At 66.7% G+C, this 54,965-nt stretch carries 55 protein-coding genes and 1 tRNA gene (2 of these 56 running past the window's edge); 25 read left to right on the top strand and 31 right to left on the bottom strand.

The features are described from left to right. The 4 genes from F466_RS0100810 to F466_RS0100795 all read right to left on the bottom strand — a co-directional run. A protein-coding gene (locus tag F466_RS0100810) for a TraB/GumN family protein (protein WP_018137905.1) crosses the window boundary here: on the bottom strand, nt 1-230 show its start. Its footprint begins 985 nt before the window's first position; only the first 230 of its 1,215 coding nucleotides appear in the window; the start codon lies at nt 228-230; its stop codon lies beyond the left edge, outside the window. Nucleotides 231-312: 82 nt separating this feature from the next. Further along, nucleotides 313-1,455, bottom strand: coding sequence for a hypothetical protein (locus F466_RS0100805; RefSeq protein WP_018137906.1), 1,143 nt, complete (start codon nt 1,453-1,455; stop codon nt 313-315). After that, on the bottom strand, nt 1,455-2,822 hold the full coding sequence (locus tag F466_RS0100800) for an adenylate/guanylate cyclase domain-containing protein (protein WP_018137907.1): 1,368 nt from the start codon (nt 2,820-2,822) through the stop codon (nt 1,455-1,457). The genes F466_RS0100805 and F466_RS0100800 overlap by 1 nt, the downstream gene beginning before the upstream one ends. 26 nt (nt 2,823-2,848) lie before the next feature. Further along, nucleotides 2,849-3,682 (bottom strand): inositol monophosphatase family protein, encoded by an 834-nt coding sequence (locus F466_RS0100795; RefSeq protein WP_018137908.1) that lies wholly within the window; start codon nt 3,680-3,682, stop codon nt 2,849-2,851. A gap of 60 nt (nt 3,683-3,742) precedes the next feature. Here F466_RS0100795 and F466_RS0100790 point away from each other — a divergent pair, with 60 nt between their 5' ends. Together F466_RS0100790 and F466_RS0100785 are read left to right on the top strand one after the other, a co-directional pair. After that, nucleotides 3,743-4,096: a DUF3301 domain-containing protein gene (locus F466_RS0100790; protein ID WP_018137909.1), complete on the top strand. Its 354-nt coding sequence runs from the start codon at nt 3,743-3,745 to the stop codon at nt 4,094-4,096. After that, a complete protein-coding gene (locus tag F466_RS0100785) occupies nt 4,093-5,034 on the top strand; it encodes a hydrogen peroxide-inducible genes activator (protein WP_018993228.1) in 942 nt (313 codons plus the stop codon). Before F466_RS0100790 ends, F466_RS0100785 begins: the two co-directional genes overlap by 4 nt. 19 nt (nt 5,035-5,053) lie before the next feature. On the opposite strand, the gene F466_RS0100780 is transcribed toward F466_RS0100785, so the two are convergent. Further along, a complete protein-coding gene (locus F466_RS0100780; RefSeq protein ID WP_018993227.1) occupies nt 5,054-5,977 on the bottom strand; it encodes a GGDEF domain-containing protein in 924 nt (307 codons plus the stop codon). Between the two features lie 260 nt (nt 5,978-6,237). On the opposite strand from F466_RS0100780, the gene F466_RS0100775 reads away from it, so the two are divergent. Both F466_RS0100775 and F466_RS0100770 read left to right on the top strand, forming a co-directional pair. After that, the gene (locus F466_RS0100775) at nt 6,238-8,145 is read left to right on the top strand and encodes an ATP-binding cassette domain-containing protein (protein WP_018137912.1); all 1,908 of its coding nucleotides are present in this window, start codon (nt 6,238-6,240) and stop codon (nt 8,143-8,145) included. A gap of 75 nt (nt 8,146-8,220) precedes the next feature. After that, nucleotides 8,221-8,517, top strand: coding sequence for a hypothetical protein (locus F466_RS0100770; RefSeq protein ID WP_012983699.1), 297 nt, complete (start codon nt 8,221-8,223; stop codon nt 8,515-8,517). A 119-nt stretch (nt 8,518-8,636) separates the two neighbouring features. On the opposite strand, the gene fliL is transcribed toward F466_RS0100770, so the two are convergent. Together fliL and F466_RS0100760 are read right to left on the bottom strand one after the other, a co-directional pair. After that, nucleotides 8,637-9,035: a flagellar basal body-associated protein FliL gene (gene fliL / locus F466_RS0100765; protein WP_018137913.1), complete on the bottom strand. Its 399-nt coding sequence runs from the start codon at nt 9,033-9,035 to the stop codon at nt 8,637-8,639. After that, the gene (locus F466_RS0100760) at nt 9,032-9,868 is read right to left on the bottom strand and encodes a zinc-dependent peptidase (protein WP_018993226.1); all 837 of its coding nucleotides are present in this window, start codon (nt 9,866-9,868) and stop codon (nt 9,032-9,034) included. Before F466_RS0100760 ends, fliL begins: the two co-directional genes overlap by 4 nt. 211 nt (nt 9,869-10,079) lie before the next feature. Between F466_RS0100760 and F466_RS0100755 the strand changes: the two genes are divergently transcribed. Both F466_RS0100755 and F466_RS0100750 read left to right on the top strand, forming a co-directional pair. Next, nucleotides 10,080-10,442, top strand: coding sequence for a hypothetical protein (locus tag F466_RS0100755; protein WP_018993225.1), 363 nt, complete (start codon nt 10,080-10,082; stop codon nt 10,440-10,442). A gap of 90 nt (nt 10,443-10,532) precedes the next feature. Continuing rightward, complete coding sequence (locus F466_RS0100750) at nt 10,533-10,949, top strand: ABZJ_00895 family protein (RefSeq protein WP_018137916.1); 417 nt, start codon at nt 10,533-10,535, stop codon at nt 10,947-10,949. On the opposite strand, the gene F466_RS0100745 is transcribed toward F466_RS0100750, so the two are convergent. From F466_RS0100745 to budA, 8 genes are all read right to left on the bottom strand, one after another. Beyond that, nucleotides 10,946-12,631, bottom strand: coding sequence for an alpha/beta-hydrolase family protein (locus F466_RS0100745; RefSeq protein WP_018649107.1), 1,686 nt, complete (start codon nt 12,629-12,631; stop codon nt 10,946-10,948). The two genes, F466_RS0100750 and F466_RS0100745, sit on opposite strands and share 4 nt — an antisense overlap. A 96-nt stretch (nt 12,632-12,727) precedes the next feature. After that, nucleotides 12,728-13,147 (bottom strand): hypothetical protein, encoded by a 420-nt coding sequence (locus F466_RS0100740; protein ID WP_018993224.1) that lies wholly within the window; start codon nt 13,145-13,147, stop codon nt 12,728-12,730. Nucleotides 13,148-13,318: 171 nt separating this feature from the next. Beyond that, a complete protein-coding gene (locus tag F466_RS0100735) occupies nt 13,319-13,801 on the bottom strand; it encodes a DUF302 domain-containing protein (protein ID WP_018993223.1) in 483 nt (160 codons plus the stop codon). Nucleotides 13,802-13,820: 19 nt separating this feature from the next. Continuing rightward, the gene (locus F466_RS0100730) at nt 13,821-14,183 is read right to left on the bottom strand and encodes a group 1 truncated hemoglobin (RefSeq protein ID WP_018993222.1); all 363 of its coding nucleotides are present in this window, start codon (nt 14,181-14,183) and stop codon (nt 13,821-13,823) included. A gap of 20 nt (nt 14,184-14,203) precedes the next feature. Then, entirely contained in the window at nt 14,204-15,292 is a 1,089-nt protein-coding gene (locus F466_RS0100725) for a class I SAM-dependent methyltransferase (protein ID WP_018993221.1), read from the bottom strand. A 189-nt stretch (nt 15,293-15,481) separates the two neighbouring features. Further along, entirely contained in the window at nt 15,482-16,354 is an 873-nt protein-coding gene (locus F466_RS0100720) for a helix-turn-helix domain-containing protein (protein ID WP_018993220.1), read from the bottom strand. A gap of 100 nt (nt 16,355-16,454) precedes the next feature. Continuing rightward, nucleotides 16,455-16,853 (bottom strand): hypothetical protein, encoded by a 399-nt coding sequence (locus F466_RS0100715; protein WP_018138894.1) that lies wholly within the window; start codon nt 16,851-16,853, stop codon nt 16,455-16,457. 78 nt (nt 16,854-16,931) lie between these two features. Beyond that, complete coding sequence (gene budA / locus F466_RS0100710; protein ID WP_018138895.1) at nt 16,932-17,744, bottom strand: acetolactate decarboxylase; 813 nt, start codon at nt 17,742-17,744, stop codon at nt 16,932-16,934. A gap of 147 nt (nt 17,745-17,891) precedes the next feature. Between budA and gshA the strand changes: the two genes are divergently transcribed. The 4 genes from gshA to F466_RS0100690 all read left to right on the top strand — a co-directional run bounded on the left by gshA (nt 17,892) and on the right by F466_RS0100690 (nt 24,980). Further along, complete coding sequence (gshA, locus tag F466_RS0100705; RefSeq protein WP_018993219.1) at nt 17,892-19,478, top strand: glutamate--cysteine ligase; 1,587 nt, start codon at nt 17,892-17,894, stop codon at nt 19,476-19,478. A gap of 138 nt (nt 19,479-19,616) precedes the next feature. Continuing rightward, nucleotides 19,617-20,633: a glutathione S-transferase family protein gene (locus tag F466_RS0100700; protein ID WP_018993218.1), complete on the top strand. Its 1,017-nt coding sequence runs from the start codon at nt 19,617-19,619 to the stop codon at nt 20,631-20,633. 76 nt (nt 20,634-20,709) lie between these two features. Next, nucleotides 20,710-21,825, top strand: a complete 1,116-nt coding sequence (locus F466_RS0100695) for an efflux RND transporter periplasmic adaptor subunit (protein ID WP_018649105.1) — start codon at nt 20,710-20,712, stop codon at nt 21,823-21,825. After that, on the top strand, nt 21,822-24,980 hold the full coding sequence (locus F466_RS0100690) for an efflux RND transporter permease subunit (RefSeq protein WP_018993217.1): 3,159 nt from the start codon (nt 21,822-21,824) through the stop codon (nt 24,978-24,980). The genes F466_RS0100695 and F466_RS0100690 overlap by 4 nt, the downstream gene beginning before the upstream one ends. 917 nt (nt 24,981-25,897) lie before the next feature. Here F466_RS0100690 and F466_RS0100685 read toward each other — a convergent pair. Together F466_RS0100685 and msrB are read right to left on the bottom strand one after the other, a co-directional pair. Further along, nucleotides 25,898-27,109 carry an MFS transporter gene (locus F466_RS0100685; RefSeq protein WP_018993216.1) on the bottom strand — a complete coding sequence of 404 codons (1,212 nt, stop codon included), beginning with the start codon at nt 27,107-27,109 and terminating at the stop codon, nt 25,898-25,900. Between the two features lie 31 nt (nt 27,110-27,140). Further along, nucleotides 27,141-27,536 carry a peptide-methionine (R)-S-oxide reductase MsrB gene (msrB, locus tag F466_RS0100680; RefSeq protein WP_018993215.1) on the bottom strand — a complete coding sequence of 132 codons (396 nt, stop codon included), beginning with the start codon at nt 27,534-27,536 and terminating at the stop codon, nt 27,141-27,143. A 105-nt stretch (nt 27,537-27,641) separates the two neighbouring features. On the opposite strand from msrB, the gene F466_RS0100675 reads away from it, so the two are divergent. From F466_RS0100675 to F466_RS0100665, 3 genes are read left to right on the top strand one after another with little or no spacing between them, the layout of a single operon-like run. Continuing rightward, nucleotides 27,642-28,718, top strand: a complete 1,077-nt coding sequence (locus F466_RS0100675) for an EAL domain-containing protein (protein WP_018138902.1) — start codon at nt 27,642-27,644, stop codon at nt 28,716-28,718. A gap of 58 nt (nt 28,719-28,776) precedes the next feature. Continuing rightward, entirely contained in the window at nt 28,777-30,174 is a 1,398-nt protein-coding gene (locus F466_RS0100670; protein WP_018993214.1) for a glycoside hydrolase 100 family protein, read from the top strand. A gap of 13 nt (nt 30,175-30,187) precedes the next feature. After that, nucleotides 30,188-32,359 (top strand): HAD-IIB family hydrolase, encoded by a 2,172-nt coding sequence (locus tag F466_RS0100665; RefSeq protein WP_018138904.1) that lies wholly within the window; start codon nt 30,188-30,190, stop codon nt 32,357-32,359. A gap of 22 nt (nt 32,360-32,381) precedes the next feature. Here F466_RS0100665 and coq7 read toward each other — a convergent pair whose 3' ends face one another. Continuing rightward, on the bottom strand, nt 32,382-33,020 hold the full coding sequence (gene coq7 / locus F466_RS0100660) for a 2-polyprenyl-3-methyl-6-methoxy-1,4-benzoquinone monooxygenase (RefSeq protein ID WP_018138905.1): 639 nt from the start codon (nt 33,018-33,020) through the stop codon (nt 32,382-32,384). 55 nt (nt 33,021-33,075) lie between these two features. Further along, nucleotides 33,076-34,368 carry a (Fe-S)-binding protein gene (locus F466_RS0100655; RefSeq protein ID WP_081616975.1) on the bottom strand — a complete coding sequence of 431 codons (1,293 nt, stop codon included), beginning with the start codon at nt 34,366-34,368 and terminating at the stop codon, nt 33,076-33,078. On the opposite strand from F466_RS0100655, the gene F466_RS0100650 reads away from it, so the two are divergent. The 5 genes from F466_RS0100650 to F466_RS0100630 all read left to right on the top strand — a co-directional run bounded on the left by F466_RS0100650 (nt 34,367) and on the right by F466_RS0100630 (nt 38,388). Then, nucleotides 34,367-35,101, top strand: a complete 735-nt coding sequence (locus tag F466_RS0100650) for a YdiY family protein (protein WP_018138907.1) — start codon at nt 34,367-34,369, stop codon at nt 35,099-35,101. The genes F466_RS0100655 and F466_RS0100650 overlap by 2 nt on opposite strands. 54 nt (nt 35,102-35,155) lie before the next feature. Further along, nucleotides 35,156-35,461 carry a ferredoxin gene (locus F466_RS0100645; RefSeq protein ID WP_018138908.1) on the top strand — a complete coding sequence of 102 codons (306 nt, stop codon included), beginning with the start codon at nt 35,156-35,158 and terminating at the stop codon, nt 35,459-35,461. A 60-nt stretch (nt 35,462-35,521) separates the two neighbouring features. Then, a tRNA-Met gene (locus F466_RS0100640) sits at nt 35,522-35,598 on the top strand. Between the two features lie 139 nt (nt 35,599-35,737). Next, entirely contained in the window at nt 35,738-35,947 is a 210-nt protein-coding gene (locus tag F466_RS0100635; RefSeq protein WP_018138909.1) for a hypothetical protein, read from the top strand. Nucleotides 35,948-36,156: 209 nt separating this feature from the next. Then, the gene (locus F466_RS0100630) at nt 36,157-38,388 is read left to right on the top strand and encodes a hypothetical protein (RefSeq protein WP_018993212.1); all 2,232 of its coding nucleotides are present in this window, start codon (nt 36,157-36,159) and stop codon (nt 38,386-38,388) included. A gap of 43 nt (nt 38,389-38,431) precedes the next feature. Here F466_RS0100630 and F466_RS0100625 read toward each other — a convergent pair whose 3' ends face one another. Genes F466_RS0100625 through F466_RS0100615 form a run of 3 tightly spaced genes read right to left on the bottom strand, consistent with a single transcriptional unit; the run spans nt 38,432 to nt 41,336 of the window. Next, nucleotides 38,432-39,445: a M14 family metallopeptidase gene (locus F466_RS0100625; protein WP_018993211.1), complete on the bottom strand. Its 1,014-nt coding sequence runs from the start codon at nt 39,443-39,445 to the stop codon at nt 38,432-38,434. Nucleotides 39,446-39,453: 8 nt separating this feature from the next. Further along, a complete protein-coding gene (locus F466_RS0100620; protein ID WP_018649104.1) occupies nt 39,454-40,890 on the bottom strand; it encodes a glutamate--cysteine ligase GCS2 in 1,437 nt (478 codons plus the stop codon). Between the two features lie 2 nt (nt 40,891-40,892). Then, complete coding sequence (locus F466_RS0100615; protein ID WP_012983666.1) at nt 40,893-41,336, bottom strand: hypothetical protein; 444 nt, start codon at nt 41,334-41,336, stop codon at nt 40,893-40,895. Nucleotides 41,337-41,480: 144 nt separating this feature from the next. On the opposite strand from F466_RS0100615, the gene F466_RS0100610 reads away from it, so the two are divergent. The 3 genes from F466_RS0100610 to F466_RS0100600 are packed head-to-tail and all read left to right on the top strand — an operon-like array spanning nt 41,481 to nt 43,375. Then, nucleotides 41,481-42,041: an RNA polymerase sigma factor gene (locus F466_RS0100610; protein WP_012983665.1), complete on the top strand. Its 561-nt coding sequence runs from the start codon at nt 41,481-41,483 to the stop codon at nt 42,039-42,041. Further along, nucleotides 42,034-42,846 carry a hypothetical protein gene (locus tag F466_RS0100605; RefSeq protein WP_012983664.1) on the top strand — a complete coding sequence of 271 codons (813 nt, stop codon included), beginning with the start codon at nt 42,034-42,036 and terminating at the stop codon, nt 42,844-42,846. The genes F466_RS0100610 and F466_RS0100605 overlap by 8 nt, the downstream gene beginning before the upstream one ends. Before the next feature lie 40 nt (nt 42,847-42,886). Further along, a complete protein-coding gene (locus tag F466_RS0100600; RefSeq protein ID WP_012983663.1) occupies nt 42,887-43,375 on the top strand; it encodes a DsrE family protein in 489 nt (162 codons plus the stop codon). Here F466_RS0100600 and murU read toward each other — a convergent pair. From murU to F466_RS0100585, 3 genes are read right to left on the bottom strand one after another with little or no spacing between them, the layout of a single operon-like run. After that, entirely contained in the window at nt 43,360-44,052 is a 693-nt protein-coding gene (gene murU, locus F466_RS0100595) for an N-acetylmuramate alpha-1-phosphate uridylyltransferase MurU (protein ID WP_012983662.1), read from the bottom strand. The genes F466_RS0100600 and murU overlap by 16 nt on opposite strands. Further along, complete coding sequence (locus F466_RS0100590; protein WP_018993210.1) at nt 44,052-45,038, bottom strand: aminoglycoside phosphotransferase family protein; 987 nt, start codon at nt 45,036-45,038, stop codon at nt 44,052-44,054. Before F466_RS0100590 ends, murU begins: the two co-directional genes overlap by 1 nt. Next, the gene (locus F466_RS0100585; RefSeq protein ID WP_018174904.1) at nt 45,035-45,832 is read right to left on the bottom strand and encodes a phosphodiesterase; all 798 of its coding nucleotides are present in this window, start codon (nt 45,830-45,832) and stop codon (nt 45,035-45,037) included. The genes F466_RS0100590 and F466_RS0100585 overlap by 4 nt, the downstream gene beginning before the upstream one ends. Before the next feature lie 141 nt (nt 45,833-45,973). On the opposite strand from F466_RS0100585, the gene dksA reads away from it, so the two are divergent. After that, a complete protein-coding gene (gene dksA, locus F466_RS0100580; protein ID WP_012983659.1) occupies nt 45,974-46,399 on the top strand; it encodes an RNA polymerase-binding protein DksA in 426 nt (141 codons plus the stop codon). Between the two features lie 49 nt (nt 46,400-46,448). After that, entirely contained in the window at nt 46,449-47,327 is an 879-nt protein-coding gene (locus tag F466_RS0100575; RefSeq protein WP_012983658.1) for a sterol desaturase family protein, read from the top strand. 27 nt (nt 47,328-47,354) lie between these two features. Here the strand turns inward: F466_RS0100575 and argA are convergent, their stop codons facing one another. The 3 genes from argA to F466_RS0100560 all read right to left on the bottom strand — a co-directional run bounded on the left by argA (nt 47,355) and on the right by F466_RS0100560 (nt 49,562). Beyond that, on the bottom strand, nt 47,355-48,596 hold the full coding sequence (gene argA / locus F466_RS0100570; protein WP_018138916.1) for an amino-acid N-acetyltransferase: 1,242 nt from the start codon (nt 48,594-48,596) through the stop codon (nt 47,355-47,357). Nucleotides 48,597-48,803: 207 nt separating this feature from the next. Beyond that, nucleotides 48,804-49,274 (bottom strand): DUF192 domain-containing protein, encoded by a 471-nt coding sequence (locus tag F466_RS0100565; RefSeq protein ID WP_018174901.1) that lies wholly within the window; start codon nt 49,272-49,274, stop codon nt 48,804-48,806. Nucleotides 49,275-49,289: 15 nt separating this feature from the next. Further along, nucleotides 49,290-49,562, bottom strand: coding sequence for a heavy-metal-associated domain-containing protein (locus F466_RS0100560; RefSeq protein ID WP_012983655.1), 273 nt, complete (start codon nt 49,560-49,562; stop codon nt 49,290-49,292). Nucleotides 49,563-49,644: 82 nt separating this feature from the next. Between F466_RS0100560 and ilvD the strand changes: the two genes are divergently transcribed. Both ilvD and radC read left to right on the top strand, forming a co-directional pair. Further along, nucleotides 49,645-51,498, top strand: a complete 1,854-nt coding sequence (ilvD, locus tag F466_RS0100555) for a dihydroxy-acid dehydratase (RefSeq protein ID WP_018993209.1) — start codon at nt 49,645-49,647, stop codon at nt 51,496-51,498. A gap of 186 nt (nt 51,499-51,684) precedes the next feature. Beyond that, nucleotides 51,685-52,356, top strand: coding sequence for a DNA repair protein RadC (radC, locus tag F466_RS0100550; protein WP_018649101.1), 672 nt, complete (start codon nt 51,685-51,687; stop codon nt 52,354-52,356). 7 nt (nt 52,357-52,363) lie between these two features. On the opposite strand, the gene F466_RS0100545 is transcribed toward radC, so the two are convergent. The 3 genes from F466_RS0100545 to bioF all read right to left on the bottom strand — a co-directional run. Next, nucleotides 52,364-53,587, bottom strand: coding sequence for a DUF418 domain-containing protein (locus tag F466_RS0100545; protein ID WP_018993207.1), 1,224 nt, complete (start codon nt 53,585-53,587; stop codon nt 52,364-52,366). Between the two features lie 135 nt (nt 53,588-53,722). Further along, complete coding sequence (locus tag F466_RS0100540) at nt 53,723-54,301, bottom strand: glycine zipper domain-containing protein (RefSeq protein ID WP_018993206.1); 579 nt, start codon at nt 54,299-54,301, stop codon at nt 53,723-53,725. A gap of 121 nt (nt 54,302-54,422) precedes the next feature. After that, nucleotides 54,423-54,965 carry the 3' portion of an 8-amino-7-oxononanoate synthase gene (gene bioF / locus F466_RS0100535; RefSeq protein ID WP_018993205.1) on the bottom strand. Its footprint extends 639 nt past the window's final position, so 543 of the gene's 1,182 nt are visible here — the last part of the coding sequence; its start codon lies beyond the right edge, outside the window — the gene reads right to left on this strand; its stop codon occupies nt 54,423-54,425.

The raw sequence follows: 54,965 nt of genomic DNA, 5'->3' as shown, positions 1-54,965 counted from the left end.
CTGAACAGGTCCATGCGCCCGACCGCGTCGGGATCCAGCATCGCGCGCTGGCGGCTCTCGCACAGTTCGATGGCCACCGCGTCGAACTCGCCGGTGTCCACGAGGGCACGCACCTTGTCGGCGCTGGCGCGGGAGACATGCGCGGTGCCCAGCACAACGACCTCGGTACTGCCCAGTTGCAGGACTCGGTGGGGTTCGTCGGTGATCAGGTCGTGGACAGAAGCACTCATCGCAGGGGGTGGTTCCGGTTAGGCGGGCGCGGCAATCCTAGCAGGGTCGCCGCATGGGGACGACCTGGCAGCCTGCCAGATCTCAGGACTCCGGCTCCTCGTCCCCCTCGGCATCCTCGGTGTCGGGGATGGGGAAGGCCTCCGGATCGACCGGCGCCGGGGCCTCGGGGATGCGCAGGGTGTCAAGACGTTCAAGTACGCGCAGGGCCCGCTCGCGCGCGGTGGCCAGCCCGGAATGACTGGGGGCCAGCGCAAGTCCTTCTTCCCAGGTGTCGACCGCCTCCTGGATCTGGCCGGCCGTGTACTGGCGGCGGCCCTCTTCCAGCAGGTGCTCGGCGCGCTGGTCGCGCTGTTCGCGCCACTCGTCGCACAGGGAGATGCGTGCTCGCTGGGCGGCCTGGTCGGGGCCGGAGGCATCTTCGTCCAGCCGGATGTCGCCACTACGGCACCACTGAGCCGCCCGCTGCAATTCGCCGGCCTGCAGTGCCTGACGCAACTGCGCGTTGATCGCGGACAGGCGCTCGGCCTCCTCTTCGCGGTCCTTGTCTTCTTCGCGTGTGCGCATCTCCTCCTGGAGTTCGCGGATGCGGGTGGCCCGTTCGCTGACCGGGGATAAATCCTGTGCCAGGCGCAACAGCTCCAGGCGCTCGCGGCCATCGCTGTCGTCGGCATACTGCTCCAGGGCCTTGGCCAGGGCGGGGGCGCGTTCGCTCAGGGCGTCCGGGTCTGCGGGCAGTTGACCGGTATCCGGAACCAGGGGGCGCATGATCTCCAGCAGGCGGAGTTGCTGAACCAGGTTGCGGGCCTCAAGGACATCGTGGCGCTGCTGCAGGGTGCGCAGACCGACCTGGCGCTGGCGCTCCAGCTGGTCAATGAAGCGGGCACGCTCCTCGCTTTCGGGCAGGCGGGAGTCGGCGTCCTCCAGGATCCCCAGGGCCTCTGCGACCGCGCCCTCGGCGGAAACAGCCCGTGCTTTCTTCATGGCCTGCTCTGCTGCCTCTTGCGCCATGATCTCGATCTGCTCTCGGCGCGAGGTCCATTCGGCGGCTGGCTCGGGGTCGTGCTCGTTGATCAGCTCCAGGGCGCGCTGGTACTCGCCTTCCTCGACGGCGGCTTCGATCTGGTCTTCCGCCGTCATGAAGGGCTGCATGCCGGCGCAGCCCTGGAAAAAAAGCAGAGCGAGGGCGGCCAGCAGCAGGCCCGGTCGCGCGCCGTGGAGCCGCATCAATGGGTGTCCGCCACCGCGAGGATACGAATGACCTCGGCGGGTTCGCTGACGCCGTGTAACTCGTGCGTCCCCCAGTGTTCGGTTTCAAACTGCCCTTTCACCTGCTCATGCTCCATGAAGCACTGCGTGGTTACCATGCCGGCGGATGGCGCGACCGTGACCAGGCGGGCCGCCACGTTGACGGTGTCGCCGACCACGGTGAATTGCATGCGGTCCTGCGCGCCCATGTTGCCGGCCAGCATCTCGCCCGCGTTCAAGCCAATGCGGAATTCGACGCGTTCCTCGCCCCGGGCCTCGCGTTCAGCGTTGATCGCGGCGACCGTTTCCAGCAACGCGAGCCCGGTTCGTGCGGCCGTCTGGCGATGGTTCTCGTCACCGCCGAGGCCAAACACCGCCATGGTACAGTCGCCCATGTACTTGTCTACCGTCCCACCGTGACGGGCAATACATTCCGCCATCGGACCGAAGAATTCATTCAGCATGCGGCCGAGTTCTTCCGGGGTGCAGCGCTCCGACAGCGCGGTATAGCCCTTGATGTCGGCGAACAGCACCGAGCCCTCGACCGCCCGTCCTCCGAGCTCGATCCGGTCGAGATTCTCCAGGATGTCCTGCGCGATCGCGTCGGAGACATAACGGCGCAGGGCCGATTCGACCTGGTCCTTGCGCAGCAGGTCCTGGGCCATGTTGTTGAAGGCGTCGGTCAGCTGGGCGATCTCGTCCTCGTGCACCATCGGCACGGGTCGCCCATGTTCGTCGACGGGATGGCGTATGCGCTCGCGCATGGCATGTGCCAGGCGCTCCAGCGGGCGCACCAGGCGCTTGCTGATGTCGATTGCCAGGATCAGGCTGAGCAGAAAGACCCCGATCGCTGTCGCAATCCCCGCATTGATGGTGTTGCGGATCAGTTCCTGCATGGGGGTCGTGTCGATGTGCGCCTCGATGTACCCGACCTGTACATCCTGGAAGTACACCTCGCGCTGGTAGGGCTCTACCGGAACGGCCAGTGGCCACACGCCTTCGCTGATGCCTCCCCCGGGGGAGGGTGGGGTGCCGGCCGAGGCGATCACGCCGCGGTCGATGGCGTAGGCGGTGACCGATTCGACGCGACCGTCCTCGACCAGCGAGTTCAGCAGGGTCTCCAGGGTCAGATAGTCCTCGGCCAGCATCAGCTCGGCCGAGGTGCGGGCGACGGGTGCCAGGGTCAGCTCGGCCTGGGCCTGGATCTGGTTGTTGAGGACATTGGTGACCTGGTTCAGCACCACCACTGAAAGGGTGCCGATGCCCAGCAGGGTGAGGATGGCGACGACCGCGACGATCTTCCAGGCGATGGGGAGATAGCGTGGAGTGAAATCCCCCGCCGACAAGCGCCCGTTGTTTGATTTTCTGGATTTCACGATTGAGAGGCCATGGAGGGCATTCGGTGTGGGGAGGTCCATGCCCGCCATTGATCGAACAACGCGGCCGAACGGGCCGCGATGGCCGAGCGCTTGTTCAGGGAGCGGCCAAACGCCGCCTCGCCCTCGAGGTTGCTCATTGTGCCGCCGGCGCGGGCCAGCATCAGCGTTCCGGCGGCGCTGTCCCACAGGGCCTGCCCGCCGTGCAGATACAGATCGGCGCGCCCGGCCGCCAGCCAGGCCCATTCCAGGGCGCAGGCCCCCAGGTTGCGCTGCGAGCGGTACGGGGCGTTAGTGGCCATGGCCGCCGCCAAGTCGGGGGCCAGGCGCTTGTAGTCGACCAGGGCGATGGCCTTGTCCAGGCGGCTGGCCGGGGCGCGGGCGGCTGCCGGGGGGGGCGCATCGTTCAGCAGCAGGGGTCCGTCTTCGCGTGCGGTAAAGAGTTCGTCCCGTACCGGGTCGTAGGTCGCGCCATGGGTGACGCGGTCGTCTTCGATGCGCGCAATGGAGATCGCGAAAAAGGGCATGCCGCCGGCGAAGTTACTGGTGCCGTCCAGCGGGTCGACCAGCCAGAAGGCGGGTGCCTCGTCGAGTACGCGGGCCTGCTCCTGCCGCGATTGCTCCTCGCTCAATACGGGTTCGCCTGCGATCGCGGTCCCCAGCAGGTCGCGAAGTCGTGCATCGACGGCATGGTCGGCCTGGGTGATCACCGAGCCATCGGCCTTGTAGTCCACCGCGATCCCGGCCTCGAAGCGAGGTAGCAGCTCGCTCTGGCCAACAGAACGGAGCTCTCCGGCGAGTTGATTGAATGCGTTTGTGCTGATGGACATGGGGCGTCGAGTGCAGGGTGGTCGTCGGCAAGAAACGGAATGTGGGTATCATACCCGTCCATGACGGCTTTGCTGATAATCCTAGCCCTGGTTCTGGTGGCCTTTTACGTGAACGACTCCTGGCGCACCCACGAACGGGTGCGCCAGATCGCGCGCCGCAGTTGCGAGCAGGCCGGTGTGCAGTTGCTGGATGGCAGCGTGGTACGCACGCGCCAGTCCATTCGGCGCCGGCCCGGAGGCCTGGCCTGGTGGCGGCAATACCGCTTTGAATTCGCCACCGACGGGGCCAGCCGACATGTGGGCGAGATCTCGCTGGATGGCCGTCGTCTGCGCCAGGTCACCCTCGACCTGCCCGATGACGGGCGCCTGGTGGATGGCGATGGCGGTGCGGGGCATCGGGGCCCCGAACGATGACGCTGAGCGAGTTGCGCTATGTCGTTGCGGTGGCCGACCAGCGTCATTTTGGTCGGGCGGCCGAGGCTTGTCATGTCAGTCAGCCGTCTTTGTCCGTCGCCATTCGCAAACTTGAAGATGAACTGGGGGTTACCCTGTTCGAGCGCGGCCGTGGCGAGGTCAGCGTGACCCCGGCCGGCGAGCAAGTCGTGACCCAGGCCCGCCGGGTGCTGACCGAGGTGGAGCATCTGCGTGCGGTGGCGGTGCAGAGTCAGGACCAGCTGGCGGGTCCTTTGCGGCTCGGGGCCATCTACACCATTGGCCCGTACCTGCTGCCCGAGCTGATCCCGGTGCTGCGCGAGCGAGCACCCAGGATGCCGCTGGTGATCGAAGAGAACTACACCGATCGACTGCGCGAGCGACTGAAGCACGGCGAACTGGACGCGATCATCATTTCGTTGCCGTTCGAAGAGCCGGGGGTGGTCACGCTGCCGCTGTACGACGAGCCTTTCGTCGCGGTGCTGCCGGGCGGCCACCCCCTGCAGCACAGAAAGACGCTGACCCTCGAGGACATGGCGGATGCGACCTTGCTGATGCTCGGTGCCGGGCACTGCTTCCGTGATCAGGTGCTGGAACGCTGCCCCGCCTGCCAGAGGACGGTTACGGCCGATGGCAGTACGCCGCGCAATATGGAGGGGTCCTCACTGGAGACCATTCGCCATATGGTGGCCTCGGGTATGGGCGTGACCATTCTGCCGTGTACTGCGGTGGGGGCCGATCGCTACGCCCAGCGCCTGCTGGCCGTGCGTCGATTCGAGGACCCGGCCCCCAGCCGCCGGGTGGCGCTGGCCTGGCGTACCAGTTTTCCGCGGCCGGAGGCGATCGAGGCCCTGCGCCAGGCCATCCTGGCCACGGCGCTTACCTGTGTGGATTTTATTCAGCCTGGCGCGAACCCCTGAGTCCAGCTTCGGCCGGGGGTCAGTTGCCCGCCAGGACGCGGTTGCGCCCGGACTGCTTGGCAGCGTACAGCGCCTCGTCGGCCTTCTGGTAGAGGGCCTGCAGGGTCGTGTGGCGGCCCACGCTCGCGACCCCGATGCTGGCCGTGACCTTGACTACGCCCTCGCTTTGCAGGGCTGATGCATCATCGGCGGTCGCGGTGGCGCGGATACTCGCAATCGCCGTGCGGATGCGTTCCGCGCACTCCATGGCGCAGGCCAGGTCGGCCCCCGGCAAGACGGCCAGGAATTCCTCTCCGCCCATACGCACCAGCAGATCGGACTGCCGTGTGGCCGTACGCAGCGTGTCCGCTACGCGGCGCAGTAGCTCGTCGCCCACCGCATGGCCGTAGTCGTCATTGATGCGCTTGAAGTGGTCCAGGTCGATGGCCAGCACGGACAGTGGGCGGTCCTGGCGGCGGCAGTCGGCCAGCCATTTGGCGCCCTGGATCTCGAAGGCACGACGGTTGCCCAGCCCCGTGAGTTCGTCGCTCTCCAGGTTGGAAATCAGCCGCCGGAACCGGTGGGCATTGTGCAGGGCGGGGGCGGCCAGCCCGAGCAGCGCCTCGATCTGCTGCTGTTCCGCGTCGCTGAAGCGGCGTCCGCGCATCAGGATCAAGGAGCCCATGGTGACGCCGTTGTAGCTGAGCCCGTATTCGATGCGGTGACGGTCATCCTCGCCGCCCGACCACGACTGGTCTTCGTTGTCGGTGTAGAAGATCCATCCGGAATGCTGCAGGAGGGTGTGGAGCTGCTCTTGCAGGCGCTGAAGGACGGCGTCGAATTCCAGTGTCGCGGTCAGGGACTGGACGAAGGCCAGCGCGTCAAATGGGGCCTCGGGGTGCTCGGTGGATTTCCCCTTGCCCGATACCAGGCGCAGATTCCCTGCGTTTCCGTCGCGATTCATGGCCGCCTCGCCGTATCCAAAAGTCTTGGGCTCAAGCTGAAGCGAATTTTGTGCCATTTAATAAAAAACGAGTATAAACAATGTGGTGCGTTTATTGTCTTTCTTGGGGTGACGGAAAATCGGCGCCTTTCTGCCGGGGTGGCAAGGCAAGGCCGCCCCAGGCGGCAAGGGGTGGCAATAAATTGACGCCTGGGTCAGGAGGGGGCTTTGAACTCGCACTGTCATGTGTGCGCGGGTAACCGTTTCCCTACACTACGCTCATGATCCGACTCTCCGATATCGAGCTGCGGCGTGGCCGGCAGGTGCTGCTGCAGCACAGCGACCTGACTGTTCACGCCGGCTGGCGCGTAGGGCTTACCGGGGCGAATGGCTGCGGCAAGTCCTCGTTGCTGGCCGCGTTGCAGGGCGAGCTCTCCGTGGATGCCGGCCATGTCGATGTGCCGGCGGAGTGGGTGGTCGCCCACCTCCCGCAGGAGGTCCCGGGCAGCCCCCGTCGAGCGGTCGACTACGTACTCGATGGCGATGCCGAGCTGCGCGAGCTGGAGCGCCAGCTGGAGTCGGTCGAGGACGGCGCGGAACACGCGCAGCTGTATGCGGCCATCGATGCGGTCGATGGCTGGTCCGCCGAGGCCCGCGCGCGCCGCCTGCTGGCCGGTCTCGGGTTTGCGCCGGAGGATGCCGATCGTCCGATGAGCGACTTTTCCGGTGGCTGGCGGATGCGGCTCGGCCTGGGGCGAACCCTGATGACCCGGTCGGACCTCCTGCTGCTGGACGAGCCGACCAACCACCTCGACATGGAGGCCATCGTCTGGCTGGAGGGCTGGCTGGCGCGCTATCCGGGCACCGTAATCGTGATCGCCCACGACCGGCGTTTCCTTGATGCGGTAGTCACACACATCGCGCATATCGAGCGCGGACGGATCGAGCTTTACAGCGGGGGCTACACCCAGGCCGAGAAACGACGCGCGGAGGTCGCGGCACAAAGCGAGGCGGCGGCCGCGAAGGTCGCCGCCGAGCGCGCGCACCTGGAGGACTTCGTGCGCCGTTTCCGCGCCAAGGCGAGCAAGGCGCGCCAGGCCCAGAGCCGGCTGAAGCGCCTCGAGCGGCTGGATGAGGTCGCGGTGATTCGCGCCGCGCGCCCGATCCACCTGGAGATCCCGACCCCGGGGCGTCTGCCCGATCCTCTGCTGGCGCTGGAGGCGGCGGCGGTCTGCGACGGCGAGACCTGCCGCCTGCGGGCGACCGACCTGCGGCTGCGCCCGGAGGATCGTATCGGCGTGCTGGGACCCAACGGCGCCGGGAAATCGACACTGCTGTCCCTGCTCGCAGGCGCGCTTGCCCCGACGGCGGGTGAGCGGCGCGTCGACCCCAGCCTGCGGGTGGGCTACTTCGCCCAGCATCAGCGCGAGCAGCTGGATCTTGCGGCCTCGCCCCTGACCCATATGACGCGGCTGGATGCCGCCGCACCGGAACAGCGCCTGCGTGATTTCCTGGGCGGCATGGGGTTTCCCGGCGAGCGTGCGGACGACCCCGTCGGGCAGTGCTCCGGCGGCGAGCGGGTGCGTCTGGTGCTGGCGATGCTCATCTGGCAGGCGCCCGCGCTGTTGCTGCTCGACGAGCCGACCAACCACCTGGACCTCGACATGCGCGAGGCCCTGGCGGAGGCGTTGGAGAACTATGCCGGCGGGCTGGTCGTGGTGGCACACGATCGCGAACTGCTGGCGCGTGTCTGCGACCGTTTCTGGCGGGTCGAGGAGGGCTGTCTGACCGAGTTTGACGGCGATCTGGATGACTACGCGCGCGAGCTGCAGCGCGAACGGGAGACGCCGGACGCCTCCGCGCCATCGGCGTCGCGCGCGCCGGAAGCGCCGCGTTCGCAGAAGGAGCGCCGCCAGCAGGCTGCTCAGGCACGCGCGGCGCTGCGTCCACTGCAAAAGCGGGCCGATACGGCGGAGCAGGCCTGTGGCGAGTTGCAGCAGCGGCTGGAGGCGATCGAAGGCGAGCTGGCCGATCCCGCGCTGTACACCGGAGATGCCACGGGCCGGCTGGCCGAGCTGACCCGTGAGCAGGGCGAGTTGCGTGCGCGCCTGGAGAACGCCGAGGCCGAATGGATGGAGGCGCTGGAGGCACTTGAGTCAGCGCGCGGGGATTCTGTGGGCCAGGTCTAATGCCCGAGCCTTGCACTCGGGTATTCGGGGGTCTATACAGAAGAGTGAATACACCGGCACGAGGAGTCATTCGCAATGAATGCACAGGAACTCAATCGTCGTTGTGTCGAACTCTTTCAGCACCCGGATGCACAACTGCACTGCTGGCATCCCCGGATGTTCTGGGAGACCCACATGGTGGAGAACCCGAAGCCGGAGGATCTGCAGCAGCCGAAGGTGGACCTGCGTGAGCTCGAGGTGCTGCTGGCCGAGGCCACGCACCAGGATTCACAGTGTGCTGCCGAGCTGGAGCAGGAAGAACCTGGCCGGGCGACCCTGATCCGGCACATGGTCGAGCGTGGCGAGATGCCACTGCTGCACCGGCCGCACTGATCTTGGCAGGATGAACTGGGTCCCTGGCGGGACCCCGGCCCGGTCCTCCGTCGGGCAGCTTGGGCCCCGGCAGATCTTGGCTGCCGGGGTCTCCTTTGTTTGGCCGGTGGCGCGCGTTACTACTGGCGGATGAAGTCCGAGAAGTACAGGGCCTCGATGCGCGGGGCGCCGGTCAGTTCCTCCAGCAGCTCGTTGAGCTCTTCCATCGCCTCCTGGCGCAAGTCCTCGCGGGCCGCGCTGCCGCGCAGGCTGTCGGGTGAGCGCCCTCCCAGGATGCGAATGAGCCGGTCGCGCACGGCCGGAATATGTCCACGAATCTCGCGGGCGTCACCCATCTCCGCAGCCTCGAGTTGAATCTTGGCCTGCAGGTAACGGGCGCGGTCGGAGGATTCCATGTTGACCACCACGGGTTCCAGGGTCACGTAGCGGCTGTCGAGGTCATCGACAGCGACAGCGCTGCCGGGGATCATCCACCAAAGCATGGCGAGCAGGAAAAGGCTTGGCGACAGGGTCTTCATGCGGAGATCTCGTGTGGCAAGTGGGTCCCTTGCGTGGCGATGGCCGCCGCGCGACGGTGTGGTTCCTGGCGATAATATCGGGCCAGATGATCATAGACCGCCGGCAGGGCCTCGCGCAGCCCTTGCGGCTCGAAGAAGAAGGCCTCTGCGGCCACGGCCAGGAATTCCTCCGGCGCGGTCGCGGCGTACGGATCCAGCGGCAGCCGGTCTTCCGGGGTGTCGTTCTCCACGGCCTCGACAAATGCCTCGTAGGCCGCGGTGAAGTCGCGGGTCCAGTCCTCGGCGGAGTGATCGCGCGCGAGTGGCGGAAAGCCGTTCACCTCGCCGTTGCCGGCATCCAGCACGTGGGTCATCTCGTGCACCACGACGGCACCGTCGCGAACGACATCGGCCCAGGACAGGATGACCGGTCCGCGCTCCCAGGCCTCGCCGGACTGCGGCATGGCCCCCTGATGCACGATGCCGTCCTCGTCCACCCATTCGTGCTCCGGCACAAAGGTATCCGGATACAGCACCAGCGTGCGCCAGTCACGATAGGGGGCGAGCCCCAGCTCCAGGACCGGTAGTGCCGCGTAGGCCGCGATCATGCGGCACTGGCCGGGGGTCGGCTCGGACTCGATGCCCACAAACTCGCGGGTGCCCAACAGCTCTTCGACCAGCCCCTTCAGGCGTTCGGTCTCCTCGGGCGTGAGCGTCGCGATGAACGGAACCTGGCGGCGCAGGGTCTCCCATTCATCGGGGCCGAGCGGCACACGGCCGCTATGGCCAGTCGCAAAGGGCTCGATCAGCCGCTTGAGCAGGCCGCGCAACGGATAATGGGGCGTGTCGTGCATGCCGACATCGTCGCACGTTTTATGTGCGGGGTGCCGCGTGGACGGATTCGGCGTGGCCCGGGGGAGGGGCAGGGCGGCTGGCGGCTATCGAAGGTATCGGGCTTCCTGTCCGCTGCGGGCGGCGGTGTGACGTGAAAGGGATGTTCTGTGCCAGAATCATTCGTTCGGGCGGCCCGTGTGGCTGCCACAGGCAAGCGATGGAGTGGAGTGGATGCGTAAGCAAGCAGGAATCGTGGCGGGGCTGCTGGTGGCGGCCCTGTGGGTGCCCTTTGTGGCCGCGGATGAGGTCCATACGGTCGCGCAGCTGAGTCAGGCGCCGGCCGAACTCGAGGGTGAATCGGTGCGCCTGGAGGGCATCGTCGGCCGGGTCAACGAGGACATCATGGGGGTGAACTTCATCCACTTCGTGGACGGAACCGGCAACGAGGGTGACTACATCACGATTACATCCACCGAGTTGCCGGAGGTCGGCGACCGCGTTTCGGTGACGGGGACGCTGGTGCTGGAGCGGGACTTCGGCGCGGGCTATACCTATCCCGTGCTCATCGAGGACGCCGAGTTTACCGAGAGGTAGCAACGCGCCCTGCTCGCGGGGCCAGAGTATTTCAGATGTCATTCGGGCCGCACAGGATGGTGCGGCCAACGCACACCCAGGGAGGGGATCATGTCCATCAAGAATCTGCTGACGCGGTTTGTACTGCTTTATTTCTCGCTGTCGATTGCGGCAATGGTGGTGATTGCGTATTTCGAGCTGGAGGAGCTCGGTACGCCACTTGGCATTGCGATACTCATGCTGGCGGTCATGTGGCCGTGCGAGGCCTTCGGGCGCAGGAACGGGCGCTATCTGTCGCGCTCCGAGAAGTGGCGGGTGATTGCGGTGATGGTGGCCGTGCTCTTGGGTACGCAACTTCCCGTTGCATTTCTGCTGGTATGGGCCGAAGGCAACGCACTGGACCCCGTGTTCCTCGGAATTTTGGGTGTTGTTGCGCTGTTGTACGCGGGATGCGTGGCGGGCGCGGTCAGCATCACCGGCCGCAATCTCCGCAAGCGCGGCCTGATTCCACAGGGGGCTTCCGACTAGTCGGCCAGGTGGCGCTTCAGCCACTGGAGCTCGTCTTCCGACCACTCCGTGGCTGTCACCGCCTGCCAGCTGTCGATGTAGTGCTCGGTGGCATAGACATGTCCGTAGCCGCGCGGTGCGGCATCGCCGATGGCCACGTCCACGGCCAGCTGCAGCATGGTGACCACCGGGTACCAGGTCAGGTCCGGCGAGACATCCGGGCCACGTGGCGACTGCATCCATTCGGGTTTGCGGTACAGCGCCTGTGGCTCGAAGAAGGTGATCGGGTCGCTTGCGTACTGCAGGTAGACGATGCGCATCGGGCCCCAGGAGGCGCCGGGGATGTCCAGATGATTCTCCTGATTGGTGAAGCGCACCACCGAGCTGTCGCGAAAACGCGGTAGCCAGGCCGGGGAATCCGGCTGGCGCTGGCGCGTGATGTCGCGCCAGGTCTCGCTGCGGAAGGGCGGCCCCGCCCACAGGGCACCGTTGAACGGGTCGCCGATCACGTCGTAGAGGTCCGCCGCGCGTTCGGAGTTTAGTGCGCCCAGGCTCAGGCCATAGAGGTACAGCTCCGGACGTGCATCCGCGGGGAGCTGTTTCCAGTAGCTGTAGATCTCCGCAAACACGGCCTGGGCCGTCTCGTGACCGTACTGGGACTCCGACATCAGCGACAGCCAGCTCGGCAGGTAGGAGTACTGCACGGCGACGGTTGCGATGTCGCCGTTATGCAGGTATTCCACCGGCGCGATCGCGCGGTTGTCCACCCAGCCGCGCCCGGTGGGAGTGGCCAGGATCAGGACCGAACGGTCGAAAGCGTCCACCCGCAATAGCTCCTGCAGGGCCAGGCGGGCCCGTTCCTCGATTTCCTCGGCCGCATTCAGTCCGACGTATACCCGAATCGGGTCAAAGGCCTCTTCACCGGTGAAGTCCGCGATGTCGGCCGCGACCGGGGCGTCGCCGATGAAGCGCTGGCCCTGGCGACCCAGGCCCTCTTCCCAGGAGACCAGCGATTCGGCACTGCCTGTGCGGGCGGGGTTGGTCGGTTGCTCGGCCCCGGGGTACTCGCGTACGTCGAACTGCTGGAAGCTGCGATCGGCGGTGCGCAGGCCGTATTCCAGGACGACGCCGTCGATCACGGCCCAGAATACTGCCGCGGCCGCCACCACGCCGATCACGTTCGACAGCCGGCGCGGGATGAAGCGCCGCAGGTGCTGCGCGAGAAACCGCACCAGCAACTGGAACAGTCGCCCGACAGCTAGGGTCGCGGCGAACACGGCCGCGGCGATCAGCCCCAGGCGGACCGGGAAGCCTCCGTCCACCGGCTCCTGATCCATCAACTCGCGGATGGTGTTCTGCCACTCGGTGGCCTGCCACAGAAACATCAGCACGATCAGTGCGGCCCCGCCTCCGGCGATCAGCACCAGTGTGTTGTGCACGCGCTCGCTGGGCTCGGGCAGCTCCAGGTAGGACCACAGCCAGTGGAAAAACACGCCCAGCCCGTAGCCCGCGGCCAGCGACAGCCCGGACAGGACGCCCTGCACGTCGTCGGTACGCGGGATCAGACTCGGGGTCAGCGAGGCGGCGAAAAACAGCGTGGCCAGGATCAGCCCCGGGATCGACAGCGACCCCAGGACACGTGTGGCCCAGCCGGGCCAGATGAAGCGCCGCAGGCGGGTTTGCAGACGGGCGACGACCGACATCGCGTATGCGGTTCCTTCGCGGGTGGAAAGCTTCATCCTGTCTGGCCCGCGAGACGGGTTCAAGTCTCCGTGACGAAGCCCCGTTTGCTCCGAGAACTACTGACCGTTCTGGCGCTGCGCGAAAGCATGTCGCTGGCGAAAGCGAAAGGCCGCTTCGACCATGCGCAGGGCCACGCCGAACAGGGCCACCTGCACCAACAGGCCCCCTGTCGCCGCCCCGGCCGCCAGGCCGGTGGCCAGCCCGAGCGCCATCAGCAGCATCAGGAGCGTGGCGGCGATGCGACTGCGCAGCCAGCCGCCGATGACGGCCAGCAGTGCGACCACTGTTCCCTCCATCATCGTCGGGGTGTGCTGCATCAGCAGGCCGAGTGCGACGACGACCGCACCGGCCAGCGCCAGCACCCAGCCGGCGGCCCGGGCCAGGCGCTGTGCCTTTGCCACTCCGTCGACCGCCTTCAGCAGAAGCCAGAGGTCGGCGCCGGCCCCGGCCCAGTGGCGAGAACGTGAGTGCGTCATCGCGACAGCGTACAACGCGAAAGTGACGGTTCTGTGACAGGCAGTTTGCGCAATCAAACCGGCATCTCCTCAAGGGTCATTCCGGCTGGCGGGTCTCCGGACGGTCTCTGTCCGGAGACCCATGCCCGCGGCCAGGCGTGGGCCACCCCGCCGCGGATTGCTGGTGTGTGGCTACGGCGCATTGCCTTGCGGGCGCGGGCCCAGGGCATGGTCCAGCAGCGCCTCGAAGGCCGGCTCGGCGCGTTCCACTGCCCGCTCCAGGCTCGGGTGCGGTTGTAGTGTGGTCATGAATTTGGGGTGCAGTATGGACAGCTTGGTGACGTCGTCTTCCTCGTACAGCCCGATATGGCCGCAGGGCATCATCGCGCCGACGTGCATCCCGGCATCCAGGATGTCGGGCCCCAGGGGCAGATAGCAGACCTTCAGGGCCGTGATGTCGCCACCGGCCAGGCCAAACTCGGCCAGAAAGATCCAGTCCTCCTCGTTCTCGGCAAACTCGCGGACGGTCCGCGCCAGTTCCTCGCGCGGTTGCTCGGTGTCGCGAATGATGAAGTGGTCGTCGGGTTCGGCTGCAATCGCCGGGGCGGTCAGGGCCAGGGTCGCGGCGACTGCGACCGACAGCGCAAGGCCTGTGAAGGGTGAATAGGTCTTCATGGTTCGTTCCTCCGGGATGTCAGACCCGCACGATCTCGGGCTTTAGCGACCAGGAGATCATCAGCAGTTCTTCCTTCTCGCGCTGGCCGACCCCATGTTCGTCCAGGGCCTCGACGATGTCGTCGACCACCGCGACGAATTCCTCTTCGCTGATGTTCATGCCGCGATGGGTGGTCAGCATGTCGCGTCCGCTGTAGGCCTGCGGGCCGCCGGTGCCGTTGCAGATAAATTCGGTCACCAGGCGAATCACGTCATCGCGATCCGTGTTGGCGTAGCGGTTGCGGATGGTGGCGTTCTGCGTGTGCTTGTCGAAGATGGTCGTGGCGAGTTCGCGGATGCGTGCCTCGCCGCCCAAGCGTTCGTAGAGACTTGTGTCGGTCATGGTGATTCCTCCTCGCGGGGTTATCGGGTGGCCACGTACCAGTTGTTCTGCGGGTCGTGGGGGAGTCGATGGACCTGGATGTCGTGAAAGCCGGCGCGCGCCAGGTACTCGCGGGCCCGGGGTTCGCCCCACATTGCGCCCAGCCCCGGGCCGCCCTGGGCGAGCGATACCGGCATGCAGTGCATGCAGGAGACGGTGTAGAGAAAGGGGCCCAGCGGGTGATCGAGATCGCCGTGGATCGCCCCGGAGCCGCGGATGTCCTGCATCAGGTAGATCCCCTCGGGTGCGAGTGCGCGGTGGATGCCCTGCAGGACCGCCAGGGGGTCGGCCTGGTCGTGGATGGCATCGAAGGTGGTAATCAGCTCGAACTGGCGCGCCGGCACGTGGTGTTCCAGTGCCGCGGCATTCGCCTCAATGAACGCCACGTTGTCCAGCCCGAGGGTCTGCGTCTCGGCACGGGCCTGCTCGATGGCCTCTGCCGACAGGTCGAGCCCCGTGAACTCGCTGCGCGGGTAGAGCGTGGCCAGCCGGTTGAGGATACGGCCCCTGCCGCAGCCGACATCCAGTACGCGGATGCCGCGCTCGAGGTGATCGGTCAGGCCCGGCACCAGCGGCAGGATGTCGCTCTCCAGCGACGACAGGACGGACTGGCCGCTGTCCTCGGCCATCACCTCGTGGAAGCGGGCATAGTGTTCGTATCCGACGCCTTCGCCGGTATGGAAGGCGTTCACGATCTGGTCCTCCACGCCGCCCAGCAGGCCGATGTACTGGGCGAACACGGCCAGGTTGTCGGCCGCGGCGGCCCGGGTCAGGCAGGCGGCATGCGCTGCAGGCAGGGCGAAGCGCGGGCCCTCCGGATCCACGGTAACGAAGCCGCCAGTGGCCATCGCCCCCAGCCATTCGCGCACGTAGCGCGGGTGGAGGTCCGCGGCCGTGGCAAGCGCCTCTGCGGTCGCGCCGGGGCGGTCGCGCATCCGGTCGAACAGCCCGGTGCGGTGTCCGATCGAGATCATCAGGCACAACGCACCGTGGTTGAGGACCTCGATCAGGTGCTCGCCGAAGGCCTCGGCAGTCCGTGGCGTTGCTCTGGTTTGCGAGGCAGAAGACATGGGCCGGCCTCGGGGGTGGCGGATGGCTTTGTCTCGAGCCTAGGGGGCGGGGGCGCCCTGCGCTGTCAGAAACTTGCGCCGGGCGGCGCTTTCTTGCGGCAAATGTCCCGCCGGGGGCGTCCGCCGCTGGCCGGCCACCCCGAGGCGGGTGCGGGTCGAGCGAGGAAGGCTCGAAAAAACCGTGTGGCCCTATGCGGCGCTGCCCGCGTGGATGCGCCGGTAGGCCGCCGGGGCAACACCGAAGGCGCGGCGGAAGTGTCGGGCCAGCTGCTGCGACGAGTACCCGGTGGCGCTGGCGATCTCGGTAACGCTCAGGGGGGTGCGGACCAGCAAGTCGCGGGCCCGCTCCAGGCGCAGGCGCGTGAGGTACCGATGTGGTGGCTGGCCATGCGTCTCGCGAAAGGCGCGCGCGAAGTGCCAGGGTGACAGACCGGTGAGGGCGGCCAGGTCGCCCAGTGTGACGCGGTGATCCAGATGGCCGCGCATGTATTCGATGACCCGTGCCGACTGGTGCGGCGCGAGACTCGCTCGCCGTGACGCCAGTTCCTGGTGCTGATCCGCGAGGCGGGCGAGGCGCACGACCAGCACCGCGATCATGCTTTCCACGAACAGACGTGCGGCCGGGTCCTGCCGCCCCATCTCCTGCCACAGCGCCGCCAGGGCCTGAGTCACCAGCGGGTCGGCCTGTGTGCGGGTATGAAGGGGACCAAAGTCCAGCGGGTCATCGGGGTCGCGTTCCAGGCAGGCGCGGGCGAGTCCCGCGGGTATACCGACAAAACGCATCCTGGCAGGGTCGTGCATCTGGCAGTAAGTAGGAACGTTCGGTGGGATCGCCACGAACTCCTTCGGGTCTGCCCAGCCGGAAAAAGCCCCGGCGCCGATGTCGCAACGAAAGCGAAAGGGTGCCCCGCAGGTGTCGCTGATCATCAGCTCGCGCACCGGCGGGGTGCTCATGCGCCCCGGCGGGTGGGCGTTCTCGATCATCGGGATCGGCGGGTTTCCCCGCGCGCGGACCTCCTGCAGGAACGGCGCGTCGTGCCCCCGCGCAAAGAAGTCGAGCATACTGGTCGATCGTTGTGGCATCGTCTGCACCCCGCAACCTGGCTTATAGGCCATGGCGAGCCGTCGATCCACTTGTCACGGGATGACCGTGACGGGGATGTCAGCGATAGACCCGGACTTCCTGCTCCCGGCCCTCCACGCCGCGGTTGGCGCAGAACTCCTGTTCATGGCCGTCGGCGTAGCGGATCTCCACGTTGAAACCGGCCCCGGGCGGGTGGTTCAGGGCCACACGGCGGCGTTCTCCGGGGCCGATCTCGCCCTCGCGCAGCGACGACTCGGACAGGTCGTGCCCGAAGTCGAAGTGAACCGCGCGGATGGGGACCTCGCTGTCATTGTGCAGGGTGACCATCAGGACCCCTTCGGGCGGCCCCGGCTCGACGCCCCAGTGCACTATCCCGGCGCCCGCTGCCAGCCCGAGCAGAAACAGCCAGGCGGCGGGCGTGCGCAGGGCATCCACCACGATCTCGTCCCAGCTGCGGCGTTGTCTTTCCTGGTCCACGGGCGCTCCGATTACCAAAAATAAGAAAAGACTAATATGCAGCGCGGGCGCAGGCAAAGGCGCGTATGAACGGTCAGGTCAGTGTTCGGCCTCGTTCAGATCCTCGGATGTGTCCCGCGACAGGTCCGCGGTCAGATAGTCCAGTGTCATGGGCAGGCCCAGGTCCACGCGCGGGAGGTGTTGCAGGGCGATGCGGATGGATCGCGGACGGGCCTCCAGCAGGTGACCGCCGCAGCGGCGGTCGGCGTCCACGAAATGCAGGTGGTAGCCGGGCACCGCAACTGACTGCATGAACTCGGGGGTCCAGAAGCCGGCCATCGAACCCTCAATGCCCTCGAATTCGTACTCTGGCTGCTCGCGGGCAACCTCCACCAGCGGCCGGTAGGCGTCCTGGCGCGGGACCGAGCGGGTGCGCACGTAATCGAACACGCCATCCAGCCGGATCGCGTAGACCATGTTGTGCGACGGGATCAGGCGGTTGAACAGGGCGAGCAGCCCGTCGTAGTCCATCGGGGTGTCGATGGTTTCCTCGCTCCACGGGCGAAAGCGCGTGACGCAGGCGAAGGGCGTGCGTGTCTCCGGGCTGACCGCGTAGGCGCGGCCGTCCGAGCGCAGCTGGAAGACCTCGCCATCCAGGACCACCATCTCGCCGTCGAGGTCGTTGAAGGTCCCCAGCCCGAAATCGCCGCGATCGAGGATGTCGGCGATCGTCGTGTCCTCGCGATAAAGCCCCTCGACCAGGGCGTTCACCGGGGCCGAGACATGCAGGCTGGCGGCGGTCGCCGGCGTCTCCAGCCAGCGCTCTATCAGGGCCTGCGGGTCCTGGCCTTCGCGGCGGGCACGGGCGCTCAAGCGTTCCATCAGGTCATCGGGTAAATCGTTACTGGACATCTCGGTGGCTTCCGGTCAGCGCAAACGGTTGCCGGCAAGGTTGCGCGGGCGCTGGGCTTCCCGCAACCCCGTGCCGGTTGCATGTGACCCCGGGGGCGCATTCCGGTATGTTCGCCGGGTTTGCAGACAGGCAGGAAACGCAGCCCAGTGGGAACCGACGAACGCAATCTGCAGGGACTGGTCGCGCAGCTGGCGGAGCGCCTGGCGGGCACTGGCCTGCACGGGCGCATTGGCCTGGAGAAGGAGACCCTGCGCGTCGGCCCGCAGGGCTCGCCGGCCCTGACCCCACACCCGGCGGCACTGGGTTCGGCGCTGACCCACCCGAATATCACGACCGACTACTCCGAGGCCCTGCTGGAGCTGGTCACCCCGCCGTTCGACGATGTGCGCGAGACGCTGGGTTTCCTGCACGACCTGCAGGCCTTCGCCGCCGCCAATGTCGGCGACGAGACCCTGTGGTCCACTTCCATGCCCTGCGTGACCGCCGACGACAACGCGATCCCGGTCGCGCAGTACGGCACGTCCAACGCCGGACGCATGAAGACCGTTTATCGCATCGGGCTGGGGCACCGCTACGGGCGCAAAATGCAGGTGATCGCCGGGGTGCACTTCAACTATTCCCCGCGCCCCGAGTTCTGGCCGGCGCTCGCGGAGGTGCTGGGCGAACAGGACGACCGCGCGTTCCGCGACGAGCGCATGATGGGCATGATCCGCAACCTGCTGCGCTTCGGCTGGCTGGTGCCGTATCTGTTCGGGGCCTCGCCGGCGGTGTGCAATTCCTTCCTCGAGGGCCACGGCGCGGTGCTCGAGGACTTCGACGACGACACCTCCTACCTCCCGCATGCGACCAGCCTGCGCATGGGCGACATCGGGTACACCAACCGCAAGGAGGCGGACACCGGCATCAAGGCGGACTACAACTCCCTTGGCGGTTACGTCGACTCGCTGCGCTGCGCGATCAACACGCCCAGTCCCGAGTGGGAGCGCATCGGCGTGAAGGTCGATGGCGAGTATCGCCAGCTGAACGCCAACATCCTGCAGATCGAGAACGAGTATTACTCCACGGTGCGCCCGAAGCAGCCGCTGGAGCGCTTCGAGAAGCCCACCGATGCGCTGGAGGCGCGCGGGATCGAGTACGTCGAACTGCGCTCGGTGGACATCAACGCCCAGCACCCGCTGGGGGTGGACGAGACCCAGCTGCGCTTTCTCGAGGTGTTTGCCCTGGCCTGCCTGCTGCAGCCGAGCCCACAGCTGGAGGCGGGTGAGCTGGACGCGATCGATGCCAACCTACTCGATGTGGCGCACTATGGCCGCCGCCCGGGGCTTGCACTGCGTCGCCCCGGCGGCGAGGTCGCGCTGCAGGACTGGGCGCGCGAACTGCTGGCCCTGATGCGCCCGGTCGCCGCAATCCTTGACCAGGAACTGCCGGGCGACCCGTACCGCCGTGCGCTAAGCGAGCAGTGGGGCAAGGTCGAGCAGGCCGATCTGACTCCCTCGGCGCGCATGCTGGAGGACATGATGGCGCGCGAGGAGGGCTTCTACCGCTACGCCAGCCGCCTGTCCGCGCAGCACCGCGAGGCGTTTCGCTTCAACGGTCCGCTGCCGCGCGCCGAGACGCTGGAGGCCCTGGCGCGCCAGAGCCTGGCGGAGCAGGCCGCGATCGAGGTGGCCGATACCCTGGACTTCGATACCTTCCTTGCCCGCTACTTCGACGGCACGCTGCGCGCCTCCTGAACCTCAGTGTTTGGTTGTTGATTCGATATTTTCGAATCTTCAAGTGGAAACAACGCGATTTATCTTCGAATTTATCGACATGATAATCGAAGCCATCATCCGTAACCGTGGCGACTGGACCGCTACAGAGGGAACCCCATGAGTCTTCTGATCAACGGCGAACTGCGTGAGGGCTGGCTGGAAGAGGAGTCCGACGAGAACGGAGAGTTCGTGCGCCAGGACCAGCAATACCGCAACTACGTGACCGCCGACGGCTCCGCGGGCCCGCTGGGCGAGGGCGGCTACCCGGCCGAGTCCGGGCGCTACCACCTGTACGTCTCCTATGCCTGCCCCTGGGCGCATCGCGCGCTGATCCTGCGCAAGCTCAAGGGTCTGGAGTCGCACATCGGGCTGTCGGTGGTGCATCACTACATGGGCGACGCCGGCTGGTCCTTCGATGACTGCGACGGCTGCACCGGCGACCGCGTGCACGGCTCCCGCTACATGCACGAGCTCTACACCCGCACCGATCCGAAGTACACGGGCATCGTGACCGTGCCGGTGCTGTTTGACACCCAGACCGACCGGATCGTGAACAACGAGTCGGAAGACCTGGTGCGCATGTTCAACAGCGCTTTCGACGGCATCACCGGCAATACGCTGGATTTCTACCCGGAGGACCTGCGCGAGGAGATCCACGCGGTCAACGATCGCGTCTATGAAAATGTGAACAACGGCGTCTACCGCTCGGGTTTCGCAACCTCCCAGAAGGCCTACGATGCCGCCTGGGACCGCCTGTTCGAGACCCTGGACTGGCTGGAAGAGCGTCTGGCACGCCAGCCGTTCCTGGTGGGCGACCGGATCACCGAGGCCGACTGGCGACTGTTCACCACCCTGGTGCGCTTTGATCCGGTTTACTACAGCCACTTCAAGTGCAACCGCCAGCGCATCATCGACTTCCCGGCGCTGTCGGCCTACCTGCGCATGCTCTACCAGCGCCCCGGCGTGGCCGAGACCGTGCGCATGGATCACATCAAGGCGCACTACTACGGCAGCCACCCGATGCTGAACCCCAGCCGCATCGTGCCGAAGGGCCCGGTGATCGATTACAGTGCGCCGCACGGTCGGCCGCTGGGGGATCTCCCGGCCGAACTCCGGAACGCCGCGGAAATGTGACGGTCGTTACACTATTGGCGAGGATTACGCGGGCCCGGGCTTGCTCGGGCCCGCTTTTTAGCGAGGGGTTGGCTGGGTGAAGGCGATTGGCTGGTTGCTGGGGTTGGTAGCTGTGCTCGCGCTGGGCGTGGCTGCCTGGTACGGGCTCGAGGGCGAATTCCAGTCGAACAGTGGCGACGCGCAGGCCGCCGACGAGGCCCCCGAGGAGGCGGATCGCCGCACGCCGGTGCGGACCTCAACCGTGCAGCCGCGCACCTTCGAAACCATTGTCGAGTCCCTGGGTACCGTTCGCGCCAACGAATCGGTGCTGGTCACCGCGAACGTGACCGAGCGCGTGGTCGAGGTCCTGTTCGACGATGGTGACGAGGTCGAGGCAGGGCAGATCCTGGTCCGCCTGGATGCAGACGAGGCCGAGGCGGCTCTGCGCGAGGCGCGTGTTCAGGTCGAAGAGGCCGAGCGCGAACTGGAACGTGTGCGCGATCGCGTGGCCGATGGCGTGGTGACACAGCAGCAGGTGGACCAGCAGCGCTCGCGCCTGAGCGAGGCCGAGGCCCGGCTGGCGGCCGCCGAGGCGCGCGTGGCCAACCGCACGATCCGCGCCCCATTTTCCGGCCGGCTGGGCCTGCGCCAGGTGAGTCCCGGTTCGCTGGTGAGCCCCGGTACCCCGATCGCGGAGCTGGATGATATCGAGCGGGTGAGGGTCGATTTCGCGGTCCCCGAGCGGCACGCGGCCGCGATCCCGCTGGGTAGCACGGTCTATGGTCGCAGCGCGATCGGGGTGTTCGAGGGACAGGTCTCGGCGGTGAGCAACCGCCTCGATGTGTCGACCCGGACGCTGACGGTGCGCGCGACGGTGGACAACCCCGACTTCATCCTGCGCCCGGGGATGCTGGTCAATATTCGCCTGGCGCTGGATCCGGTCGAACGGGTCGCCATCCCCGAGGGCGCGGTTCAACAGGTGGCCGATCAGCACTTCACCTTCCGCCATCTGGAGGACGGTACGGTAGAGCGCGTACGGATCCGCATTGGGCGTCGCATGCCGGGCTTTGCCGAGATCCTGTCCGGGCTGGAAACCGGGGATGTGGTCGTCTCCGAGGGCGTGTCCCGAGTGCGGGACGGGCAGTCCGTGCGCGTGCTGCCGCCGCGCGTGCCCGAGTTCCTGGAAACCGGCGAGGCCGGTGACGCGCAATGATTATCTCGGATGTCGCCAATCGCCGTCCGGTCCTGGCGATTGTCTTCAACCTGCTGCTGATTACCTTCGGCCTGATCGCCTACGACAACCTGCCGCTACGTGAATACCCCGACGTGGACCCGCCCGTGGTCACGATCGACACCGTCTACCCAGGCGCCAGCGGCGACATCATCGAGCGCGAGGTGACCCAGCGGCTGGAAGACCGGGTCGCGGGGATCGAGGGCATCCGCTATGTGGAGTCCACCAGCGAGGACGGCCAGTCCCGCATTACCATCGAATTCAACCTGAATCGCGACCTGGACGCGGCGGCCAACGACGTGCGCGAGGCCGTCAGCCGCGCGATGCGCGACCTGCCCGAGGATATTGACCCGCCGGAGGTCACCAAGGCGGATGCCGACGCCAACCCGATCCTCTGGCTGAACCTGTCCAGTACCACGATGGATCAGCTGGAGCTGGCGGACTACGCGGAGCGTCACCTGATCGACCGCATCTCGGTGGTGGATGGTGTCGCGCTGGTGCGCCGCGGCGGTGCGCGCAGCTATGCGATGCGGATCTGGGTGGACCGCGAGGCCCTGGCTGCGCGCGAGCTGACCGTAACGGACATCGCCGATGCCCTGGAACAGGAGAACGTCGAGCTCCCGGCCGGGCGTCTGGAGTCGGTCGAGCGCGAGTTCACGGTGCGGGTCGATCGCCAGTACCGCACCCCGGAAGACTTCTCCAACCTCGTGCTCAAGCGTGGCGAGGAAGGGCAGCTGGTGCGGCTGAGCGACGTCGCCGAGGTGAACATCGGCGCCGACACCGAACGCAGCGAGTTCCGCGGCAACCGCGAGGACATGATCGGCCTGGGCATCATCCGTCAGTCGAATGCAAACGTGCTGGATGTCGCCAACGGGGTGAAGGCCCTGGCCGCCGATCTGCAGGACAGCCTGCCGGAGGGTACCTCGCTGGTGACCACCTACGACGAGTCGGTGTTCATCGAGGGGGCGATCCGCGAGGTCTACATCACGCTGGCCGTGGCGACGGCGGCGGTCGTATTCGTGATCTGGCTGTTCCTGGGGAGCTGGCGGGCGACCATCATCCCGGCGGTGACGGTGCCCGTGGCGATCACGGCGGCCTTTATCGGCATCAACCTGTTCGGGTTCTCGGTCAACCTGTTGACCCTGCTGGCGCTGGTGCTCGCCGTGGGGTTGGTGGTGGATGACTCCATCGTGATGCTGGAGAACATCCACCGGCGCATCGAGCGTGGCGAGCCCGGTCTGCTGGCGGCCTATCGTGGCGCCGGGCAGGTGGGCTTCGCGATCGTCGCGACCACCTCGGTGCTGATTGCGGTGTTTGTGCCGCTGGCCTTCCTAGAGGGCACGGTCGGGCGTCTGTTCACCGAGTTTGCGATCGCGATGGCGATCGCCGTGTTCTTCTCCAGCCTGGTCGCGCTCACCCTCGCGCCCGTGCTGTCCGGGCGGCTGATGCACAAGGGCGACGATGACACCGGCGCGGCGCGCTTTATCAGTCGCGGCTTTTCCTACCTGGAACGCGGTTACGGGCGTGCGCTGCAGACCGGCCTTAAGGGAGCCTGGCTGATCGTGCCGATCCTGGCGCTCGTGCTCGCGGCCGCCTGGTATCTGTTCGACACCCTGCCCGAGGAGTTTGCACCGCAGGAGGATCGCGGTGCCTTCTTCGTGATGGTCGACGGCCCGGAGGGGGCCAATTTCGACTACATGAGCCGTCAGATGGCCGAGATCGAGACGCGCATCCAGCCCCTGATCGAGGACGGTCCCATTCGCCGGGCCCTGGTGCGTACGCCGCGCGGTTTTGGTGGCTCGGAGCTGATGAACAACGGCTTTGTGATCGCCATCCTCGAGCACTGGGACGACCGCGACATGTCGGGACAGGAGGTGATCGACGAGGTGCGGGGCATTGTAGACGAGATGCCCGGGGTCGAGGCGCGCGTGGTCATGCGCCAGGGTCTCTCGCGCGGACGCATCGGTCCACCCGTGCAGTTTGTGATCTCCGGCCCGGACTACGACACCCTCGAGGAATGGGGCGAGATCATGCGCGAGGCCGCCGAGGGCATGGACGGCTTGACGCGCGTGGATCTGGATTACGAGCCCACGCAGCCACAGATCAACGTGCGCCTGGACCGCGACCGGGCCGGTGACCTTGGCGTCTCCATGCGCGACGTCGGGCGCACGCTGGACATCGTGCTCGGGGGGCGCGATGTGACCACCTTTGTCGATCGCGGCGAGGAGTATGACGTGATCATTGAGGGCCTGACCGACCAGCGCCGCACCCCCGGGGATATCGACAACCTCTACGTGCGTTCGGCGGCCGGCTCCATGGTGCCGCTGTCGAGCCTGGTCACCTACGAGGAATTTGCCGGTCCCTCGTCTCTGGAACGCTATAACCGAGCCCGCGCTGTTACCCTGACCGCCGGCTTGCAGGACGGGATGACGCTCGGCCAGGCGCTGGATGCCCTGGATGCGAAGGCGGCCGAGCTGCTCCCGGCCGAGGCAGGAATCGACTACAAGGGCGAGTCGCTGGACCTGCGCACGGGCTCCGAGGCGATCCTGTTCGTCTTTGCGCTGGCACTGCTGGTCGTGTTCCTGGTGCTGGCTGCCCAGTTCGAGAGCTTTGTGCACCCGTTCGTGATCATGCTGACCGTGCCACTCGCGGTGGTCGGGGCATTACTGGGGTTACACCTGACTGGCCAGACCCTGAACATCTACAGTCAGATCGGGATGGTCATGCTGATCGGGCTGGCGGCCAAGAACGGCATCCTGATTGTCGAGTTCGCCAACCAGTTGCGTGACCGCGGGCGCGACTTCGACACTGCCGTAGTCGAGGCGGCGCGCATGCGTTTGCGGCCGGTGCTGATGACCGCGCTGACCACCGTGGCCGGGTCGATTCCGCTGATCCTGGCCTCCGGGCCGGGCGAGGAGACGCGCTTCGTGATCGGGGTGGCCGTGTTCTCCGGTGTGCTGTTTGCCACGCTGTTCACGCTGTTCGTGATTCCGGCGGCCTACAGCCTGGTCGCGCGCGGCACCACCTCGCCGCTGGCGACCACCCGCCGCCTGCACGACCTCGACGCCGAAGTCACCGACGTCGACGGCGAACGCCGCGGCGGCCACGCCTCATCCGCCCCCCGCGCCGAACCCTGATTTCCCGTTGCCGGGCCGCCTGTCTTGTTGTGGCTGGCCCTGGATCGGCCTCAGTGTTTACGTGCCTTTGGTCCGCATACTGCCGAGCGCTCACTCGCGAGCGCGCCGCGCCCGTTTTTGATCAACAACGGGCTTTCTTGCTTGCCCAAGAAAGTACCCAAAGAAGGGCACCCGGATTCCGCCCGGGGACCTTGCTCCAGGGCCCTCGGGCCGGCGGCGCTGAAACTCGCTGCGCTGTCGCTTCGCTCAGACAGTCAGCGCCCCCGTTTCTATTTTGAATCGTCCGTCCCGAGGACCCTTCCGCAAGGGGCTTCATACGGGGGGAGAAGGTCAAAACAAGAGCCATTCCCCAACGTTTCGCCCAACTCCGACGCCGTAGGGTGCGGTTGAGCGCAGCGAAACGCACCATCCCAGCGTCCGGGCAACCCTGATGCGATTCGCTACGCTCATCGGCATCTTACCCTTGGCGCCCGCTTGCGGGCGCGGCACGCTATGGCCGTAGGCCGAGCGTGCCGAAGATGTCCGAAGACCCAGCCTCCATCCAGAAGCACGAACATGGGGATCGCCGCTGTTTAGACCTTCACCCCCCGTTGTCGTCGCGCCGAGTGGAGAGGGTTTTCGCGGGAAGAGAGGCGCTGACTGTCTGAGCGAAGCGACAGCGCAGCGAGTTTCAGCGCCGCCCGCGAAAAGCCTCGGAGCGAGGGAAACCCCGGCCCGCATAGCGGGCCGGGGTCGCGGCAGTCGGGCGTGTTTCTTGGATACTTCTTTGCACGAGCAAAGAAGCCCGTTTTTGATCAACAACGGGCGCGGTGCGCTGGCGAGACAGCGCATGGCAGGCGGCGGCCCGAAGCCACCGTAAACACCGGATGCCGAACCAGAGCCAGCCACAACAAGACAGGCGGCCCGGCAACGGGAAATCAGGGTTCGGCGCGTGGGGCGGATGAGGCGCGGGTGTCGTCGAACCAGAGCCAGGCGACGGCGATGGTCAGCAGCGCGACGACCGGCAGCATGGCCAGGTTCAGGCCGTCCCAGCCCAGTGGTCGCAGCAGTGCGCCAGCCAGCAGCGAGCCGGCCGTGACCAGCGTGAAGATGGTCAGGTCGTTCACACCCTGGACCTTGCCCTTCTCGGTGGCGGTATGCGTGGTCGTCAGCAGCGTGCTGCCGCCAATGAACAGGAAGTTCCAGCCGACCCCCAGCAGGACCAGCGCCAGCCAGAAATGCCCCAGCGTCTCCCCGTGCGCGGCAACCGCCACGCTGAACAGCACCAGCGCATTGCCGAGCGCCAGGATGCGTGTGATCCCAAGGCGGGTGATCAGGTGGCCGGTCACAAACGAAGGCGCGAACATCCCCAGCACGTGCCACTGCATCACCAGTGCGACCTGACCCATGTCGAAGTCCGCCTGGCGCATGGCCAGCGGGGTCGCCGTCATCAGCAGCACCATGACCGCATAGCCCAGCGCGGCCGCGGTCAGGGCCACAAGGAAGCGACCCTGCGGCAGGATCTCGGCCATCGGCCGGGCGGGCCCGCGTTCCTCTGGCGGCGGCGCCGGCACGCGCAGCCAGGCCAGCAGCGCCATCGTCAGCAGGGCCAGGGCGCCGAGGACCAGGTAGGGTCCGGCCTCCGGCGTGTCCGGCAGCAGGGCCTGGGCATGGTGGGCGTTCCACGGGCCGAGGAAGGCGGCCACGACCCCGCCGGCCATGACCAGCGAGATCGCGCGCGGGCGGAACGCGGGGCTGGCCACGTCGGCGGCGGCAAAGCGGTAGTACATCGCGAAGGCCTGGTAGGCCCCCAGCAGCAGGTTGCCGAGCACGAACAGCCAGAAGGCCTCCGCGAAGACCCCGGCCGCCGCCAGTGCGGCGCCACCGACCCCGCCCACGCTGGTGCCCAGCAGGAAGCCGGTGCGCCGCCCGAAGCGCTTCATGAACAGCGAGGCGGGCAGGGTGGTGACCAGGGTCCCGACCATCATCGCGGCGACCGGCAGGGTGGCCAGGGCCGGGTCCGTGGCCAGGCGCTCCCCGACCACGCCGCTCAGTGTCATCACGGTGACCGCGGCGATCAGAAACAGGGCCTGTGCCGTGGCCAGCAGCAGGACATTCACGCGTTCGCGCGGGGTGATCGAAGAGGACACGGGATTCCTTTCCACTGGAGTGGCGACGTACTCAGGCGCGTGGGCGAAAATCGAGCACGGCGGAGTTGATGCAGTAGCGCAGCCCGGTCGGGGGTGGGCCATCGGGGAAGACGTGCCCCAGGTGCGAGTCGCAGCCCGCGCAGCGGACCTCGGTGCGTTCCATGCCCAGCGAGCGGTCGCGGTACTCGCTCACGGCGTCGGGCGCGGCAGGGGCCGTATAGCTGGGCCATCCGGAGCCGGAATCGAACTTGGTGGTGGAGTCGAACAGCGCGGCACCGCAGGCCACGCAGTGATAGACGCCATCCGCCTTGTGGTCGTGATAGGCCCCGGTGAATGGGCGCTCGGTCCCGCCTTCGCGGGCGATGCGGTACTGCTCGGGTGTCAGGCGTGCGCGCAGGTCGTCGTCGGGATGATCTGGGTTATTCATTGCAGCCTCCGGGTGGTGCTATGGTGCGTACAAACCGAGAATGACCGGGATCGTAGCACTGCCCGGAGCGTCTCGACTGGATACGATGGACCGCTGGAGGTGGTCGTGAGTTGCCCGGATTGCGAACGTATCGATCTCCTGCCGGCGGAATCCGGCACCCTGTATCTCGCGCCGGTTCTGGCGCATACCCGCGCAGTCTTGCGCAGCCGCATGGTGGAGGAACAACTCCCCTGCAGCGAACCCGTCTCCGGCATCCTTGCAATGCCGGTCGACAATAACGGGGGGCTGGGTGACACCCTGGTGCGTCTGGAGCAGGCCTTGAGCGGTGCGGAACAGTCCGGTTGTCGGGCGACCTTCGTCCCGGGCGACGAGACCTTCAGCCTCGCCCATCTGCAGGACACCCACCTGCTGTCCACGCTGATCGCTCGCCACAACGCCCGCGATCTGGCGGCGATCCTCGCGAACGACTCGCTGGACTTTCATTTCCAGCCGATCGTGCACGCCGCCCAGCCCGAAGAGGTGTTCGCCTACGAGGCGCTGGTGCGTGCCCGCACGCCCGCCGGCGACGTGATCCCGCCGAATGAGTTGTTCAAGACGGCGCGGGCGGCCGAGCTGCTGTTCCATCTCGACCGCTCGGCGCGGATCAACGCAATTCGCCGCGCCACCGAACGCGGGATCGGGAGTCGGCTGTTCATCAACTTCAATCCCACGGCGATCTACGACCCGGCGTTCTGTCTGGAGACGACGGTGCGCGAGATCCTGTCGCGTCCGGACGGGGATGGTCCGAGCGGTTTCGTGTTCGAGGTGATCGAGAGCGACTACGTGACCGATGTCGATCACCTCTCGCGCATCGTCGATCGCTATCGCCGTGCCGGTTTCCAGGTGGCACTCGACGATCTCGGCGCGGGTTATGCCTCGCTGAACATGCTTTCGCAGCTGCGCCCGGACTACGTGAAGATCGACCGCCAGCTGGTCAGTGGCATCGACGGTGATATCTATCAGCAGAAGATTCTTGGCAAGATCACCGAACTGGCGCGCGAGCTCGAGATCCAGACCGTCGCCGAGGGCATCGAGACGGTGGAGGAGTGGCGCTGGCTCAAGGACCAGGTCGACTACTGCCAGGGATACCTGTTCGCCCGTCCGGCCGCCGAGCCGCCCATGCCCGTGCATCCGGAGGCCTGAACCGTGGTTTCTCTGGGGCGGTGCACATCCGACCCGTGTCTCCCTTAGACTCAAGGGTATGAACCAGCTTCCGCCCGATGCCCGAAACCCGACGCTGGAGTCCGCCTTCCAGCTTCTTCGTGATGCCGAGGTGCGCTATCAAGGCCGTACGGTGGGGACCGTCGCCAGCCTGGATGCCCGCGCGCCTGCGGACAACTACGCTGACTGCTTTATCCGCGATTTCGTGCCCTCCGGGCTCGTCTACCTGCTGAACGACGAGCCCGAGGTGGTGCGCGACTTCCTGTCGCTGATCCTGCAAATCCGCGATACCCAGGAAGAAATCGAGGGTCACCGCCGCCTGCCGCGCGTGATGCCGGCGAGCTTTCGCGTGTTCACCGACGAGAACGGTCGCGAGGGGCTGGCGGCCGATTTCGGCGATCGCGCGATCGGCCGCGTGGCCCCGGTGGATTCGATGATGTGGTGGGTGCTGCTGCTGCGCGCCTATCAGAACCGCACCGGAGATCACGACTTCATCAAAAGCCAGGATGTGCAGCGCGGCATCCGGTTGATCCTCAGTATCTGTCTGCAGGACCGCTTCGAGGTCTTCCCGACCCTGCTGGTGCCGGACGGCAGCTTCATGATCGACCGGCGCATGGGCGTGTTCGGCCACCCGCTGGAGATTCAGGCGCTGTTCTTCGGCATGCTGAAGGCCTCCTTGGCGATGCTGGAACCCTGCGATACCGACTCCGAGCAGCTCTGCGAGCAGTCCGCGATCCGTACCCGGCAACTGTCCGATTACATCCGCCACTACTACTGGCTGGATCTCGAGCGACTGAACCACATCCACCGCTACCGTACCGAGCACTTCGGCCACGAGTCGGAGAATGCGCTGAACATCTATCCCGAGAGCATCCCTGACTGGCTGGTGGACTGGCTGCCCTCGGAGAGCGGGTATCTGGTCGGCAACCTGGGGCCGGGGCGGATGGATTTTCGCTTCTTCAGCTTCGGCAATCTGCTGGCGGTTCTGTTCGGGCTGGCCGACGAGCGCCAGTCGCGCTCGATCATGCAGACCTTCGAGCAGCGCTTCGAGGACCTGATCGGGACCATGCCGGTGAAGATCTGCTACCCGGCGATGAGCGGCGAGGAATGGCGCCTGCTGACCGGCTCCGACCCCAAGAACACGCCATGGTCCTACCACAATGGTGGCAACTGGCCGGCGTTGCTGTGGGCGTTTACCGGTGCCGCGCTGCGGGTCGGGCGCCCGGATCTCGCGCGCAGCGTGCATGCAGTGGCGGCCGAACGGCTGCATCGCGACGACTGGCCGGAGTATTACGACGGCCGTCACGGCCGGTTGATCGGTCGGCGCGCCAACTATCAGCAGACCTGGTCGGCTACCGCCGTCCTGGTTTCACAGGCCCTGCTCGACAACCCCGATACCATGAGCCTGTTCGACAGCCCCGAACCCGAATTGCCATGAGGCATGTGCGTCCATGAAAAAGACCCAGAGCAAGGCCCGTGATGGGGAGGGCCTGTACCTCGTCCTGATCAGTGTCCACGGCTTGATGCGGGGGCGGGATCTGGAGCTGGGGCGCGACGCCGACACCGGTGGGCAGACGCTGTACGTAGTCGAGCTGGCGCGCGCGCTGGCGCGACACCCGCAGGTGGGGCGGGTCGATCTGCTCACACGGCGCATTGTCGACAGCCGGGTCGCGGACGACTACGCCGAACGCGAGGAGCCACTCGGCGACGGCGCCTTTATTGTGCGTCTGGATTGCGGACCCAAACGCTACCTGCGCAAGGAAAAGCTCTGGCCCTATCTCGACTGCTTCGCCGACAACGCCCTCGGGCATATCCGCGAGGTGGGGCTGCGCCCGGACGTGATTCACGGGCACTACGCCGATGCCGGGCATGTGGCGGTGCGCCTGTCCAACCTGCTGGGCGCGCCGATGCTCCAGACCGGGCATTCCCTGGGTCGGGTCAAGCGCGAGCGTCTGCGCGAGGGCGGGATGTCCGACGACGACATCGAGTCGCGCTATAACATCGCCACCCGCATCCACGCCGAGGAAGAGGCCCTGGCCCATTCCCATCGGGTGATTGCCAGCACTCGCCAGGAGATTGGCGAGCAGTACGCGACCTACGACAACTACCAGCCCGAACGCATGGAGGTGATCCCACCCGGGACCGACCTCGAACGCTTCTACCCGCCCAAACGCGGCCAGCGCAAGCCGCCGATCTGGCCCGAGATCCGGCGGTTTCTGCAAAAGCCGGATCGCCCGCTGATCATGGCGCTCTCCAGGGCCGACGAGCGCAAGAACATCCGCGCCCTGGTCGAGGCCTACGCCGGCAACGAGTGGCTGCGGGAGAACGCCAATCTGGTGATCGTGGCCGGCAATCGCGATGACATCCGCGACCTCGACAAGGGTGCGCGCGACGTACTAAAGGACCTCCTGCTGCGCATCGACCGCCACGACCTCTACGGCCGTGTGGCCTACCCGAAGCACCACAGCCCCGAGGACGTGCCGGACCTCTACCGCCTGGTCGCGTCCAGCAAGGGGGTGTTCGTCAATCCAGCGCTGACCGAGCCGTTTGGCCTGACCCTGATCGAGGCCGCGGCCAGCGGGGCCCCGATCGTCGCCACCAATGACGGGGGGCCCGAAGAGATCATCTCGCGCTGCCACAACGGGTTGCTGGTCGACCCGCTGGACCCGGAAGGGATCGCCGATGCGATCCAGGGCATCCTCGCGGACCGCCCGCGCTGGCAGCGCTATTCGCGCGCGGGCCTGAAGGGCGTGCGCCAGCACTACTCCTGGGACGGACATGCCGAGAAGTACGTGAGGTTGGTCAAGGCGCTCAGCAAGGAGGTGCGCCAGACACGGCGCGAACAGCGCTCGACCTCCGGTCGGCTGGCCAAGGCCGACCGTGCCGTGATCACGGACATCGACAACACCCTGCTGGGCAACGACAAGGCCACGCGGGCCTTTGTCGCCTGGCTCAAACGCCACCGCAAGCAGGTGGTATTCGGTGTGGCCACGGGCCGGCGGCTGGATTCCGCCGCGGCCGTGCTGGAAGAGCACGGGGTGCCCGCGCCGGACGTCTGGATTACCTCGGTGGGCAGCGAGATCCACTACGGGGCGGAGCGGACCGAGGATCGCGGCTGGGCACGGCACATCAGCCACCGCTGGGAGCCCGACCGCCTGCGCGAGTGCCTGCTGAAGGTGCCCGGGCTGGAGCTGCAGCCCAAGGAGGACCAGCGGGCGTTCAAGGTGAGTTTCTTCGTCGATCCTCCGGGGGAGCTGGATGCCGAGAGCATCGAGACCCGCTTGTACCGCGAAGACCTGCACGCGCGCGTGATCTATTCGCACAAGCGCTACTTGGATCTGCTTCCGGTGCGCGCCTCCAAGGGGCTCGCGGTGCGCTACCTGTCTGACAAGTGGGGCATCCCGCTCGAACATGTGCTGGTGGCCGGGGACTCCGGTAACGACGAGGATATGCTGCGCGGGCGGCTGCTCGGGGTCGTGGTCGGGAATCACCAGCCGGAGCTGGAAGGGCTGCGCGGATTCCAGCGCATCTTCTTTGCCGACGCGACCTATGCGCGCGGTATCCTCGAGGGCATCGAGCACTTCGATCTGCCCAACCGCTGCGACATCCCGGCCGACGAATAGCCCCGGTCCTCCGGGGCAGGTCTCAGATCCAGTAGGCGGTGCGTGTCATCACGGTCGAGGTGAGCGGCATCAGCACGTTGCGTACCGGCCAGGGGGGTGGCTTGCCGCCCAGCGCCATCGCATGCGCCCCGTGTTCCACCTCGTCCTGCTTCATCTGCTCGAGGATACGGGCGGAGGTCTCGTCGCTCTTCGGCAAGCGCTCCAGGTGACGGTCCAGATGGCGCTCGACCTGACGCTCGGTCTCGTCGATAAAGCCCAGGCTCCAGGCATCCCCCGCCAGGCCCGCCACGGCGCCGAGCCCGAATGATCCGATATACCAGAACGGCCCCAGCAGGCTGGTGTGGCCGCCCAGTTCGTGCACACGCTGCGCGCACCAGTGCAGGTGGTCGCCTTCCTCGCGTGAGGCCTGGTCCAGGTGTTCGCGGATCTGTGGATTGCGCGCGGTCAGCATCTGCCCCTGGTACAGACCCTGGGCGGCAAGCTCGCCGGCATGGTTGACCCGCATCAGGCGCGTCGACAGCTGGCGGTCTTCCTCTTCCAGGTGCGGCCAGTCGTCGCCCCCGGGCGACGGACGGCCGGTGGAGCGGGCGTGGCCGGCCACGACCTTGACGAAGGCATCGGCCTGGCCGATCAGGTGATCCAGGGGGCTGAGTTTGCGCATGGTGGTGCCCGTTTCGCAGGGAATAACTAAAGCGTAACGCAAGCGATTGCGGCCGTCAGGTCCGGGAGGGGCCGGAGCCGAGCCGACTGGCGAGAAAGCGGGCCGGCGAGAGGATTGGCGGGCCCCCGCAGTCGTCCGCCAGGGCACGCAGGTGGACGCTGCAACCGACGTTTGCGCTCACGATCACATCCGGGGCATCGGCGGTCAGCGCATCCAGCGTGGCCGCGCCCAGCCCGTCGGACATCTCCGGAAGCGCAAGCATCGCGGTGCCACCCGCACCACAGCAGTTCGGGGCACCGGACACGTCCGTCAGGGTGACGCCTGGCAGCCGTTGTAGCAGTGCGGTCAGATCGCGGGTCTCGTGCGTCACGTTGCGCAGGGTGCAGGGCAGGTGCAGCGCGACGCGTACCGGGCTGTCGCGCCAGGTCGGAGGCGCGGGTTCGGCCTCGATGTGGTCGCTCAGGAACCGGGTCAGGCTCATGCTGCGCTCCCCCTGACTGCCCTCGGGAGTTTCCCGCAGCGTGGCCTCGCAACCGCTGTCCAGCGCGATCACGGGCATCTCGCCGGCCAGGGCCTCTGCGTTTCGCTGTTGCAGGGCGCGCGCGGCCTGTGGCCGCCCACCATGCTGTTCCAGTGCCCCGCAGCAAACCTGGTCGCGCGGTACCGCGACCCGGAACCCCAGCGCGTTCAGTACGGCGAGCGCGGCCTCCAGGTCCGGTCCGGTAAAGAAACGATCCATGCAACCGGTAAACAGCAGGGCATCCGCGTGTTCCGGGGCCACGGTGTCCGCCAGTCGCGGCGCCGGGGCGAGCGAGGCACGGGTATGGTCCAGGGTGCGCCACAACCGCTGTCCGGGGCGCAGCCAGCGCTGCACCCCGGTCTTCTGGGCGATGCGGGCGGCCATGCCACCGAGGGCGCGCAGTGACTCGTGGCGCAGAGCCGAGGCCTGCAGGGACTGGCGCCAACGGGCGGTGGCGGGGCGGTCCTCCTGCGGGTTTTCCTCCAGGATCTCGTGTGCGCGATCCATCAATGCGCCGAACGGTACGCGTGCCGGGCAGACGGCCTCGCAGCTGCGGCAACCGAGACAACCCTCCAGGTGTTCGCGCAGGCGGGGCGCCTGCGGCTCCAGTCGGCCCTGGGCCAGCCCCTGCATCAGGGTCAGGCGCCCGCGCGGAGAGTCCCCTTCGACTCGGTGCCAGGCATAGGTGGGGCAGTGCGGCAGGCACAGCCCGCAGTGGACGCACTGGTCAGCCGCGGAAAGACCCTGAAACCGGGGCGGTTGGTCCGACGCACCGAGGGGCTTTGCTAGGGTTTCGTCCCCATTACTCTGTCCCGGGAGAGGTTTCATGCTGCGTTTTGCCCACCCTGTTCGTTCCTCGCTTGCCCTGTTCATGCTGGTGAGCATACCAGCCCTGCCCGCCATCGCCTGGGATGCCGAGGGCTGGGAGACCAGTATCGAGCTCGGGGCATCCAAGACCACAGGGAACACCGAGTCGACTACGGCCAATGCCCGCTTCCGCTCGCAGCACACGGCGGAAGAATGGCGCAATCGGCTGCGCCTGGATGGGTACTACCACGAGGAAGACGACGACACGACCGGGCAGCGCTATGTCGGCAGTTACCAGCTGGATCGCAAGTTGGGCGAACACGATTACCTGTTCGGTGCTGCACGCTACGAGCGTGACCGGTTCAGCAGTTATGTGTACCAGAGCTCGCTGACTGGCGGTTACGGTCGCCGACTGGTGGATCGCGAGACCGTCAAGCTGGACGCCGAAGTGGGTGGCGGTATGCGGCAGTACAAGCAGCGCATCGAGGGCAGCACCGAACGCGAACCCGTAGCACGCTTTGGCGGCAACTTTCGCTGGGACTTCTCCGAGAATGCGCGCCTGACCGACGAACTCCTGATCCTTTATGGTTCGGACAACACCGAGATTGAAAACATCCTCTCGCTCACCGCAGACATGACCAGCCGGCTGGCACTGCGCACCAGCTTCACGGTCAAGCACAACACCGATGTCGAGCCGGGTACCGAGAATACCGACACCATTACCGACGTGAGTCTGGTCTATCGCTTCCAGTAACCGGATCTTTCGCACCCCGCGCTATGATGCGCTGATCGAATGACGGAGCACACGATGGGCTACTACGAACGCCACATCTTCTTCTGCACCAATTGCCGCGAAGACGGCAACTGCTGCGAGGACCACGGGGCGACCGAGATGCGCGCCTACGCGAAGGATCGCGCCAAGGCGATGGGGATCCACGGCAAGGGGCAGGTGCGGGTCAATACCGCCGGCTGCCTGGACCGTTGCAACGAGGGCCCGATCGCCGTCGTGTATCCCGAGGGTGTCTGGTACACCTATCACGACGAGCACGATATCGACGAGATCCTCGAGGAGCACCTGAAGAACGGACGGGTGGTGGAGCGCCTGCAGATCTGACCCGCTTCGCGCATCTACTTGACTTTGGGCGGGCAGCTCCGGAGAATTCGCAACCCGCGTGGCTACGTAGCTCAGCTGGTTAGAGCACATCACTCATAATGATGGGGTCCCCTGTTCGAATCAGGGCGTAGCCACCACCGTCTTCCGAAAGGGGCTGCTTCTGCAGCCCCTTTTTTGTTCTGGGGGCCTGCGCCGGTTTGTTGCTGGTCTTTCAGGGCTCGGCTAGACTGCGCCCCGGCCGTCCCGGCTCATTGGGACCAACATCGGACGAACTCCATGAAACGTTACGGAATCCGCATCCGCCTGCCGGAAGGCAGCACCATGGCCATGCCGCACCTGCTGGGGCCCGACTGGGAGTCCTATCGCTGGTATGACAGCGAGCAGGCGCGCGAAAAGGCCCTGGCCGACATGCAGCGTGATCTGCCGAATTACCGCAAGGGTGATCATGTCTCCCAGGTGCTCGAGCGCGTCGAGCGCGACGGCTGAGTTTTCCAGGACGATGCTTCCCCGTGTCGTCCGTCTTTAGTATGACGACCCGCCGGCCCGTCGAACGCTTCTGCATCGCGTGATACTCCGCCATACGTGGCCGGTCGGCCCGTGCCTCCTGTCTGGTTGAAACCCCGCCCTTGCCATGCTTTAGTGCGAGGCGCAAGGAACCAGCGCTCATTTTTGGCGATTCATACAGGAGTACAGGCATGTCCACGTCCAACCCCAGCGATACCACGCCGGAGAACCCGCCCGAGGATGCGGACAACGTCCTGACTGAAGGGGTCGTGGCGCCACCGTCGCGGCCGCGCATGGCCATGCCGGCCGCGGGTGCCAGTCGCGCGTCGATGCGCACCACCCAGGATCGCGCAGAACCGCACTACTTTACCGAGCGCGACCTCGACCGGATCCTCGAAAATCTCGATCACCTGCGCAGCACGGTATTCCCGCGACTGACCAAGGGGAGCGCCGCCGACGAACACAAGCAGCAGTGCTTCCCGTCCGTGTGCCTGATCGGTGTTGGCCGGTGCGGCTCCAACGTCGCTCTCGATGTGGCGGCGCTGGTTCACAGCGCGCGCTCGGAATACATGCGCGAGCTGGACAACGAAGAAAATGGTGGCCGCGAGAAGGAGATGCGGCCGCTGCGCTGGATTCGCAAGAGCCTGAACCTGCCGCCGTCCAATGCGGTGAAGCCGGTATTCCTGATCGAGCCGATGGTGATGCTGGGCGATCTCGACAAGGACATCGAGGGGCGCATCCGCTTCTCCAGTCGTGCAGGGCAGGACAACTTCATCGATAACTACAACAAGATGAAGATCATGGATCTGTCCGAGGTGCATGCCGGCGGGGCCGGTAACGCGCCGATCCTGGGCCAGTACCTGGCGCGCATCATCCTGAACAAGGACACCGATCAGTTCTCCAACGAGGACTGGAAGTTCATCCACTCCTATCTGATCGATTCCTGCGGGATCAAGGCCAACCAGTCGCGGCTGTACTTCTACATCTTCAGCGCCGGCGGCGGTACGGGCTCCGGCATGGCCTCGGAATTCGGGCTGGCGCAACAGTACTCCTACATGCGCAAGACCTTCGACCCGAAGCTGGAAAAGCGCGACAAGGCCAACCGCGACCACTCGTTCGTGTTCGAGCCGATCTTTGCCGCCGGTATCTGCATCCTGCCGAACATCCAGGACAACCGGGTGGAGATGTCCGAGGCGCTGCACATCAATGCCGGGCGCCTGCTGTGCAAGTATCTCGCGGAGGAATGGGATTTCTCCTACAACTTCGAGGCCGAGGAGACCCGCGACGAGGACATGATGCATCGCATCCGCCCCTGGAACGCGATGATGCTGATCTCCAACGACATCATGCGCTACGCGGAGGAGACCGACGACGGCAATATCCGCAACGTCGATGTCAACGCCATGGAGAAGTACGCCAACCAGTACATCTCCCAGCAGATCTTCAACATCCTGACCGCGCAGGCGGTCACCACGGACTACGATGAAGACTACTTCCGCCGTGCGGGGGTCGACATCGGCGAGACGATCCGCCTGGATGCGAACGATCTCTTCATGAGCCTGGCGGGGCCGGTGGCCGTGGCCTACGCGGAGTCCGAGGTGGCGACCGGCGAGCAGGCCCCGGTCGGGCAGGGTTCGCTGGATATCGATGACCTGTTTTATCGCTCCATCGATCTGCCGCATTTCAACAAGCAGACCGAGGCGATCGAGGGCATCAGCCTGCTGCCGATCGATGCCCCGCGCTACCGCGAGTCCTTGAAGAAGTACAAGGAGTCGAGCATGGACGCGGTCCATCTGCGCGACCTGCACTTCTTCAAGAACTGCTCGTCTATCGTCACGATCCTGTCGCTGCCCAAGGACTACAAGCTGTCCTACATGGACCTGAACCGGCTGAAGACGCACCTGAACGGGCTGTTCCCGAACACCACGCTCAAGCGCTACGCCCTGGTCATCGGGGCCTCGGCCAACCTGTCGCTGACCACCCTGGTGGTGAAGAGCCCCTGCCTGTCGGACGACTTCCTGACCCTGTTCGTTGCCTACATCAAGCGCTGCTTCGCCAATGACAAGACCCGCTTCGATGACACCCTCGACCATGCGGTTCTGGACCTGATCCGGGCCGAGGAATTCGACGAACAGCGCGTGGACGACATGCTCAACGAGTTCGAGAACCCGACGCGCATCCTTGATACCAATTGGTACGCGATCAAACCGATGTACGAGAAAAAATATCGCGAGATGTGCAGCGACGAGCAGAGCTTCGTCTCGATCAATGACATCCGGCTGAGTCGAGAGAACGTCAAGCAGGCGATTCGCTATCTGCGCGAAATCTACCGCCACCGCACCAGCAAGACGCAGATCATCAGCCTTAACGACGGCAAGACCGGTACGACTGCGACCAAGCGCCGGACCAGCAGCAAGAAGTAAGAATGTTGGGGCTGCCCCTGAGGCGTCAGGGGCAGAGCGCTCGTCAAGGCAGGGCCAGGGGCTCCATCAGGTAGCACAGGCAATCCTGTGCGATTACCCGTGAATCCAGCGTCAACATCGACGGCATCGCCGCGCGCTTGAGCTGGATCTCGTCGCCATGCGTCTCCAGATATTGAGCGGTCACCTCGCTTCCGTCCTCGGCAATCGCGACCAGCGGGCTGTCGACCTCGGGGCGGATATGCACCAGTGTCGAGCGGGCCGGGAGCAACTGGAAGTTCAGGCGGTCCAGGTCGGGTTCGAGCCGGACATCGTGCTGGGCGTCCAGCCCGGCCTGCAGCCCGGGTCGTACGCGCACCTGGGCCACGGTGTGGAAGATCTCGATATCGCCGGCGCGTGGCGGATGCTCCGGAAAGTGATCCAGGTGCAGCACCGCGTCGAGCATCTCGAAGGCGTGCTGGATGCCTGACTCGTCATTCGGCGGGCCACATTCCAGCGTCACCGAGGGGGCGATACGCGCCAGGGCCATCGAGGCGACGCCGCGCGGGCGCGTGAAGTAAACCACTGTGCGCCCGAACAGCGCCGCCAGGTTCATGAAGGCCGGGTCCAGGCGGTTGATGCAGGCGTAATGTGGGTTGCGCCCGGTGTTGTTGTGCAAATCGACCGCGGCGAACAGCCCGCGCTGTTCCAGGCGGCGGCAGACCTCGGCGAAGCGCTCGGCCTCCGGCGATCCCGCCTGCTCGGTACCGGGCCAGATGCGATTGAAGTCCGGTTGCTCGTCGAGATGGCGCTGGCTGACGGCCGCGGCGCGCGGGTTGCCGATGATTAGCGTCAGTGCCCGTGGCAGGGGCTTCCCGGTGTAGTGTCGCAGCAGCTGCTGGACCGCCTGCAGGCCCACGGGCTCGTTGCCGTGCAGCAGAAGGACGACCGCGACCGCCGGGCTGCGTTGCCCCTCCAGGTGGATCAGGGTGGGCTCCGGTACGCACTCGTACAGGTTCTGCGGGGTGGCGTCGAGAAAGCCATCAGGCAGTTCGTGGAGTTCGGGAAGGTCTTGGGTCATGGGTCGAATCAGAGTCCCCAGGTGTGGACCGGCGAGCCGGTGTTTTGCCAGCCGCGATAGGCGCGCACGAGGCCGGACCAGTCCCGACCATGACGCTCGACCCAGTCGCGCTGCCACTGGGTCCCGGTCTGCCGCGTGGCCGTGCGCGCCGCGATAATTCCGAGCAGGCTGTTGGCCTCGGCGGGGTCCACGCCCAGACGCTCGAGTCCCGCGGCGGCCCGCGGCAGCAGGTGCCGCCGAATCAGCCGGGGGGCCGGCTCCGGCTCCGCGTGTCCCCAGCGCAGCCTGGCATCCAGCCCGTAGCGCGCGGCATTGTAGAAGTTGTCGCGTGCCTCCGAGAAGGGTGTGCCCAGCGTGCCGTCGGGCGATTCGTGGATCAGGTGTTCGGTCAGTCCCATCGCGAACGCCGTGTTCGCCAGCATGTCGATCAGCGTGGGCCCGGCCGGCAGACAGCGGAACTCCAGCCGCAGGTTGCGGTGGCCGCGGTCGTCGACGCCCACGATGGGGCGCGTCCAGCGCCAGATCGTCCCGTTGTGCAGGGCCAGATGGCGCAGCTCCCGCGACGGGGCATCGAGCCTGGCCGGCAACAGCACCGGAAAGTGCTCCAGATTCTCGGTAAAGAGTTCGCCGATCGAGTGATGCAGGTACCCCGTGCCAAAGGTCACGCGCCGGATCGGGCCGCGCGCGCTGTCGGCAAAGCCACCCACCTCGACCGATTGTTCGAACACCGGGATGCGGCTCTCGCACCACAGATCATGGCCGAACACAAACGGGGTATTGCCGGCTGCGGCCAGTACCGGGGCGCTGGCCACCAGGCTGGCGTTGTAGGCGCGGTGGGCGACTGCTGGACGGGTCTCCGTGTGGACCTGGAACGAGGTGGCCAGGGCCTCCAGCATCACGTCGCGGTGGGCGTGCTGCAGATGTTCGCGCCCGACGATGTCGAGCTTGAGCGGCCGTTGTGCACGTTGTTCCAGCACCGCCGTGTTCAGTGCGCGGTAGCGCGCCTGGGGCGACATGTGGTGCAGGCCGAGGTCCTCCGGCTGGATGGTTGGGAGCGTGCCGGCCATCAGCAGCTCGGCCTGATGGTGGCGTGCGGCGCGGCGTGCCTGGCGCAGGGTCTCGTTCAGCTCCGAGAGGATCGCCGCAAAGCATCCGGGGCCTACCTGGAAGACCGACGAATTGAGCTCGAGGTTGAACTGGGCGAGTTCCAGCGTGGCCAGGGGGCTGTCCATCGATTCGAGGACCCCCTGGTTGACCGGCAGGGGGCGTCCGGCCGCATCGCAAAGCCAGGCCTCGATCTCGAACCCGAGTCGTGGCGGGACTTCGGGGCCATCCGTCTGCTGTTCCAGCCATTCGTGCAGCAGCGCCGTCTCGCGACCCAGGGCGGCGCGAAAACGCTCGTAGTCCTGTGCGTTGAAGTGCTCGTCGGCGATCTCCTGGCCCAAAGTCAGTCCTCGTCCGGCGCGTCGTCGTAGAGGCTTTCCAGGAGATCACCCCAGACCTGTTCGTGCTGTTCGAGGAAGGTCAGTAGCGCCTTGCGAAAGGCCAGGTAGTCGGCCTCGAAGGCCGCGAAATCCTCGCCTCCGTTCAGCAGCTTCGCCGCCCGGTCGGTCTGCTGCAGGCTGTCGCGCAGGTTGAGCGCGGCCGCCATCGCCCCCTTCACGCGTTCGCGCTCGTGCGGAATCCAGGCGCGGTCGGACAACAGCGACCGCAGGTTCTCGCCCAGCTCCAGCAGGCGCTTGCGCAGGCGGGGTACTGCCCCGATCGTCCCGGTCTTCAGGTCGCCCCAGACGGCATCCGTGATCAGACGCGACCAGCGCTCGCGCAGGTCACGGGTGGTCTCCGGGTCGAATGCAAAGGAGGCTTCCAGTTGTTGCGGATCGAAGGGCATTGGGTATCCTGAGGCTGGGGATTCGGGACGCAGGCCACAAAGAGAAGGGCCTGGACCGGAATAGCGCTGCGTGGGGTAGCGTCCTACAAGGTACAAGAACAAGCAAGGCCGCACGTACGGCCCTGCGGATGGAGGAAATACAACATGGCGACCTGGTTCGCACAGAGGCGGTTGCGCCAGAAGGTCTGTGACCTTCGACCGCAAATGTACCGCATGGCCTTTGCCTGGTGTCACGACGCCGCTTTGGCCGACGACCTGGTGCAGGAAGCGATGATGAAGGCCCTGACCCGGCTGAAATCGCTGCAGGACGAGAGCGCCCTGAAGGCCTGGGTGTTCCGCATCATGACCAACTGCTACCGGGACTGGGGACGGCGGCAGAAGGATACGGTGGACGTGGACAGCATGGAGCTGCCCTGCGAGGACTGTCCGGAGATGCAGACCGAACGCAACCGGATGGTGTCGGATGTCCACCGTGCGATGGCGCAGTTGAGCGCGGATCACCGACAGGTGGTGTCGCTCGTGGACCTGGAGGGGTTCGCATACGCAGAGGTCTCGGAGGTGCTGGATGTGCCGATCGGGACCGTAATGAGCCGCCTGAGCCGGGCTCGGGCGCAACTGAAAAAGGTGCTGTTGGAACAGCAGGCCGACCAGGGGCAAGCGGCTGATGGACCCCATCTTCAGGTAGTGAGGAATCGGCATGGCTGAACACCGTCTCAATGCGCAGGATCGCCCCAGCGAGGAGATTCTCAATGCGTTCGTCGATGGCGAATTCTCGCCCGAGGATCGCCTCAATACACTGAAGCTGATCTCCTCCAGCGAGCGCCTGAGCCGAGAGGTCTGCGATATGCACCAGCTCAAGGAGCTGGTGGGCATGGCCTACGAGGACCTTCCCACGGCCCAGTCAGGCGGCGGACGCTGTCGTATCTCCCGATCATCACGTACCCACTGGTTCCCGTCGATGGCGGCCGGGGTGGTGGCGCTCGTGCTGGGGTCCCTGGCGGGTTACGAGATTACGCGCGACGCCGGATTCCTCGGGAGTGGCGAACCAACCGCCTGGATCGGTGGTGATGCCGGCGAGACGGCGCTGATTGCCGGTAGCGATCAGGCCGATGGTTCCGCGCCGCAGGTCGTCGCGGCGACCGAGACTGACCAGATCCTGCTGCATATCAACGAGGCCGACCCGAAATCCATGGCCGAGCTGCTGGACGACATCGAGGCGATGTACCGCGACGCGGCGGCCGATGGTCGCGAGCTGAACGTGCAGGTCGTGGTGCACAACAACGCGATGGATTTCCTGCGCACGGACCGGGCTCCGTATCCCGAGCGGGTTGCGGCGCTCAGCCAGGAGTATGCGAGCCTGCGTTTCACGGCCTGCACCCAGACCCTCGATCGTCTGGCCCGCGAGGAGGGTGGCACGGTGGACATCCTCCCGCAGGCCGAACGGATCGATTCCGGCGTAGCCGAGGCCGCGCGCCGTCAGGCCGAAGGCTGGATCTACATCAAGGTATGATCGCGCCAGTCGCAGGTCATCCCGAGGGTTCGGCCTGGCGATGAACCCCCTCTCGTTTCTTGCGCGCCCCGGCTGGTTCCTGGCCGGGGCGCTTTTCGTACTGTCGCTGGGGGTCACCTGGGCCCTGTTCTCGTTCGAGCGAGACGGCGGCGAGACCGCTGATGCCGACGACACACTGCAGGTGGTCTATCACATCAATGCCGATGATCCGGCTCTGCACCTCAATGCCCTGCGCAACCTGCAGAACCATATCGACGGCAGTGCGGTGGATCGTCTGGAGATCAAGGTCGTGATGCACGGTGGCGGGGTCAGTCTGCTGCAGCACGCCAAGGACGACCCCGACCTTCGCAGTACTGTGGACACCCTGAAGATGCAGGATGTGCGGTTCCTCGTCTGCGGCAACACCCTGGACAAGCGCGGGATCGAGCTGGACGATCTGCATGATGCCGAGCCCAAGGACCGTGTGTCCTCGGGCATTGGCGAGCTGACGCGGCTGCAGCGCGCGGGCTACACCTACATCAAGCCGTGATCCCGACTTCGGTCGATGTCCGCCTCCAGCGTCGCGAGGCGTTCGGGGGTGCCGATGTCGCGCCAGTCCCCCCTGTAGCGCTCTCCGCTCACCCGCCCGCCGCCGATGGCCTCGCGCAATAAGGGTCCCAGCGGGCGGCGCCCTTCGGGCAGGCCCGCGAACAGCGCGGGGTGATACCAGCCGATGCCGCTGAAGGTCAGCGGCGTGCCGGTATCCAGCGATACCCGCCCGCCGGACAGTCGAAAGTCGCCCTGCGGATGGTGCGGCGGGTTGTCCACCAGCACCAGGTGCGCAAGCGGGCCGCTTTCCGCGAGCGGCTGTTGGGCGGGAGGGTGGAGCGGGTGCTCACACCAGACGTCGCCATTGACCACCAGAAACGGCCCGTCGCCCAGCAGCGGCAGGGCCTGGCGGATGCCCCCCGCGGTTTCCAGCGCCCCCTCCGGTTCCTCGGAGTACAACAGTCGCGTGCCTGCGTACTCGGCCCCCAGCGCTTCGCGGATCTGTGCGCCCAGGTGTGCGGTGTTGATCACCACCGTGCGGTAGCCGGCCCGGGCCAGGCGTTCCAGGGTGTAGGCGATCAGCGGGCGTCCGGCGACCGGGAGCAGTGGCTTCGGGCAATGGTCGGTCAGCGGGCGCATGCGCTCGCCGCGTCCGGCGGCCAGGATCATCGCGCGCATCAGGCGTGCTCCCTGGCCGCATGGGCAGCGAACCAGCGGGCGACCGGCCCCAGTTCGGGGTGGCGCAGGCCCCGTTCCAGCAGTCGGTGCAGGCGCGGCAGGTGCTCCAGATAGCGGGGCTTGCCGTCGCGTTCGGCCAGGCGCACGAAGATGCCCAGGATCTTCACCGTGCGCTGCACGCCCAGCACGTGATAGTGCGCCATGAACGACGCGCGGGGCATGTCCGCGTTCGCCAGGTAGTGTTCGAGCCCGCGGGCGACCGTTTCGGCCGAGACCTCGCGGCGAGCGTCTTCCAGCAGCGAGACCACGTCATAGGCGGGACTGCCGATCACCGCATCCTGAAAGTCCAGCAGCGCGCAGGCCTGCTCGTCGCCGGGAGGCAGCATCAGATTGTCGACATGGAAATCGCGTAGCACCAGGGTGTCCGGGAGACCTGGCAGGGCCTCCAGCACCTGGTGCCAGGCGGCGTCGAACTCCGCACGCATGGCCTCCGGCATGGCGTGACCCCGCAGCCGTGGCCAGTGCCAGTCCGCGTACAGGGCCGTCTCTGCCAGCAGACGCTCGCGGTCATAGGGGGGGATGTGATCAGCGCGGCCTTGCTCGGGCCAGCGCTGATGGAGCGTGGCGAGCGTATCCAGGGCGCGCTGGTACAGCGGCCATTCGTTCGCCCCCTCGGCCAGGGCCCGGGTGAAGGTGCGGTCCCCCAGGTCCTCCAGCAGCACAAAGCCCGAGTCGGGCTCGTGTTCCAGTACCCGGGGCGGTCGCAGCCCCAGACCCTCCAGCAGCCGGGCGATTCGTACGAAGGGCTCGGTTGCCTCGCGTTCGGGCGGGGCGTCCATGATCACGACCGACACCCCGTCCCGACGGGCTCGGAAATAGCGGCGAAAGCTCGCATCCGCCCGCAGCAGGCGCAGGTCCTCGAACGCCCCGGGCAGGGTGTCCAGCCAGTGCTGCAAGGACTGGGCGCGGGCGTCTGGCGTATTCATGCCGAAGGTTCCATGGCGATGCGGGTCCCCGGTACGCGGACCACCTGCGTATCGAATCGCCCATCCGGGTGCAGATCCAGAATGCGGTAGCCGGCGTCCAGGGCCGCATCCACGGCGAACTCTTCGGAGCCCGGCGTGAACTGCACGCAGGTCGACGGGCTTCCGAGGAACTCGATCGCACCCCGCCGGGCCCGGAAGTCCTGGTGGATGTGACCAAACAGGCAGGCGCGCACCTGCGGATGGCGGTCGAGCACCGCGAACAGCGCGTCCGGATCCAGCAGCCCCAGGCGATCCATCCAGGCGCTGCCGATGGCCACTGGCGGATGGTGCAGGGCGACGACGGTGGGGCGGTCCGGGTCGGCCGACAGGCTTTTCTCCAGGCGCTCGCACTCTGACGCGTCCAGACGCCCGGCCGCCTCGCCGGGTGTGCTGGAATCCAGGCCGATCAGCTTCCAGGGCCCCAGCATTCTCTCGCCATGGACTTGACAGGTCTCGGGCTCCAGGGCGGTGCGCAGGGTCTGGCAATCGTCGTGGTTGCCGGCGAGTGCGAGCATCGGTTCGCGCCGGCTGCCCAGCAGTCGCGCCAGCCGAGCATAGGTCGCCGGTTCCGGATCCTCGGCCAGATCGCCGCTCAGGAGCAGGGCATCCGCCGCCGGCTCCCGGGGCAGGGCGCCGAGGATTCGTTCCAGCTGGGTGTCGCTGTCCGGATAGCCGGCCCGGATCGGCCCGGGCACGCGGCCCAGGTGGGTGTCACTGATCTGGATCAGGCGCTGCGTGGTGCTCATGGTGTGCATGGGTTCCCATGAAGTCCTGCGATTGTTGCGCGGCGTTTGCCGTCCGCGTGGGGAAGTGCCCTATACTGGATCGGGTGTACCTGTCGTCGTGCCGGGTCCGTTCCGACATGGGGTCGGAAGGCGGTCCGGCGAGGGGCCGATATGAGCCAAGAAGCCGAAACTATCCTGGAGTCCGGGTATCGTCCGTCCGAGGACGAACCCTACATGAATCCGCGTCAGCTGGACTACTTTCGCGCCAAGCTCGAGGCCTGGCGTGCGGAACTGATCGAGGAGTCCGAGCAGACGCTCGAGCACCTGCGCACCGAGAGCTGGCAGGAACCGGACCCCAACGACCGCGCGACTCACGAGGCCGATGCCGGGCTGGAGCTGCGCACGCGCGATCGCTACCGCAAGCTGCTGAACAAGATCGATGCGGCCCTGGCGCGTATTGATCTGGGCGAGTACGGCTACTGCGAGGAGACCGGCGAACCGATCGGTATCGCTCGCCTGGAGGCTCGTCCGATCGCGACCCTGAGCGTGGCGGCCCAGGAGGCCCATGAACGCAACGAGGCGCGCTTCGGTCAGTAGGCAGTAGGCAGGGGCGCGACCGCGCCTGAAGCGAACGCAGGGCACACACATGGCGGACTGGTTTCTGGCGCAGGAGCCGATCATTCGGGTCGGCATCCTGCTGTCCGTTCTGGCGATCATGGCGACCTGGGAGATCCTGGGGCCGCGACGTCCCCTGTCGGTGGGCAAGGCCTATCGCTGGTCGAATAACTGGGGCGTGGTGATTACCGGCACGCTGCTGACCCGGTTCCTGTTCCCGGCGGGGCTGGTGGGCCTGGGGCTGTTCGTCGAGACCCAGGGCTGGGGGCTGCTGCAGATGCTGGACCTGCCCTTCTGGCTGGTCGTGCTGATCGCGGTCGTGGTCCTCGATTTCGCGATCTGGGCCCAGCACGTGATGTTTCATGCCGTCCCGTCGCTGTGGCGGCTGCACCGCATGCACCATGCGGATCTCGACTTCGACGTGACCACCGGCCTGCGCTTCCACCCGCTGGAAATTGTGCTGTCGTTCGGTATCAAGGCCATGGTGGTGGTCGCAATCGGCGCCCCGGCACTGGCGGTGCTGATCTTCGAGGTGATCCTCAGCTCGCTGGCCCTGTTCAACCACTCCAACGTGCGCATGCCGGCCGCGGTGGACCGGGTGCTGCGCTGGTTCATCGTCACGCCGGACTTCCACCGCGTCCACCATTCCTGGTATCCGCACGAGACCAACTCGAACTTCGGATTCAACCTCTCGCTCTGGGACCGGATCATGGGGACCTACCGCGCGCAGCCGCAGGACGGGCATGACGGGATGACGATTGGGCTGAACCAGTTCCGTGACCCCGCCTGGGAGCGGCTCGATCGCATGCTGATCCAGCCATTCGTCGGGCCCGCCGACAGCTATCCGATCAATCGCCGCCCAGAGACCGAGGGGGATTCGCGGGAGGAGGTCACCCGCCGCCGGCGCTGATGGCGCGGTTGCGGCGGGCGGCCGGGGTCAGGGCTGGAGCCGTTTCGTGTAGACCCGGGAGTTTCGCGCCTGGTTGTAGTGCGCGCGCCGCTCGGGCGGCAGATCGTCGACCTTTCCGGTCGTGTAGCCGCGCTCCTGGAACCACTGCGCGGTGCGGGTCGTCAGCACGAACAGCTGCCGTGCGCCCTGTTCCCGCGCCAGTGACTCCATGGCCGCCAGCAGGCGGTCGCCCCGTCCGCTGCCGCGATAGTCGGCGTGCAGAGCCAGGCAGGCGATCTCCGCCGCTTGTTCGCCAAACGGATACAGCGCGGCGGTGCCGATGATCAGACCGTCGACATCCAGCACCTGGAAGCGCTCGATTTCCAGCTCCAGGTGCTCGCGTGCACGATGGACCAGGATGCCCTCGGCCTCCAGCGGCTGCAGCAGGGCATGGATACCGCCGACATCGTCGATCGTTGCCTGACGCAGCCGCTCCAGCGGTTCGCGCGAGACCAGCGTGCCGATCCCCTGGCGGGTGAACAGCTCGATCAGCAGCCCGCCATCGTCATGGCGGTCCACCAGGTGGACGCGCATCTCGCGCTGGCGGCAGGCATCGATCGCGCTCTTGAGGTGATTGGCCAGCTCCTCCGGCAGATCGTCCGATTCCGCCAGGAGCCGTTCCGCGGCGGGCACGGTCAGCTGGCCCAGGACCCCGTGTTGTGGATCGCGCAGGACCCCCGCCTCGGTCAGGAAGATCAGCTTGTCCGCGTTCAGGGCGATCGCGACCTGGGTTGCCACGTCCTCGCCGGAGAGGTTGAACACCTCGCCGGTGGGCGAGTACCCCAGCGGCGAAACCAGCGCCACCTGATCCTGGTCCAGCAGGTTGCGCAGGGCCTCGGTATCGACCCCGCGCACCTCGCCGGTGTAGTGAAAGTCCACGCCGCCACGCACGCCAAGCGGGCGCGCGGTGACGAAATTGCCGCTGGCCACGCGCAGCCGTGCATTGCCGGTGCCCGGCTGCCCCAGGCTGCGCGACAGCAGGCCCTCGATCTGCAGGCGCAGCCGGCCGACTGCATCCAGTACCGCCTCCAGCGCCGGCGCGTCGGTGACTCGCAGGCCCTCCGCGTACTGCGGCGTCAGGCCGCTCTCGGCCAGTCGGGCCTCGATCTGGGGGCGCACGCCATAGACCAGCACCACACGCACACCGAGCGCGTGCAGTTTGGCGATATCGCGCATCAGCTCCGGGAATTCCGGTGCCAGCGCAGCCTCGCCGGCCAGGGCGATGACCATGGTTCGACCCCGGTGCGCGGCGATATACGGCACCGCCCCGCGGAACCAGTCGAGTTCCGAGGGGTGCGGGGCGGCCCGGGTTTCACTGGGTGCGCCGGGCGTGGCACTGGCGGTGGCGGGAGGGTTCACGGGCGTGTCCGCGCGCGGATGGGCTTGTCGGACAGTGTAGGGAAAGCACGCGGTGGGCGCATCAGTGTGAGATCTGGGCTATTTCTTGCCCAGTGCGCGCGGGAGATCGTCGATCCGGTCGCCGGCGCTGACATCGTTTTCCGCGAACCAGCCCGCGTTGACCTCCAGCGCATAGAGCACGTCGCGTTTGGCTTCGTGCAGGGTGGTGGTCTGTGGCTCCATGGTTTCGATGTTGGTGATGCGGTAGTCGGTGTCGATAAACGCGACGTCCAGCGGGATGTAGGTGTTGCGCATCCACATCGCGTAGCGAGCCGGTCGATCCCAGACGAACAGCATCCCCTGGTCGTCGGCCAGTTCCTCGCGGTGCATCAGGCCCTGCCGGCGGGCGGGCTCGTCGGCGGCGATCTCCACGCTAAGCGTCCGCTCGCCGACCGTGAGCTCGGTGACGGGCAGGCCGGACTCGGCCTGGGTCGCGCCCCACAGCAGCAGGACCCCCAGCAAAGCCGCGCCCGCCACGAGGGCGGGCGCGATACGCGAGACTGCACGCATGCCGTCCGTTGCCGGCTAGTCGCCGCTCATGCGCCCCACGGCGCAGCTGGCGAAGGACTTGGCCTTGGCGCTGGCGGAACGCAGACCGGAGACCGAGCCCACCTCGGGGTAGCCCATGCTGGCCAGCTTCGCCGCGACCGCTTCGCGGGCGCTATCCGGGGCATGGACTTCCACGGCGCCGCCTTCCACATCGACCTCGGCTTCAGTGACGCCTTCGACCTGCATCAGGCCCTTGCGGATGGAGCTGGCGCAGCCGCCACACTTGATGTTCTCGACCTCGATTTTCATCAACGTTTCCTCCGGAAACTGGGGTTTGTACGACTCATTATGTACGATTCCGCATCTGCATAAACGTTCACGAGATCCGACCATGCCCGCCTATCGTTCCCGCACCACCACCCACGGCCGCAACATGGCCGGCGCCCGCGCCCTGTGGCGCGCCACCGGCATGAAGGATGGCGACTTCGGCAAGCCGATCATCGCCATCGCCAACTCCTTCACCCAGTTCGTGCCCGGGCACGTGCACCTGAAGGATCTGGGCCAGCTGGTCGCCGGCGAGGTGGAGAAGGCCGGTGGTGTGGCCAAGGAGTTCAACACCATCGCGGTGGATGACGGTATCGCGATGGGCCACGGCGGAATGCTCTATTCGCTGCCCTCGCGCGAGATTATCGCCGATTCGGTGGAGTACATGGTCAATGCCCACTGCGCCGATGCGCTGGTGTGCATCTCGAACTGCGACAAGATCACCCCGGGCATGCTGATGGCCGCGATGCGTCTGAACATCCCGGTGGTCTTCGTCTCCGGCGGCCCGATGGAGGCTGGCAAGGTGAAGCAGCCGGGTACCGACAACGTGATCCACCTGGATCTGGTGGATGCGATGGTCAAGGCCGCGGACTCCAGCGCCAGCGACGAGGAGGTGGAGGCCATCGAGCGCTCCGCCTGCCCGACCTGTGGATCCTGCTCCGGCATGTTCACCGCCAACTCGATGAACTGCCTGACCGAGGCCCTGGGCCTGTCGCTGCCGGGCAACGGCTCGCTGCTGGCCACCCATGCCGGGCGCAAGTCGCTGTTCGAACAGGCTGGAAAGCGTGTGGTCGAGCTCGCCAAGCGCTACTACGAGCAGGACGACGAATCCGTGCTGCCACGTTCGATCGCCACCTTCGAGGCCTTCGAGAACGCGATGAGCCTGGACATCGCGATGGGCGGCTCCACCAACACCGTGTTGCACCTGCTGGCGGCCGCGCGCGAGGGCGAGGTCGACTTCACCATGGCGGATATCGACCGCCTGTCGCGCAAGGTCCCGAACCTGTGCAAGGTGGCGCCGGCCACCCAGCTCTATCACATGGAGGACGTGCACCGCGCCGGTGGCGTGGTCGGCATCCTGGCCGAGCTGGACCGTGGTGGGCTGATCCACCGCGATATCCCGACGGTCCACGCCGACACCATGGGCCAGGCGCTGGAGCAGTGGGATGTGATGCGCCACGCCGCTGCCTCCGAGACCCTGTACAAGGCCGCGCCGGGCGGCGTGCCCACTCAGGTCGCGTTCAGCCAGGACAAGACCTGGGACAGCCTCGACATCGACCGCGAGAACGGCTGTATCCGCGATATCGAACATGCCTACTCCCAGGACGGCGGCCTGGCCGTGCTCTACGGCAACATGGCCCCGGACGGCTGCATCGTGAAGACCGCGGGGGTCGACGAGAGCATCCTGAAGTTCTCCGGCCCTGCGCGGGTGTTCGAGAGCCAGGACGCGGCCGTCGAGGCGATCCTCGGTGACCGCATCCAGGCGGGTGACGTCGTGATCATCCGCTACGAGGGTCCGAAGGGCGGCCCCGGCATGCAGGAGATGCTCTACCCGACCTCGTATCTGAAGTCCAAGGGGCTGGGCAAGGAATGCGCGCTGATCACCGACGGGCGCTTCTCCGGCGGTACTTCCGGGCTGTCCATCGGCCACGTCTCCCCGGAGGCCGCGCAGGGCGGCGCGATCGGCCTGATCGAGGAGGGCGACACCATCGTGATCGACATCCCCGGGCGCGAGATCCGCATCGACGTCGACGACGCCACCCTGGCAGCCCGGCGCGAGGCGATGGAGGCCCGTGGCGCGAAGGCCTGGAAGCCCGAGTCGCGGACCCGCCCGGTCACCCAGGCACTGCGCGCCTACGCCCTGATGACGACCTCCGCCGCCTTCGGCGCGGTGCGTGATATCTCCCGCTTCGAGGACTGACCGAGGGCTACCAGCAGGGTCGTAGGATGCGTTGAGCGGCAGCGAAACGCATCATGCTTGCCATTGGTGTCCGAATCGATGCGTTTCGCTGCCGCTCAACGCATCCTACGGTTCTTCGCTACGGTCGGGATGACCGAGACGGCCTGGAACGAAAAAACCAAACGACTGAACCACAGGGAGGTGGGGATGGCGATTACCGACTGGCCCGCGGCCGAGCGTCCGCGGGAGAAGCTGATTGAGCGGGGCGCGGCCGCGCTTTCGGACGCAGAGCTGCTGGCGATCTTTCTGCGCACCGGCGTGGCCGGCAAGAGCGCGGTCGATGTCGCGCGCGATCTGCTCAGCCGCTTCGGCGGGCTGCGGCCTCTATTGCAGTCCGATCAGGCGGGATTTTGCGCGGCGCCGGGGCTGGGGGATGCCAAATACGCCCAGCTCCAGGCGGTGCTCGAGATGGGTCGGCGGCACCTCGCCGCCGACCTGGAGCGTGGCGATGCGTTGACCTCGCCGACTGCCACCCGCCAGTTCCTTGCGGCGCGTCTGCGCGACTATCCCTTCGAGGTCTTCGCGGTCCTGTTCCTGGATAACCGCCATCGGGTGATCGCCTTCGAGGAGCTGTTCCGCGGCACGATTGACGGCGCCGCCGTGCACCCGCGCGAGGTCGTGCGGCGTGTGCTGCACCACAATGCGGCCGCGGTGATCCTTGCCCACAACCACCCGTCCGGGGTGGCCGAGCCCTCGGGCTCGGATATCGCGATCACCCGGCGTTTGACCGAGGCCCTCGGGCTGGTGGATGTGCGGATACTCGATCACGTGGTGATCGCCGACACCCCCGTATCCATGGCTGAACGGGGGCTGCTGTAGACCCTGGCTAGCTTGCCAGGCGCCGCCAGAGGGTCTCGATTGGCCCGGGGCCGATGTAGCGTTGCCAGAGCAGGGAGAAGGTGACCTGGAACACCCAGATCGCCAGCACGATGCCGAGCAGTTCGAGGTGCCCGAACTGCGAGAACAGGCCGAGCCCGATCCCGTAGAAGATCATCGCGGCGAGGATCGACTGGCCGATGTAGTTGGTCAGCGCGAGGCGGCCGACCGCCTCGAGGGCGCGGATGACGCCTGGCAGGATCCGCCGCCGCCCGTCGGGGTGGGCCAGCAGGATCACCAGGGCGACCCAGGCCAGGGCAATCGCGACACTGCCCCACAGGTTGGCGATGCGGCCCAGGAACATCGAGTAGCGCAGATCCCACTCCACGGCCGTGTTGAACCACAGCCCCGCCAGTACCAGCGGGATGCCGGCGCCCAGTCCGATCAGCACGACGCGCCGATAGCCGGCCAGTGACCAGGTCCCGTGAAGGAAACCGAGCCGCAGCAGGGCCATGCCGATGAACATCATCGCGAGCATCTGCCACAGGCGCTCGGAGAAGAACATCCACAGCTGCGCAGTCAGTGCACCGGTCGCCCGTTCGCCGGTCGCCGCCAGCCAGTGCAGGGACATCCGGTTGAGCTCGTCGCTGACGACATCGGCGCCGGGCTGCCAGTAGCGCTCGTTGAGCATCTGCAGCCAGTGCTCGGGGACAAGGAAGATCAGGATCGCGCTCAGCACGAGCCAGAGCGCGGTCAGCCCGCCGATCAGGGCGACCCCGAGGCCCAGCAGGGTCATCGGCGGGTGGTCGCGAAAGTGCATGGCCACCAGCCCGCACACCGCATAGGCCGCGAGGATGTCGCCGGGCCACAGGATCAGCCCGTGTGCCAGTCCGATCAGGAACAGCCAGCCCATGCGGCGGCGAAAGCGCTGCTCGAAGGTGTCGGCCGGATGGCGCGAGCCCGAGGCCATCAGCACGACCCCGGCCCCGAACAGCAGGGTCAGCATGCTGATGAACTTCTCGTCCGCTAGCACGTGGACCACGATCCAGGCAATCCAGTCCGCCAGCGGGAGGGGACCCAGTGCCATCGGGTTCAGGTATTCGCTGGAGATACGCCCGAACGACTGGATGTTCATCACCAGGATGCCGAGGATCGCGACTCCGCGCAGCACATCCAGAACGATCACGCGTTCCGGTGCGGACGGGGACGTATTGGCGGGCAGGGTCCGGGCCATGGAGTGAGCCATTCCGTGCTGTGCGGCCCTTCGGTAGCCGGACGGAAGGCGTCGTCGGCCGGGTCAGGGCAGGTTGACCCTGCAGGATAGGCGATGGTGCCCGGGGGCGTTCAAGGCCCCCGGGCCAATGGTCGTTTATCCGCGGATCTCCCAGTGTCCGGGTGCGTCCGGGCAAGCCGTACCGGTGTGGCGTTCGCCGTCGATCATCATCTCGAAGTCGCGGCAGCCGCTGTCGCGAACGCGCCCCGGCGTCATGTGCACCGGCTGCCCATTGGCATTGTCCCAGTAGACGGGTTGTCCGGGCTCGGCCAGTTCCAGGGCATGTCCCATGCAGGCCTGGTCATTGCGGTCCATCTGGCGTCCGATCATGCCGCCTAGCACCGCGCCACCGGCCGCCCCGATCAGAATGGCCACCGGATCGCCGTCGCCGACCTGGTGGCCGATGACGGCGCCGGCACCGCCGCCAATCGCCGCGCCGATTGCGTCGCGGTTGCAGCGGCCGTCCATCACGCCGTAGTCGTGTTCCCAGCGATCGTAACTGTAGCCGTGGTACCCGGCATACCCCGGGTCGTTCTGCGCGCGCCAGCCGTGGGCCGGTGCCCAGGGCGGTGGGGAGGCCAGGGTGTCGGCGGCGAAGCCGAACAGCATCGCGGCCGCCAGCGCCTTCAGATGAGTGGGTACACCGCGTCGGGAATGGTTGCGTTTCCGTGCCATGGTCCGTCTCCTTTCGACCGTGCTCGGCTTCAGCCTCGCGCGGGGTTGCTGAACGGTTCTTTAACAGGGAATGGCGGTTTTCGGAAACGTGAAGGGCGTCAATGCCGGGGTGTGTACGGGTTCACGGAGTCGCATGCTCGAGGGCCTGCTCCAGCGCCCGTAGCAAGGCATCCACCTGAGCCTCGGTGTGGGCGGCGGACAGGGTGATGCGCAGCCGTGCCTGGCCCTCGGGGACTGTGGGCGGACGGATCGCCGGGACCAGAAACCCGGCGGCCAGCAGCCTCTCGGCCACGTCGCTAGCGCGGTGGGCGTCACCGATCTGGACCGGCTGGATGGGGGTCAACGGAGGCGGGTGCTGCAGGCCGAGCCGGTCCAGGCCCGCCCCCAGGCGCTGGAGCAGGCCCTGCAGGTGCGCCCGCCGATCCGTTGCGGCCTCGGCGATGCGCACGGACGCCAGCGTTGCGGCGGCGAGGGCGGCCGGCATCGCGGTGGTGTAGATGTAGGGCCGGGCGGTCTGGATCAGGGTCTCGATCAGGGCTTCGGAGCCGGCAACGAAGGCCCCGGCGGCGCCGAATCCCTTACCCAGCGTGCCCATCAGGATCGGCACATCGTCCGCGCCGAGGCCGTGGTGCTGGCAGCTGCCGCCACCGGTCGCGCCCAGCAC

The sequence above is a fragment of the Thioalkalivibrio sp. ALgr1 genome (assembly GCF_000378285.1).
Taxonomy (GTDB): Bacteria; Pseudomonadota; Gammaproteobacteria; order Ectothiorhodospirales; family Ectothiorhodospiraceae; genus Thioalkalivibrio.
This window is presented reverse-complemented; position numbering and strand designations above follow the sequence as displayed.

Excerpts from the sequence above, each read along its gene's own strand:
- F466_RS0100805 (WP_018137906.1), bottom strand. The coding sequence starts at position 1,455 with ATGCGGCTCCACGGCGCGCGACCGGGCCTGCTGCTGGCCGCCCTCGCT.
- F466_RS0100795 (WP_018137908.1), bottom strand. The coding sequence starts at position 3,682 with ATGTCCATCAGCACAAACGCATTCAATCAACTCGCCGGAGAGCTCCGT.
- F466_RS0100790 (WP_018137909.1), top strand. The coding sequence starts at position 3,743 with ATGACGGCTTTGCTGATAATCCTAGCCCTGGTTCTGGTGGCCTTTTAC.
- F466_RS0100785 (WP_018993228.1), top strand. The coding sequence starts at position 4,093 with ATGACGCTGAGCGAGTTGCGCTATGTCGTTGCGGTGGCCGACCAGCGT.
- F466_RS0100780 (WP_018993227.1), bottom strand. The coding sequence starts at position 5,977 with ATGAATCGCGACGGAAACGCAGGGAATCTGCGCCTGGTATCGGGCAAG.
- F466_RS0100775 (WP_018137912.1), top strand. The coding sequence starts at position 6,238 with ATGATCCGACTCTCCGATATCGAGCTGCGGCGTGGCCGGCAGGTGCTG.
- F466_RS0100770 (WP_012983699.1), top strand. The coding sequence starts at position 8,221 with ATGAATGCACAGGAACTCAATCGTCGTTGTGTCGAACTCTTTCAGCAC.
- fliL (WP_018137913.1), bottom strand. The coding sequence starts at position 9,035 with ATGAAGACCCTGTCGCCAAGCCTTTTCCTGCTCGCCATGCTTTGGTGG.
- F466_RS0100760 (WP_018993226.1), bottom strand. The coding sequence starts at position 9,868 with ATGCACGACACGCCCCATTATCCGTTGCGCGGCCTGCTCAAGCGGCTG.
- F466_RS0100755 (WP_018993225.1), top strand. The coding sequence starts at position 10,080 with ATGCGTAAGCAAGCAGGAATCGTGGCGGGGCTGCTGGTGGCGGCCCTG.
- F466_RS0100750 (WP_018137916.1), top strand. The coding sequence starts at position 10,533 with ATGTCCATCAAGAATCTGCTGACGCGGTTTGTACTGCTTTATTTCTCG.
- F466_RS0100745 (WP_018649107.1), bottom strand. The coding sequence starts at position 12,631 with ATGTCGGTCGTCGCCCGTCTGCAAACCCGCCTGCGGCGCTTCATCTGG.
- F466_RS0100740 (WP_018993224.1), bottom strand. The coding sequence starts at position 13,147 with ATGACGCACTCACGTTCTCGCCACTGGGCCGGGGCCGGCGCCGACCTC.
- F466_RS0100735 (WP_018993223.1), bottom strand. The coding sequence starts at position 13,801 with ATGAAGACCTATTCACCCTTCACAGGCCTTGCGCTGTCGGTCGCAGTC.
- F466_RS0100730 (WP_018993222.1), bottom strand. The coding sequence starts at position 14,183 with ATGACCGACACAAGTCTCTACGAACGCTTGGGCGGCGAGGCACGCATC.
- F466_RS0100725 (WP_018993221.1), bottom strand. The coding sequence starts at position 15,292 with ATGTCTTCTGCCTCGCAAACCAGAGCAACGCCACGGACTGCCGAGGCC.
- F466_RS0100720 (WP_018993220.1), bottom strand. The coding sequence starts at position 16,354 with ATGCTCGACTTCTTTGCGCGGGGGCACGACGCGCCGTTCCTGCAGGAG.
- budA (WP_018138895.1), bottom strand. The coding sequence starts at position 17,744 with ATGTCCAGTAACGATTTACCCGATGACCTGATGGAACGCTTGAGCGCC.
- F466_RS0100700 (WP_018993218.1), top strand. The coding sequence starts at position 19,617 with ATGAGTCTTCTGATCAACGGCGAACTGCGTGAGGGCTGGCTGGAAGAG.
- F466_RS0100690 (WP_018993217.1), top strand. The coding sequence starts at position 21,822 with ATGATTATCTCGGATGTCGCCAATCGCCGTCCGGTCCTGGCGATTGTC.
- msrB (WP_018993215.1), bottom strand. The coding sequence starts at position 27,536 with ATGAATAACCCAGATCATCCCGACGACGACCTGCGCGCACGCCTGACA.
- F466_RS0100670 (WP_018993214.1), top strand. The coding sequence starts at position 28,777 with ATGAACCAGCTTCCGCCCGATGCCCGAAACCCGACGCTGGAGTCCGCC.
- F466_RS0100665 (WP_018138904.1), top strand. The coding sequence starts at position 30,188 with ATGAAAAAGACCCAGAGCAAGGCCCGTGATGGGGAGGGCCTGTACCTC.
- coq7 (WP_018138905.1), bottom strand. The coding sequence starts at position 33,020 with ATGCGCAAACTCAGCCCCCTGGATCACCTGATCGGCCAGGCCGATGCC.
- F466_RS0100650 (WP_018138907.1), top strand. The coding sequence starts at position 34,367 with ATGCTGCGTTTTGCCCACCCTGTTCGTTCCTCGCTTGCCCTGTTCATG.
- F466_RS0100655 (WP_081616975.1), bottom strand. The coding sequence starts at position 34,368 with ATGAAACCTCTCCCGGGACAGAGTAATGGGGACGAAACCCTAGCAAAG.
- F466_RS0100645 (WP_018138908.1), top strand. The coding sequence starts at position 35,156 with ATGGGCTACTACGAACGCCACATCTTCTTCTGCACCAATTGCCGCGAA.
- F466_RS0100635 (WP_018138909.1), top strand. The coding sequence starts at position 35,738 with ATGAAACGTTACGGAATCCGCATCCGCCTGCCGGAAGGCAGCACCATG.
- F466_RS0100630 (WP_018993212.1), top strand. The coding sequence starts at position 36,157 with ATGTCCACGTCCAACCCCAGCGATACCACGCCGGAGAACCCGCCCGAG.
- F466_RS0100625 (WP_018993211.1), bottom strand. The coding sequence starts at position 39,445 with ATGACCCAAGACCTTCCCGAACTCCACGAACTGCCTGATGGCTTTCTC.
- F466_RS0100615 (WP_012983666.1), bottom strand. The coding sequence starts at position 41,336 with ATGCCCTTCGATCCGCAACAACTGGAAGCCTCCTTTGCATTCGACCCG.
- F466_RS0100610 (WP_012983665.1), top strand. The coding sequence starts at position 41,481 with ATGGCGACCTGGTTCGCACAGAGGCGGTTGCGCCAGAAGGTCTGTGAC.
- F466_RS0100605 (WP_012983664.1), top strand. The coding sequence starts at position 42,034 with ATGGCTGAACACCGTCTCAATGCGCAGGATCGCCCCAGCGAGGAGATT.
- F466_RS0100600 (WP_012983663.1), top strand. The coding sequence starts at position 42,887 with ATGAACCCCCTCTCGTTTCTTGCGCGCCCCGGCTGGTTCCTGGCCGGG.
- murU (WP_012983662.1), bottom strand. The coding sequence starts at position 44,052 with ATGCGCGCGATGATCCTGGCCGCCGGACGCGGCGAGCGCATGCGCCCG.
- F466_RS0100590 (WP_018993210.1), bottom strand. The coding sequence starts at position 45,038 with ATGAATACGCCAGACGCCCGCGCCCAGTCCTTGCAGCACTGGCTGGAC.
- F466_RS0100585 (WP_018174904.1), bottom strand. The coding sequence starts at position 45,832 with ATGCACACCATGAGCACCACGCAGCGCCTGATCCAGATCAGTGACACC.
- dksA (WP_012983659.1), top strand. The coding sequence starts at position 45,974 with ATGAGCCAAGAAGCCGAAACTATCCTGGAGTCCGGGTATCGTCCGTCC.
- F466_RS0100575 (WP_012983658.1), top strand. The coding sequence starts at position 46,449 with ATGGCGGACTGGTTTCTGGCGCAGGAGCCGATCATTCGGGTCGGCATC.
- argA (WP_018138916.1), bottom strand. The coding sequence starts at position 48,596 with ATGGTCATCGCCCTGGCCGGCGAGGCTGCGCTGGCACCGGAATTCCCG.
- F466_RS0100565 (WP_018174901.1), bottom strand. The coding sequence starts at position 49,274 with ATGCGTGCAGTCTCGCGTATCGCGCCCGCCCTCGTGGCGGGCGCGGCT.
- F466_RS0100560 (WP_012983655.1), bottom strand. The coding sequence starts at position 49,562 with ATGAAAATCGAGGTCGAGAACATCAAGTGTGGCGGCTGCGCCAGCTCC.
- ilvD (WP_018993209.1), top strand. The coding sequence starts at position 49,645 with ATGCCCGCCTATCGTTCCCGCACCACCACCCACGGCCGCAACATGGCC.
- radC (WP_018649101.1), top strand. The coding sequence starts at position 51,685 with ATGGCGATTACCGACTGGCCCGCGGCCGAGCGTCCGCGGGAGAAGCTG.
- F466_RS0100545 (WP_018993207.1), bottom strand. The coding sequence starts at position 53,587 with ATGGCCCGGACCCTGCCCGCCAATACGTCCCCGTCCGCACCGGAACGC.
- F466_RS0100540 (WP_018993206.1), bottom strand. The coding sequence starts at position 54,301 with ATGGCACGGAAACGCAACCATTCCCGACGCGGTGTACCCACTCATCTG.